The sequence below is a fragment of the Streptomyces barringtoniae genome, assembly GCF_020819595.1.
Classification (GTDB): Bacteria; Actinomycetota; Actinomycetes; order Streptomycetales; family Streptomycetaceae; genus Streptomyces; species Streptomyces barringtoniae.
This window is the reverse complement of record NZ_JAJHNP010000011.1, coordinates 167,190-222,507: the sequence shown is the minus strand read 5'-3', so window position 1 is coordinate 222,507 and position 55,318 is coordinate 167,190. Positions and strand designations below refer to the sequence as shown.

The 55,318-nt window shown below is 72.9% G+C and carries 52 protein-coding genes and 2 pseudogenes (2 of these 54 only partly in view); 22 read left to right on the top strand and 32 right to left on the bottom strand.

The genetic code is table 11. The features are described 5' to 3' along the window. On the top strand, positions 1-757 hold the 3' portion of the coding sequence (locus LMU33_RS21910; protein ID WP_228622206.1) for a TolB family protein. It extends 152 nt beyond the left edge of the window; 757 of the gene's 909 nt are visible here — the last part of the coding sequence; the start codon falls outside the window, past its left edge; its stop codon occupies positions 755-757. A 48-nt stretch (positions 758-805) separates the two neighbouring features. Here the strand turns inward: LMU33_RS21910 and LMU33_RS21905 are convergent, their stop codons facing one another. Then, positions 806-1,369, bottom strand: a complete 564-nt coding sequence (locus LMU33_RS21905) for a hypothetical protein (protein WP_228622205.1) — start codon at positions 1,367-1,369, stop codon at positions 806-808. A gap of 106 nt (positions 1,370-1,475) precedes the next feature. Here LMU33_RS21905 and LMU33_RS21900 point away from each other — a divergent pair, with 106 nt between their 5' ends. Together LMU33_RS21900 and LMU33_RS21895 are read left to right on the top strand one after the other, a co-directional pair. Further along, on the top strand, positions 1,476-2,129 hold the full coding sequence (locus LMU33_RS21900; RefSeq protein WP_228622204.1) for a M15 family metallopeptidase: 654 nt from the start codon (positions 1,476-1,478) through the stop codon (positions 2,127-2,129). Between the two features lie 55 nt (positions 2,130-2,184). Further along, positions 2,185-3,213, top strand: coding sequence for an alpha/beta hydrolase (locus tag LMU33_RS21895; RefSeq protein WP_228622203.1), 1,029 nt, complete (start codon positions 2,185-2,187; stop codon positions 3,211-3,213). Here the strand turns inward: LMU33_RS21895 and LMU33_RS21890 are convergent. The 5 genes from LMU33_RS21890 to LMU33_RS21870 all read right to left on the bottom strand — a co-directional run bounded on the left by LMU33_RS21890 (position 3,197) and on the right by LMU33_RS21870 (position 8,065). Continuing rightward, positions 3,197-3,334 carry a hypothetical protein gene (locus LMU33_RS21890; RefSeq protein ID WP_228622202.1) on the bottom strand — a complete coding sequence of 46 codons (138 nt, stop codon included), beginning with the start codon at positions 3,332-3,334 and terminating at the stop codon, positions 3,197-3,199. The genes LMU33_RS21895 and LMU33_RS21890 overlap by 17 nt on opposite strands. Positions 3,335-3,537: 203 nt before the next feature. Continuing rightward, positions 3,538-5,748 carry an FUSC family protein gene (locus tag LMU33_RS21885; RefSeq protein ID WP_228622201.1) on the bottom strand — a complete coding sequence of 737 codons (2,211 nt, stop codon included), beginning with the start codon at positions 5,746-5,748 and terminating at the stop codon, positions 3,538-3,540. Positions 5,749-5,814: 66 nt separating this feature from the next. Further along, a complete protein-coding gene (locus LMU33_RS21880) occupies positions 5,815-6,672 on the bottom strand; it encodes a 5-oxoprolinase subunit C family protein (RefSeq protein ID WP_228622200.1) in 858 nt (285 codons plus the stop codon). Continuing rightward, a complete protein-coding gene (locus LMU33_RS21875; RefSeq protein ID WP_228622199.1) occupies positions 6,669-7,316 on the bottom strand; it encodes a 5-oxoprolinase subunit B family protein in 648 nt (215 codons plus the stop codon). Before LMU33_RS21875 ends, LMU33_RS21880 begins: the two co-directional genes overlap by 4 nt. Next, positions 7,313-8,065, bottom strand: coding sequence for a LamB/YcsF family protein (locus LMU33_RS21870; protein WP_228622198.1), 753 nt, complete (start codon positions 8,063-8,065; stop codon positions 7,313-7,315). Before LMU33_RS21870 ends, LMU33_RS21875 begins: the two co-directional genes overlap by 4 nt. Before the next feature lie 168 nt (positions 8,066-8,233). On the opposite strand from LMU33_RS21870, the gene LMU33_RS21865 reads away from it, so the two are divergent. The 4 genes from LMU33_RS21865 to LMU33_RS21850 are packed head-to-tail and all read left to right on the top strand — an operon-like array spanning position 8,234 to position 11,644. Beyond that, on the top strand, positions 8,234-8,953 hold the full coding sequence (locus LMU33_RS21865) for a DUF969 domain-containing protein (RefSeq protein ID WP_228622197.1): 720 nt from the start codon (positions 8,234-8,236) through the stop codon (positions 8,951-8,953). Then, complete coding sequence (locus LMU33_RS21860; protein WP_228622196.1) at positions 8,950-9,924, top strand: DUF979 domain-containing protein; 975 nt, start codon at positions 8,950-8,952, stop codon at positions 9,922-9,924. Before LMU33_RS21865 ends, LMU33_RS21860 begins: the two co-directional genes overlap by 4 nt. Before the next feature lie 35 nt (positions 9,925-9,959). Beyond that, a complete protein-coding gene (gene pcp / locus LMU33_RS21855) occupies positions 9,960-10,610 on the top strand; it encodes a pyroglutamyl-peptidase I (RefSeq protein WP_228622195.1) in 651 nt (216 codons plus the stop codon). Next, complete coding sequence (locus tag LMU33_RS21850; protein WP_228622194.1) at positions 10,610-11,644, top strand: DUF2891 domain-containing protein; 1,035 nt, start codon at positions 10,610-10,612, stop codon at positions 11,642-11,644. Before pcp ends, LMU33_RS21850 begins: the two co-directional genes overlap by 1 nt. On the opposite strand, the gene LMU33_RS21845 is transcribed toward LMU33_RS21850, so the two are convergent. The 4 genes from LMU33_RS21845 to LMU33_RS21830 all read right to left on the bottom strand — a co-directional run bounded on the left by LMU33_RS21845 (position 11,641) and on the right by LMU33_RS21830 (position 14,700). Beyond that, positions 11,641-12,207 (bottom strand): HD domain-containing protein, encoded by a 567-nt coding sequence (locus LMU33_RS21845; RefSeq protein ID WP_228622193.1) that lies wholly within the window; start codon positions 12,205-12,207, stop codon positions 11,641-11,643. The genes LMU33_RS21850 and LMU33_RS21845 overlap by 4 nt on opposite strands. Before the next feature lie 89 nt (positions 12,208-12,296). Continuing rightward, positions 12,297-13,109, bottom strand: a complete 813-nt coding sequence (locus tag LMU33_RS21840) for an SCO4651 family lipoprotein (RefSeq protein ID WP_228622192.1) — start codon at positions 13,107-13,109, stop codon at positions 12,297-12,299. Positions 13,110-13,329: 220 nt separating this feature from the next. Next, positions 13,330-13,668, bottom strand: a complete 339-nt coding sequence (locus LMU33_RS21835) for a GNAT family N-acetyltransferase (RefSeq protein ID WP_228622191.1) — start codon at positions 13,666-13,668, stop codon at positions 13,330-13,332. A 42-nt stretch (positions 13,669-13,710) separates the two neighbouring features. After that, positions 13,711-14,700, bottom strand: a complete 990-nt coding sequence (locus LMU33_RS21830) for a pirin family protein (protein WP_228622190.1) — start codon at positions 14,698-14,700, stop codon at positions 13,711-13,713. 408 nt (positions 14,701-15,108) lie between these two features. On the opposite strand from LMU33_RS21830, the gene LMU33_RS21825 reads away from it, so the two are divergent. Together LMU33_RS21825 and LMU33_RS21820 are read left to right on the top strand one after the other, a co-directional pair. After that, a complete protein-coding gene (locus LMU33_RS21825; protein WP_372478043.1) occupies positions 15,109-16,287 on the top strand; it encodes an MFS transporter in 1,179 nt (392 codons plus the stop codon). Between the two features lie 114 nt (positions 16,288-16,401). Next, entirely contained in the window at positions 16,402-17,271 is an 870-nt protein-coding gene (locus LMU33_RS21820; protein WP_228622188.1) for a LysR family transcriptional regulator, read from the top strand. Here the strand turns inward: LMU33_RS21820 and LMU33_RS21815 are convergent. The 3 genes from LMU33_RS21815 to LMU33_RS21805 form a co-directional block, all read right to left on the bottom strand. Then, positions 17,264-18,259, bottom strand: coding sequence for an NADPH:quinone reductase (locus tag LMU33_RS21815; RefSeq protein WP_228622187.1), 996 nt, complete (start codon positions 18,257-18,259; stop codon positions 17,264-17,266). The genes LMU33_RS21820 and LMU33_RS21815 overlap by 8 nt on opposite strands. 79 nt (positions 18,260-18,338) lie before the next feature. Continuing rightward, a complete protein-coding gene (locus tag LMU33_RS21810; RefSeq protein ID WP_228622186.1) occupies positions 18,339-19,226 on the bottom strand; it encodes an MBL fold metallo-hydrolase in 888 nt (295 codons plus the stop codon). Positions 19,227-19,465: 239 nt separating this feature from the next. Next, positions 19,466-20,656 carry an acyl-CoA dehydrogenase family protein gene (locus LMU33_RS21805; protein ID WP_228622185.1) on the bottom strand — a complete coding sequence of 397 codons (1,191 nt, stop codon included), beginning with the start codon at positions 20,654-20,656 and terminating at the stop codon, positions 19,466-19,468. A gap of 311 nt (positions 20,657-20,967) precedes the next feature. Here LMU33_RS21805 and LMU33_RS21800 point away from each other — a divergent pair, with 311 nt between their 5' ends. Continuing rightward, the gene (locus tag LMU33_RS21800) at positions 20,968-21,354 is read left to right on the top strand and encodes a DUF2267 domain-containing protein (protein WP_228622184.1); all 387 of its coding nucleotides are present in this window, start codon (positions 20,968-20,970) and stop codon (positions 21,352-21,354) included. Positions 21,355-21,373: 19 nt separating this feature from the next. On the opposite strand, the gene LMU33_RS21795 is transcribed toward LMU33_RS21800, so the two are convergent. After that, complete coding sequence (locus LMU33_RS21795; protein WP_228622183.1) at positions 21,374-22,042, bottom strand: dienelactone hydrolase family protein; 669 nt, start codon at positions 22,040-22,042, stop codon at positions 21,374-21,376. A 197-nt stretch (positions 22,043-22,239) separates the two neighbouring features. Here LMU33_RS21795 and LMU33_RS21790 point away from each other — a divergent pair, with 197 nt between their 5' ends. Next, positions 22,240-23,574: a mannosyltransferase family protein gene (locus LMU33_RS21790; RefSeq protein ID WP_228622182.1), complete on the top strand. Its 1,335-nt coding sequence runs from the start codon at positions 22,240-22,242 to the stop codon at positions 23,572-23,574. Between the two features lie 246 nt (positions 23,575-23,820). Here the strand turns inward: LMU33_RS21790 and LMU33_RS21785 are convergent, their stop codons facing one another. Together LMU33_RS21785 and LMU33_RS21780 are read right to left on the bottom strand one after the other, a co-directional pair. Continuing rightward, positions 23,821-24,885: a hypothetical protein gene (locus LMU33_RS21785; protein WP_228622181.1), complete on the bottom strand. Its 1,065-nt coding sequence runs from the start codon at positions 24,883-24,885 to the stop codon at positions 23,821-23,823. Positions 24,886-24,946: 61 nt separating this feature from the next. After that, positions 24,947-25,915 carry an AraC family transcriptional regulator gene (locus tag LMU33_RS21780; RefSeq protein ID WP_443728970.1) on the bottom strand — a complete coding sequence of 323 codons (969 nt, stop codon included), beginning with the start codon at positions 25,913-25,915 and terminating at the stop codon, positions 24,947-24,949. An 86-nt stretch (positions 25,916-26,001) separates the two neighbouring features. Here LMU33_RS21780 and LMU33_RS21775 point away from each other — a divergent pair, with 86 nt between their 5' ends. Beyond that, complete coding sequence (locus tag LMU33_RS21775; protein ID WP_228622179.1) at positions 26,002-26,838, top strand: NAD(P)H-binding protein; 837 nt, start codon at positions 26,002-26,004, stop codon at positions 26,836-26,838. Between the two features lie 80 nt (positions 26,839-26,918). Here LMU33_RS21775 and LMU33_RS21770 read toward each other — a convergent pair. The 6 genes and pseudogenes from LMU33_RS21770 to LMU33_RS21745 all read right to left on the bottom strand — a co-directional run bounded on the left by LMU33_RS21770 (position 26,919) and on the right by LMU33_RS21745 (position 33,053). After that, positions 26,919-27,384: pseudogene (locus LMU33_RS21770) on the bottom strand (TIGR03618 family F420-dependent PPOX class oxidoreductase). Positions 27,385-27,580: 196 nt separating this feature from the next. Then, on the bottom strand, positions 27,581-28,867 hold the full coding sequence (locus LMU33_RS21765) for a phosphodiester glycosidase family protein (protein WP_228622178.1): 1,287 nt from the start codon (positions 28,865-28,867) through the stop codon (positions 27,581-27,583). A 137-nt stretch (positions 28,868-29,004) separates the two neighbouring features. After that, a pseudogene (locus tag LMU33_RS21760) lies at positions 29,005-29,392 on the bottom strand (GNAT family N-acetyltransferase). Positions 29,393-29,518: 126 nt separating this feature from the next. After that, positions 29,519-31,711 (bottom strand): MMPL family transporter, encoded by a 2,193-nt coding sequence (locus LMU33_RS21755; RefSeq protein ID WP_228622177.1) that lies wholly within the window; start codon positions 31,709-31,711, stop codon positions 29,519-29,521. Between the two features lie 247 nt (positions 31,712-31,958). Then, the gene (locus tag LMU33_RS21750) at positions 31,959-32,612 is read right to left on the bottom strand and encodes a maleylpyruvate isomerase N-terminal domain-containing protein (protein ID WP_228622176.1); all 654 of its coding nucleotides are present in this window, start codon (positions 32,610-32,612) and stop codon (positions 31,959-31,961) included. Positions 32,613-32,687: 75 nt separating this feature from the next. Then, positions 32,688-33,053, bottom strand: coding sequence for a 5-carboxymethyl-2-hydroxymuconate Delta-isomerase (locus LMU33_RS21745; RefSeq protein ID WP_228622175.1), 366 nt, complete (start codon positions 33,051-33,053; stop codon positions 32,688-32,690). A 368-nt stretch (positions 33,054-33,421) separates the two neighbouring features. Between LMU33_RS21745 and LMU33_RS21740 the strand changes: the two genes are divergently transcribed. Together LMU33_RS21740 and LMU33_RS21735 are read left to right on the top strand one after the other, a co-directional pair. Beyond that, a complete protein-coding gene (locus LMU33_RS21740; protein WP_228622174.1) occupies positions 33,422-33,856 on the top strand; it encodes a septal ring lytic transglycosylase RlpA family protein in 435 nt (144 codons plus the stop codon). 135 nt (positions 33,857-33,991) lie between these two features. Next, complete coding sequence (locus tag LMU33_RS21735) at positions 33,992-35,098, top strand: glycoside hydrolase family 19 protein (RefSeq protein WP_372478041.1); 1,107 nt, start codon at positions 33,992-33,994, stop codon at positions 35,096-35,098. A gap of 84 nt (positions 35,099-35,182) precedes the next feature. On the opposite strand, the gene LMU33_RS21730 is transcribed toward LMU33_RS21735, so the two are convergent. Next, positions 35,183-35,833, bottom strand: coding sequence for a DUF6518 family protein (locus tag LMU33_RS21730; RefSeq protein ID WP_228622173.1), 651 nt, complete (start codon positions 35,831-35,833; stop codon positions 35,183-35,185). Between the two features lie 149 nt (positions 35,834-35,982). After that, positions 35,983-36,834: a helix-turn-helix transcriptional regulator gene (locus LMU33_RS21725; protein WP_228622172.1), complete on the bottom strand. Its 852-nt coding sequence runs from the start codon at positions 36,832-36,834 to the stop codon at positions 35,983-35,985. Positions 36,835-36,921: 87 nt separating this feature from the next. Between LMU33_RS21725 and LMU33_RS21720 the strand changes: the two genes are divergently transcribed. Beyond that, positions 36,922-37,734: an SDR family NAD(P)-dependent oxidoreductase gene (locus tag LMU33_RS21720; protein ID WP_228622171.1), complete on the top strand. Its 813-nt coding sequence runs from the start codon at positions 36,922-36,924 to the stop codon at positions 37,732-37,734. Between the two features lie 17 nt (positions 37,735-37,751). Here LMU33_RS21720 and LMU33_RS21715 read toward each other — a convergent pair whose 3' ends face one another. Continuing rightward, complete coding sequence (locus tag LMU33_RS21715) at positions 37,752-38,624, bottom strand: SGNH/GDSL hydrolase family protein (RefSeq protein WP_228622292.1); 873 nt, start codon at positions 38,622-38,624, stop codon at positions 37,752-37,754. Positions 38,625-38,965: 341 nt separating this feature from the next. Here LMU33_RS21715 and LMU33_RS21710 point away from each other — a divergent pair, with 341 nt between their 5' ends. Continuing rightward, positions 38,966-39,955 (top strand): NAD-dependent epimerase/dehydratase family protein, encoded by a 990-nt coding sequence (locus LMU33_RS21710; protein ID WP_228622170.1) that lies wholly within the window; start codon positions 38,966-38,968, stop codon positions 39,953-39,955. Positions 39,956-40,055: 100 nt separating this feature from the next. After that, positions 40,056-40,358 (top strand): hypothetical protein, encoded by a 303-nt coding sequence (locus tag LMU33_RS21705; protein WP_228622169.1) that lies wholly within the window; start codon positions 40,056-40,058, stop codon positions 40,356-40,358. Positions 40,359-40,365: 7 nt separating this feature from the next. On the opposite strand, the gene LMU33_RS21700 is transcribed toward LMU33_RS21705, so the two are convergent. Together LMU33_RS21700 and LMU33_RS21695 are read right to left on the bottom strand one after the other, a co-directional pair. Continuing rightward, the gene (locus LMU33_RS21700; protein WP_228622168.1) at positions 40,366-41,478 is read right to left on the bottom strand and encodes a sensor histidine kinase; all 1,113 of its coding nucleotides are present in this window, start codon (positions 41,476-41,478) and stop codon (positions 40,366-40,368) included. Positions 41,479-41,480: 2 nt separating this feature from the next. Then, complete coding sequence (locus LMU33_RS21695) at positions 41,481-42,212, bottom strand: response regulator transcription factor (protein ID WP_228622167.1); 732 nt, start codon at positions 42,210-42,212, stop codon at positions 41,481-41,483. A gap of 111 nt (positions 42,213-42,323) precedes the next feature. Between LMU33_RS21695 and LMU33_RS21690 the strand changes: the two genes are divergently transcribed. From LMU33_RS21690 to LMU33_RS21680, 3 genes are read left to right on the top strand one after another with little or no spacing between them, the layout of a single operon-like run. Next, entirely contained in the window at positions 42,324-43,016 is a 693-nt protein-coding gene (locus tag LMU33_RS21690; RefSeq protein ID WP_228622166.1) for a glycosyltransferase family 2 protein, read from the top strand. Continuing rightward, positions 43,013-43,627, top strand: coding sequence for a TIGR04282 family arsenosugar biosynthesis glycosyltransferase (locus LMU33_RS21685; RefSeq protein WP_228622165.1), 615 nt, complete (start codon positions 43,013-43,015; stop codon positions 43,625-43,627). The genes LMU33_RS21690 and LMU33_RS21685 overlap by 4 nt, the downstream gene beginning before the upstream one ends. Further along, positions 43,627-44,379: a class I SAM-dependent methyltransferase gene (locus LMU33_RS21680; protein ID WP_228622164.1), complete on the top strand. Its 753-nt coding sequence runs from the start codon at positions 43,627-43,629 to the stop codon at positions 44,377-44,379. The genes LMU33_RS21685 and LMU33_RS21680 overlap by 1 nt, the downstream gene beginning before the upstream one ends. Before the next feature lie 313 nt (positions 44,380-44,692). Here the strand turns inward: LMU33_RS21680 and LMU33_RS21675 are convergent, their stop codons facing one another. After that, on the bottom strand, positions 44,693-45,925 hold the full coding sequence (locus LMU33_RS21675; RefSeq protein WP_228622163.1) for a molybdopterin-dependent oxidoreductase: 1,233 nt from the start codon (positions 45,923-45,925) through the stop codon (positions 44,693-44,695). A 113-nt stretch (positions 45,926-46,038) separates the two neighbouring features. Between LMU33_RS21675 and LMU33_RS21670 the strand changes: the two genes are divergently transcribed. Then, on the top strand, positions 46,039-47,373 hold the full coding sequence (locus LMU33_RS21670; RefSeq protein ID WP_228622162.1) for a hypothetical protein: 1,335 nt from the start codon (positions 46,039-46,041) through the stop codon (positions 47,371-47,373). A 167-nt stretch (positions 47,374-47,540) separates the two neighbouring features. After that, complete coding sequence (locus LMU33_RS21665) at positions 47,541-50,702, top strand: amidohydrolase family protein (protein WP_228622161.1); 3,162 nt, start codon at positions 47,541-47,543, stop codon at positions 50,700-50,702. Positions 50,703-50,723: 21 nt separating this feature from the next. Here the strand turns inward: LMU33_RS21665 and LMU33_RS21660 are convergent, their stop codons facing one another. From LMU33_RS21660 to LMU33_RS21645, 4 genes are all read right to left on the bottom strand, one after another. Then, positions 50,724-53,741 carry a CHAT domain-containing protein gene (locus tag LMU33_RS21660; RefSeq protein ID WP_228622160.1) on the bottom strand — a complete coding sequence of 1,006 codons (3,018 nt, stop codon included), beginning with the start codon at positions 53,739-53,741 and terminating at the stop codon, positions 50,724-50,726. Further along, the gene (locus tag LMU33_RS21655; protein WP_228622159.1) at positions 53,726-54,532 is read right to left on the bottom strand and encodes a hypothetical protein; all 807 of its coding nucleotides are present in this window, start codon (positions 54,530-54,532) and stop codon (positions 53,726-53,728) included. The genes LMU33_RS21660 and LMU33_RS21655 overlap by 16 nt, the downstream gene beginning before the upstream one ends. Further along, positions 54,525-54,983, bottom strand: a complete 459-nt coding sequence (locus tag LMU33_RS21650; protein ID WP_228622158.1) for a hypothetical protein — start codon at positions 54,981-54,983, stop codon at positions 54,525-54,527. Before LMU33_RS21650 ends, LMU33_RS21655 begins: the two co-directional genes overlap by 8 nt. Positions 54,984-55,099: 116 nt before the next feature. Beyond that, positions 55,100-55,318: the end of a DNA-binding protein gene (locus tag LMU33_RS21645; protein WP_228622157.1), read on the bottom strand. The gene runs 228 nt beyond the window's last position; only the last 219 of its 447 coding nucleotides appear in the window; its start codon lies beyond the right edge, outside the window — the gene reads right to left on this strand; the stop codon is at positions 55,100-55,102.

Sequence of the window (55,318 nt, the reverse complement as noted above, 5' to 3'; positions counted from 1 at the left end):
GATCAACGGCCACAAGGTGGACTTCGGAGTGCCCGTCCGGGACCTCGCCTGGTCGCCGAACGGCGCCAAGGCGGCCTTCGTCGACGGCTCCGGCAACCTGGACATCGCCAACCCCGACGGCAGCGGGCGTGTGGTCGTCGCCAGGAACCCCGGGAACCAGAACTGGTCCCACCCGACCTGGCAGGTGACCGCGAAGGACACCCAGAACAACATCCCCGCCAAGGACAACCTCATCTTCGCGGCGCGCGCGGGCGGTGTGTCCCGGCTGAAGTACGTCTCCGCCAAGGCCGTCCACGGCACGCCCAAGACGCTGTCCCTGTACGGCGAGCCCGGTCCGGGCGGGGCGCTGCCGCAGACCGGCAACGTCTGGCCGAACGCGGCCGGCCACTACGGCACCGCGGTGTACGCCAACGACCACGACGGCGCGGTGTACATCCGCGACGACTACCTTCGCCAGCAGGGCGGCAAGGTCACCCAGGGCTCCCAGCCGGCCCTGTCCCCGAACGAGGAGGAGGTCGTCTTCGTGCGCTCGGTCGCGGGCCACGACCACGTCCTCGTGGAGAACTTCGCGCACAGCGGGCACATCACGGACCTCACCCCGCACGCCACGACCGACTACACCGAGCCGGCCTGGTCCCCCGACGGCAAGACCCTGGCGGTGCGCACCCCGTCCGGCACGGTGACCCTGCCGGCCGACGGAACGGGTCGTCCGACGAAGGTCACCTCGACGGTCGGCCTGGCGACGTACCGCCCCTGAGGTCGGCCGACGCAACGGGCCGGGCGCGTCCGGGGTGCGAAGTGCGGGTCACTTCGTCATCCGGGCGAGCTCGGCCCGCAGTTCGTCCAGGTGCGCCTCGGCGGTGTCGTGCGGCAGGAACTCGACGACGTCGAGGAACCGGAAGAGCACCCGGCTGGCGGTGACGGCGTACTCGTACTCGGCGAATCCCACCACCGCACCCAGCGCGCCCCGGACGGCGCCGCGCACCACGTGCGAGGTCATGTCGTCCGGCTCCGCAGCCGACATGCCGCGCCGGGCGTTGGGCCGGGCGAGATAGGGGCACACCATCGAGGCGTACAGCATGCACGCACGGTGCCCCGGTCCTTCGAGGGTCGGCGCGAGATTGCGATAGGGCCGCTCGGCGGCCAGCGCCTCCCCGATCGCCGCGCTCTCCGCGGCCCCCACCACACGCCACACCGGTCCCTGCGGCATGGCCTGGTCGCACACCGAGCAGAGCCGCTTCTGCGCACATGCGGCGCTGCGTTCGTAGTCGGTCAGCGCGAACTGGGGCTCCTCCCCCTCCCAGGGGGTGATCGCCGGCACCGGATACCCACGGACGTCACGGGGCCGTGCCTCGACCGCCGCCGGCATGGGAACACTCTCGAATCGCACATGTCATGACTACCAGGACCAACGGCTTCAGGCCAAGGCCGGCAGAACGGCCGCTGTCGAACGGCCGGCCGGGGAGGATCGGTGCGTGAACGAGATCGTGCTGATGGCGGATCCAAGGGTCGCGGCCGTCCCCGTGACCGACTGCGGCGAACCGCTCGTCGACGTCCGGCTGCGGGATTCCCTCGCCGTGGACGCGCGCAGGGCGGAACCGTCAGGGGCGTTCGCTCACCTGCGAGAAGGGGTCCTGGTCCGGCTGCTCAGGGCTCAGCAACTCCTCCCGGACGGCCTGCGCCTGCTGTTCGTCGAGGGTTACCGGCCGCCCTCGCTGCAGCGCCGGTACTTCGAGGGGTACGCCGGCACGCTGCGGGCCGCTCATCCGGACTGGTCGCCGGCGCGGGTGCGCGAGGCCGCGAGTCGGTATGTGTCCCCGCCGGAGATCGCACCGCACAGCGCCGGCGCCGCGGTGGACCTCACGCTCGTCGACGCCGAGGGACACGAACTCGACATGGGCACGCGGGTGAACGCCAGCCCTGAAGAGAGTGACGGCGCTTGTTACACGGATGCCGCCACGATCGGCCCCGAGGCGCGGGCCAACCGGCGCGTGCTCGGTGCGGCGCTGGGTGCCGTCGGCCTGGTCAACTACCCGACCGAATGGTGGCATTGGTCCTACGGCGACCGTTACTGGGCTCTCGCGACCGACGCCGGCAGTGCGCTGTACGGGCCCAGGGAGCTCGGTTGAGCCGTGGTGCGGTCCGCCCCGACGGCCCATGCCCCGCGGGTGATTGACTGAGCCCATGGACGTCGGCGATGACATGCTCTGCGGGCCCGGCCCCGTCCCGACGGCCTGGGACGCGCCCCCGTTCGACCCCGAACTGGCCCGGGCACTGGCCGGTTCGGCAGCCGCGGCCAGGGAGCCGTACACCCCGCAGAACCTGGCGGCCCGGCAGGAGCGGGACGCTGCCGCGCGTCCCCGGCCGACGCTCGGGGAGCTCCGGTGCGACGGCCGCTTCGAGGTGGAGGAACTGCGGGTGCCGAGGCCGCCGGGCGGCCCGGACGTCACGCTCGTGAGCGCACGCCCCGCCGGAATCGCCGGGCCGCTGCCCCTGCTGTACTACATGCACGGCGGCGGAATGATCTCGGGCAATGCGTGGTCCGTGCTTCCGCGGCTGCTTCGCGAGTGGTCCGCCACCCTGGAAGTGGCCGTCGTCTCCGTCGAGTACCGGCTGGCACCCGAGGCGCGGTTTCCCGCGGCGGTCGAGGACTGTTACGCGGGGCTCGTCTGGGTGGCCGCGCACGCGGCGGAGCTGGGTGTCGACGCCGGCCGGGTCGTGGTCGGGGGAAAGAGCGCCGGCGGCGGGCTCGCCGCGGCGCTCGCCCTGCTCACGCGTGACCGGGGCGGGCCCGGCCCGATCGGGCAGCTGCTCCTGTGCCCGATGCTCGACGACCGCAACCACACCTACTCCAGCCATCAGATGGCCGGCCTCGACACCTGGGACCGGACCTCCAACGCGACCGCGTGGCAGGCGGTGCTGGGCGAAAAGTACGGCGCCGCTGACGTGCCGCCGTACGCGGCTCCTGCCCGAGCGACCGATCTGGCCGAGCTACCCCCGGCCTACGTCGAGGTCGGGTCGGCGGAGACCTTGCGGGACGAGGCCGTGGCCTACGCGCAGGCGCTCTGGCGGGCCGGAGGCCAGGCCGAACTGCACGTCTGGCCCGGCGCCTTCCACGGCTTCGACACCTTGGCGCCACGGGCGGCGCTCAGCCGGGACGCCCGTGAGGCCCGTACCCGCTGGCTGCGGCGCGTGCTCACGCGGCCGCGATGACTCCGTGGGTGACCAGGCCGTAGGCGAGGTGCGGGATCGCGTCCGAGGTCCGGTCTGCGGGCGACCATGTGCGCGGGTCGCTGATGTCCAGGCCGGCCGTCGGCGCGTCCGCCGGCGTCATCGCCAGGGCCCGGTCAGCACGGAGAGCCGGTTGTCCCGTCCCTCCCCGACGGGGACCCGGTGTCCCGCCCGTGTGGTGATCTTCTCCACGACGGCCTCCGGAGTGCTGCTCGAAGGCCGGCCGGCCGCGCAGCGCCATGTCCAGGTGGCTCACGGCGTTCAACGCGGCCGTGCCGTCGGCCGCGGCCGGATCCGGCGGCACGGTCACGACGCGTCGGGGCCCTGCCCGGGTTCCGGGCTGCCGCGTGCGATCCGTGTCAGGTCGGTCATCAGCGAGTCGAGCCACGACACGGTCGCGTAGTACGCGCACGGCGCGCCGGGCGGCTCGGTCACGGACCCGACCAGCCGCGGATCGAACAGCGCGAACCGCCCGGTCGGGGTGTCCGCTCCGGGATCCAGGGCCGCCGAGATCAGCAGCATCCGCCCGGCCACCCGGTCCCCCAGCCCGCTGACGGAATCGGCTACCACGGGGTCCAGGCCGGTCAGCGGCGGCTCCAGCAGCCGTTGGGAGCCCCACAGGGTGTGGTGGCCGGCCATCAGCGTGGCCTGCCAGTCCACGCTGCGCGCGGCGGGCCGGCGCGCCGCGCCGCCGAACGGGGTCGGCTCGCTCTGGAACTGCGCGTACGCGGACTCGGCGAGGACGACCGCGCTGTGCAGCGAGCGGTGTCCGGACCCCCCGGACGGCGCGGCCACCGCATCGCCGGCCGCCACCGAGGCGCCGGTCGCCACCACGATCTCGGCTGCCCTGCGCAGGAGTTCCGCCGCCGCGTGGCGCAGTTCGTCATGGGCGCCCCGCGGCCAGGCCAGCAGCCCGAAGACCACGCCGATCGCGCTGCCGACCAGGACGTCCAGCACCCTGGCCTCCGCCAGGCGCCAGGTCGGCGGGGAGAGCTGGGCGAAGACCAGGGCCACGAGCACGGTGAACAGGCCCTGTGCCCAGCCGACTCCCTTGACCGGCCCCACCGTGAAGCCGAACAGCATCCACACCGGCAGTACGACGGCGTAGACGGCCGTATTGCTCCCGGCCAGGCTCAGTACCCCGGCGGTGACGAGGGCCCCGGCCAGGGTGCCCGCGAGCGCCAGACGGATGGTGTGCCAGGTCTCGTCCATGGTGGTCCGGGTCAGGGTGAGCGTCGCCAGCATGGCCCAGAAGCCGTGGGGCAGCGTGCCCACCCCGGCCACGAGCCGGGCCGCGGTCAGGGCCAGGGCGATGCGGACCGCGTTCTGGAAGAACACCGACCGGCGCCCGGCATGGCCGCGCAGCCGGTGCCACCACAGGAGTGGCGCCCAGGTCTCGGCGTACCAGAAGCGGCCTTGCGCGGCCTGGACCGCGGCATGCCTGCCGCGTACGGCGACATCGGCCGCCGTGGCCATGGTGAGCGCGGCGTCGGCGATCTCCAGCACGGCGGCGTCCCGGCGCAGTACGGCGGGCGGGAAGTCCGGCGCGCCGGCGGTTCCGGGCCTCACGTCCCCGGCGGGGACCGGGCCCCCGGACACGGCCGACAGGTGCGCGCGTGCTCTGACCAGGTCCTCGTAGGGGGCCGACGGCGACGGCCCGGTCCCCAGGCAGTCCGCGGTCGCCGTGGCCAGCCGGACGACGGCCTGCAGCACGGCGGTCGCCTCGGGGCCCGGCTGCCCGCCCGGCGGGACGGGCAGTTGCGCCAGGCGGGTGAGGAGGGCGCGCGTGGCCAGACCGGTGTGGGAGAGGGCGCGGTCGCGCACGCCCGGACCGGCCGGGCGTTCCGCCTCCGGGACGGTCAGGAACCGCAGGGACCGGCCGGCCTCCCAGGCCGCCCGGATGTCAGGGCCGGTCAGGGCGTACGGCGGTGCCGCCAGGAGGGCCGCGCAGTGCGCGGCCGTTCGCACCGCGTGAGCGGCCCGTTCCCGGTACGACGGCGGGTTGGGCTCGGGAAGGATCAGCGCCTCGGCGACGATGAAGAGGGCCAGTCCGGTGCTGGTCCCGATCAGGCGCTCGGTGAGCGTGCCGGGCGCGTACGGGGGGAACGACGGGAGGATGTACAGGAGTTGCAGGCCCGGCGCCGCCCCTGCCGGGCGTGGACCGCCCACGGCGGCGAAGGCCAGCGCGAAGCCGACCGCCAGCATGCCGACGACGGCGCACCAGGTCCGCACCGACAGAAAGGTCCCGACGACGACCAGCAGCCAGCACACCGGAAGCAGACGCAGCACCGTCGCGGCGCGCTGCCGGCCGCTGCCCGGGATCTTGGCGAGTCCGCCCAGTGCCACGGACGCGAACAGGGCGTAGGTGGCCGCCACCGGGCGGTCGAGGCCGTAGCGGAAGAGGTAGAAACCGGCCACCGCTTCCAGCGTGACGCGTACCGCCCGGCGGCCCGAGACGGCGTAGTCCGCCGGAGTCCGGCGGGCTGGGACACCTCCGACCCCTGCAGCATCGCCCACTGCTACAGAATCGCCCACCGCCCCGCGCCCGGCACGCCGCCGGGCGCTGCGGAGAGCGGCAGCGTGTCAGCCCCGGGTGAAACGGACCGGCGTACCTGGTGCGGCCTGCGCGGCGGCGGCCAGGGCGGACTCGGCGACGACGCCTATCACCGGGTAGCCGCCGGTGGTCGGGTGGTCGTGCAGGAACACCACCGGGCGCCCGTCCGGGGGCACCTGCACGGCGCCGAGGACCATGCCCTCGCTGGGCAGTTCGCCTGTCGACAGGCGCTCCAGCGCGGGCCCTTCGGTGCGCAGGCCGATCCGGTTGCTGTGCTGCGACACGCGGTACGTCGCCGAGGTGAGGGTGCGCAGCGCGCCGGGGGTGAACCAGTCGGCGCGGGGGCCGGGGCGCAGCGGCAGGGTCAGTTCGGTCGGCGGTGCCGGCCAGGGAGCGCTGTCGGGGAGCGCCGGTTGCCGGGCGGGCGCGCCCAGCGGGAGGACGTCGCCGTCGCGGACCGGCGCCGGGCCGAGGCCGGAGAGCAGGTCCGTCGAACGGCTGCCGAGGACCGGCTCGACGGCGATGCCGCCGGCGACTGCCACGTACGAGCGAACGCCGGCCGTCACCCCGCCCACGTCGAGTACGGCGCCCGCGGGGACCCGTACGGGCACGCCCCAGGCCGCCGGCCGGCCGTCGACCGTCACCGGGCAGGGGGCGCCGCCGACCACGACGGTCACGCCGCGGTCGGTGCGCAGGGCGCAGCCGGTCAGGGTGGTCTCCAGGACGGCGGCGCCGGGGGCGTTGCCGAGCAGCAGATTGGCCAGTCTCAGGGCGGCTGCGTCGAGGGCGCCGGAGCGGGGCACACCCAGGTGGGCATGGCCACGACGGCCGCCGTCCTGGACGGTGGTGAGGGCGCCGGAGCGCACGACGGTGAGCTCGGCGGTCATGGCGTGCCGTCCTCCGCCACGAACCGCACGCGCGTCCCCGGCGTGAGAAGGGCCGGTTCCTCCCGGCCGAGGTCCCACAGCGGTGCCGGGTCGGGCATGGTTCCGATCAGCTGCCAGCCGCCGGGAGTGGCGCGCGGGTACACCGCGCTGTAGGGGCCGGCGAGCGCGACCGCGCCGGCCGGGACGCGGGTGCGGGGAGTGTCGCGGCGCGGCACGTGCAGCTCCGCGGGCAGGCCCGTGAGGTAGCCGAAACCGGGGGCGAAGCCGCAGAAGGCGACGCGGAAGGTGTGGGAGGAGTGCCGGGCGGCGACCTCGTGCACGGCGACGCCCCACAGGGCGGCCACCTGGGCCAGGTCGGGTCCGTCGTAGCGCACGGGGATCTCCACGACTCCCCCGTCGTCGGCGGCCCGGGTCGGCACGTCCCAGTGGGCGATGCGGCGGGCCAGTTCCTCCGGGTGCGGGACGCCGTCCAGGAGCACGGTCCGCGCGCCCGGCACGATCTCCGCGACGGGCGGCAGGGTGCCCGCGGCGCGCCGCCGCAGGAGTTCGGCGTGGAAGGCTCCGGTGCGCTCGGCGTCCGGCAGTTCGACGAGCACCGCGTGCCGCCCGGCGAGGCGCACCTGCACAGACCGGCTCTGCGTCATGCGAACGCCCCGACCTCTATCCCGGCCGCCTCCAGAGCCACGCGCACCCGCGCCGCGATCCGGGCGGCGCCCGGGGTGTCGCCGTGGACGCACAGGGAGCGGGCGGTCACCACGACCGTCGTACCGTCCACGGCCTCGACCGCGCGGTCCACCGCGAACGCCAGCGCGCGCCGGACCACCACGTCCTCGTCGGTGACGACGGCGTTCGTCTCGCGCCGCGACACGAGCGTGCCCGCCGGGGTGTAGGCGCGGTCCGCAAAGGCCTCCGGTACGGCGGTGAGGCCCGCCTCCTCGGCAGCGGCGAGCAGCTCCGACCCCGGCAGGCCGAGCACCTTGAGGGCACCGCCCGCCAGTTGCACGCCCTCGACCACGGCCGCGGCCTGCTCGGCGTCGTGCACGGTGCGGTTGTAGAGCGCGCCGTGCGGCTTGACGTAGGCCACCTCGGCCCCGGCGGCCTGTGCGAAGACCCGCAGTGCGCCGATCTGGTAGGCGGTCTCGGCCGCCAGTTCGTCGGCGGGTACGTCCATGGCCCGGCGGCCGAAGCCGGCCAGGTCGCGGTAGGACACCTGCGCGCCGATCCGGACGCCGCGTTCGGCGGCGAGATCGCACACGCGGCGCATCACCGCGGGGTCGCCCGCATGGAAGCTGCAGGCGACGTTGGCGCTGGTCACGACGGAGAGCAGGGCGTCGTCGTCGGTGAGGGTCCAGCGGCCGAAGCCTTCACCGAGGTCTGCGTTGAGGTCGATCACGCCCAGAAACGTAATCGATTGTTGAACGATCCGACAAGGGATGGATTTACCGAACAGCCTCTTGTTCGATCGTTGAACGATCCCCTAGGGTCCGTGCAACCCTCACGGATTCGGGCCCCCGGATCCGCGCCGCCCGGGCCTCCCGCCCCTCACGCCTAAGGCCACCGCATGATCGTTCTCCTCGGCGTCGTCGTGGTGATCCTCGGATTCGTCACGCGCCGCAATCCCGTCCTCGTGGTGGGCGTCGCCGGTGTCTTCACCGGGCTGCTCGGCGGAATGAACCCGCTGGAGGTCCTCGCGGCCTTCGGCCGGTCCTTCGCCGACAGCCGCTCGGTCACCGTCTTCGCCGTCGTCCTGCCTGTGATCGGTCTCCTGGAGCGCTACGGCCTGCGTGAGCAGGCGCGCAGGCTCATCGGCCGGCTCGGCGGCCTCAGCGCCGGCCGGTTCCTCACCGTCTACCTGCTGCTCCGCCAGATCACCGCGGCCTTCGGCCTCACCGGCATCGGCGGTCCCGCGCAGACGGTGCGGCCGCTCGTCGCGCCCATGGCCGAGGCCGCCGCCGAGCGCTCGACGGGCGCGGCGCTGCCCGAGCGCCTGCGGGAGAAGGTGCGTTCCTACGCCGCGTCGGCCGACACCGTGGGCGTCTTCTTCGGCGAGGACTGCTTCATCGCGATCGGTTCGATCCTGCTGATCACCGGCTTCGTCAACTCGACGTACCACCAGAACCTCGAACCGACCCAGCTGGCCCTGTGGGCGATCCCGGTCGCCGTCTGCGCCTTCCTCGTCCACGGCTCCCGCCTGCTGCTCCTGGACCGGCAGCTGCACCGGGAGATGGCACACGCCGCCGCCGAACACGATCTGCCGCTGCCGAAGGAGACGAACAAGTGATCAAGGTCGAATGGCTCTACTGGCTGGTGGGCCTCGTCTTCGTCGTCATGGCCGCGCAGATGGCCGCCGACCGCAGCAACCCCAAGCGGTGGACGACTGCGGCGTTCTGGGGCCTGCTGGGGCTGGCCTTCCCCTACGGCACCGGCGTCGCGAACGCCACCGCCAAGAACGGCGGCTGGACCCTGCCCGCCGCACCGCTCGGCGTGGCCGTTCTCGTCCTGATCGTGCTCGCCGGATTCAACTTCCTCGGCAAGGGCGTCCCGGTCACCAGCACCACCGAGGAACGCGAGGCCTCCGCGTCCCGGCTCGGCAGCAGGATCTTCGTCCCCGCCCTGACGATCCCGCTCGTCGCCATCGTCTGCGCCTCCCTGCTCGACACGTCCGGCCTGTTCGAGACCGGCAAGGCCACCCTCCTGGGGCTCGGCGTCGGCTGCCTCGTCGCCCTGGTCGTCGGCATGCTGGTCACCGGCGAGCGGAAGCTGTCCGTGCCGCTCCACTCCGGGCGTTCCATGCTGGAGGCGATGGGCTCCGCCCTGCTGCTGCCCCAGCTGCTCGCCGTACTCGGCTCGATCTTCGCGCTGGCCGGGGTCGGCACCCAGGTCGGCAGGATCGTGCACGACGTCCTGCCGGACAACTCCAAGTACCTCGCCGTCATCGCGTACTGCGTCGGCATGTTCCTGTTCACCGTGATCATGGGCAACGCGTTCGCCGCGTTCCCCGTGATGACCGCAGCGATCGGCTGGCCCGTCCTCGTCCAGCAGATGCACGGCAATGCGCCGGCCGTCCTGGCGGTCGGCATGCTGGCCGGCTTCTCCGGCACGCTGTGCACTCCGATGGCCGCCAACTTCAACATCGTCCCGGCGACCCTGCTCGAACTGAAGGACCAGTACGGCCCCATCAAGGCCCAGATCCCCACCGCCCTGCCGCTTCTGGTCTGCTCCACCGTGATCATGGCGCTCTTCGCGTTCTGAGCGCCTCCGCCATCGCCTCCCGTGCAGGAAGTGCCATGACCCGCGTCCTCGTCACCGGTTTCGCCCCCTTCGACGGCCAGAAGGTCAACCCGTCCTGGCAGGCGGCCGCCCTCGTGGCCGCCGAGCCGCCCGCCGGACTCACGGTCACCGCCGCCGAACTCCCCTGTGTCTTCGGCAAGTCCGTCGACACACTGCGCGACGCCATCCGCGCGTCCGCACCCGACCTGATCCTGTGTCTGGGCCAGGCGGGCGGCCGTCCCGGTGTCACCGTCGAACGCGTCGCCGTCAATGTCGACGACGCGCGCATCCCCGACAACGCGGACAACCAGCCCATCGACGAACCCGTGGTCCCGGGCGGCCCCGCCGCGTACTTCTCCACCCTCCCGGTCAAGGCCTGCGTCGCCGCCCTGCGCACGGCAGGGGTACCGGCCGCGGTCTCCAACACGGCCGGGACGTTCGTCTGCAACCACGTCGCGTACGGCCTCGGCCACCTGATCGCGACCGAATTCCCGTACGCCCGCGGCGGTTTCGTGCATGTGCCCTGGGCGCCGGAGCAGGTCACCGAGGGCACCGCCCCGGCCCTGGAGCCCGCCACGGTCGCCCGCGGCCTGCGTGCCCTGCTGGTCGCCGCCGCCACCATCCCGGCGGAGCACGACCTGAAGATCACCGAGGGAGCCACCCACTGATGCCGCTCACCGCCCACGCGGCCGGCTTCGCCCGGCTCGCTCTGGCCAACATCACCCGGGAGTACCCCAACTTCCCGGCCCACCCGATGACTTCACCGGAGGAGGAGATACGGCCGCGCACCCTGCATCCGGCCTTCCACGGCGCCTACGACTGGCACTCGTCGGTCCATATGCACTGGCTGCTGGTACGCCTGCTGCGCCGCCACGGCGGCACGCCCACCCTCCCGCACACGGCACCGGTCACCGCCGTACTCGACCGGCACCTCACCCCCGGGAACATCGCGGTCGAAGCGGCCTATCTGCTCGCCCACCCCTCCTTCGAGCGGCCGTACGGCTGGGCCTGGCTGGTGGCGCTCGCCGCCGAATGCCGGGCGTACGGAGGTACGGCGGGCGCCCGCTGGGCCGAGGCCCTGAAACCGGCGGTCACCGCCGTCGGCACACTGCTGGCCGAGTGGCTGCCGAAGGCCATCTATCCGGTGCGTCACGGAAACCATCCCAACAGCGCCTTCGCACTGGGCCTCGTGCTCGACGCGGGCGAACTGCCCGCCGCGACCACCGGGGCCGTACGGCAACGGCTGCTGACCTGGTTCGCGGACGATCGCGACGCGCCCGCGCACTGGGAACCGTCGGGCCAGGACTTCCTGTCCCCGGCGCTGACCGAGGCCGACGCGATGCGCAGGGTGCTCGGCAGGGAACCGTTCGCACACTGGCTCGACCGCTTCCTGCCCGCGCTGCGCTCCGGCGCCCCCTGCCCGTTGCTGGAGGTGCCCGTCGTCTCCGACCAGGCCGACCCGCAGATCGGCCATCTGCTGGGTCTCATGCTCAGCAGGGCCGCCGCGCTGCGCTCGATCGCCGCCGCGCTGCCGGACGGAGGGGTCCGTACGCGCTTGGCGCAAGCCGCCGACGCCCACCTCGGGGCGGGCCTGCCCGCAGTGGAACGCGCCGACTTCACGACCGGTCACTGGCTGGCCACCTTCGCGGCACTCGCTCTCGACACGGGACCGGATCCGGTCCCGGACGCCGTGTCCTGCTAACGGCGGGCGGCGTCCTGACGGCGGGCGGCGACTCGTTCCACGACCGGTCGCCACGCCGCGAGCGGAGCCACCGCCAGGCCCACCACCTTGCCCGCGTCGTCGGCACGCCGCAGCGCGATCGCCGCCGCGAAGTCGGGGTCCGCCTCGAACGCCGCCGCTTCCGCCGGGGTCATGGGACCGCCCTGACAGCCGAGCGTGCGGGCGCTCTCCGGTGACAGCACCAACTGCGCATCGGCGGCTGCCAGATAGCGTTTGGCCGGGATGTGCGCGGCGGCCAGACGGGCGACCCGCGGCCCCAGCAGGTCCTCGACCGCGGCCGCGGCGTGCCCGCCGTGGCCCTCCTCGTCGGCGGGCACGAGGTAGTGGCCGATGTCGTGGACGAGCCCGGCCACCTGCAGCTGCTCGTCGTCCGGGTGACTCACGGCGAGCAGGGCGGCGACCTGAAGGCCGTGGTCCAGGATGTCCACCGGGTCGCCCGACCGGTCCGGGGTGTCCCAGACGTCCGCACAGTCGGCGAGCAGAGCCATGAGATCGTCCACGGACGGCAGGGGGTCGTACGTCATGGGCCCAAGGTGCCGCGCCGAGGCGTACGGCGGGTGTCGGCAGGGTGTACGGACCGCGCTCCGGGCCGGGCGGGAGCGGCGTACAGCGCTCAGCCGGTCAGAACGCCGCTCATGCCGCTGACCGGGACTGTGTCGCCGGGCCGGGGTGTCCGCACCGACACCGGTGCGCCGAGCCCGGACAGCGCCATCGTCACCTTCACCTGGACGGCGGCCAGGTTCAGTGTCATGCAGGTCTGCACGAGCCGCCCTCGGCCGTCGACCCACGCGTCGGCGAAGGCGGGCAGGTCGTCTCCGAGGACGTCCCGGGCCTTGTCCGTCTTCGACCGCACGTCGGAGGTCATCCGGAGGGTGAGCGTCTTGTGGTCGAGCATCCCGCGGTAGTGCACGGTCCGCACTCCGTGGACGGTCTCCTCACCCTCGCGGGAGACCCGCTTCATCGCGGCCGTCTGCCGGAAGACGTGCTCCGGGTCGTTGACCGGGGCCCGGAGGACGTAGTGCGCCTCGGCCTTGTCACGGGGCATCACCGCCCACGCAGCGGCATCGGTGCCGGCGGCACCTTTGACGTAGACCTTGCCGTCCGCGAAGGTCTCGTCGATGTGCGGGATGCCACCCTCGGGGAAATCGACGGCGAGGGAGCCCCGGCCGCCGGCGAAGTCGAACCCCCCGGTGACGGTGAGCGTGTACGTCTCCCCGCGGCCCGAGACCTCGATGCGCTCGTGCAGACGGGCAGTGGTCGCACCGGTCCTGGCGACGGCTGCGCGCACGGCGTCGGCGGGGGCCGCGGACGCCGGGCCGCCTCCCGGTTTCGCCTCACCTGTGTCCCCGGCGCCGTGGTCACCGGTCGCGGCACAGCCCGCGCACAGCAACGCGGCGACAGCGGCCAGGGGCAGGGCACAACGCATCGGCTCTCCGGAAGTCGTCCATGAGCACTGCGGCAGAGCGCCGTTCGATGCGTCCTGCGTGGCTCGGCATGAAGGGCGCAGCCGGGTGGTCTGGCCGGCACGCCTCAGGGTGACTGTCCGACGATCTTATCGTGCGGCCGTGGGTACGCTTCGGGAATTCCTCAGCAGTGCGCCGTCGCCAGGCCGGCCGCCGAGTCGGGCGGCCGGCCGGCACGTGCGGTCAGCCCAGTTCGGTGTCCAGCCAGTGCAGGACTTCCGGGGTCACGGGATCGGTGATGTCGGCGAACTCCTCGTGCGTGTTCAGGAACTTGGCGACGTACGGGCAGACCGGCACGATCCGCTTGTCGGACTCGCGTACGTCGGTGAGCGCCTCCTTGACCAGCCGGGAGGCCAGGCCCTGTCCGGCGAAGGCGTCGTCGACCTCGGTGTGGAAGAACACGCGCTGTTCACCGCGGTCGCGGTAGGCGGTCAGGCCGGCGCGCTTGCCGTCGACCAGGATTTCGTACCGGTGCTTGACGTCGTTGCGCTCGACGGTGGAAGCGGCGGAGGGCTGGCTCATGGGATGCCTTTCGGACGAGGGGTGTTGCACGCGTCGGACGGGTCAGTGGCGCGGCGGATTCCTGCGCGGGGTGATGACGGCGTTCGGCAGGGCGGGGGCGAGGAGACGGTGGCCCGGATACCCTTCGACGGCGCCGAAGCGGGCGGAGGAGTTCTGCCAGTCCTCCCGGGCCTTGGCGATGTCCTCGTGGCTGCGCCCGATGAAGTTCCACCACATGACGATCTCCTCCTCGAAGGGCATTCCGCCGAGCAGCACCGTCCGCGCGATGTCGTCCGTCTCGTTCGTCAGCGTCAACGCCTCGGCGCCCGGGGGGACATACCCCAGCTCCGAAGGACCCACCAGGGTGTCCGCCAGGCGCACCCCGCCCTGGTCGACCAGGAGGCCGTGCTCGAAGGCGGGGTCGACGGCGAGCGTGAGGGCCGCGCGCGGCCGGAGGACGATCTCGGCGCCGAGCAGGGGTGTGAAGGTCGCCACCGGGGAGATGCGGCCGGCGAGGGAGCCCAGGAAGACCCTGATCTCGGCGCCGTCGCTCAGCAGCGGCTCGGGTGCGTAGTGCTGGAAGTCCCGTTCGGTGTCGCGGTGTTCCTCCGGCAGCGCCACCCACAGCTGCACGCCGTGCAGGATGGTGGTCCGTGGGGTGGAGACCTCGGAGTGGCTGATGCCGTATCCGCCCGTCATGAGGTTCAGCTCGCCGGGCCGTACGTGGGCGTGGTTGCCCATGCTGTCCCGGTGCTCGATCTCGCCGGTGAACAGCCAGCTCACCGTCTGCAGCCCGGTGTGGGGGTGCGGGGCGACGTCCATGCCGCCCGTCACCGAGACGTCGTCGGGGCCGTAGTGGTCGGCGAAGCACCAGGCGCCGATCAGGGTCCGGGCACGCTGCGGCAGTGTGCGGCGCACGGTCATCGCCCGGGGGCCGCCGAGGGGCACATCGCGGGGGGTCAGCACGTCGACCCGTGCCGCCCCGGTGGGCCGCTCGGCGTCCACTGCGCCACCGCACCGCAGTTCCGTGGGTTTCGTCTCGACGTTGCTCACCGTGGACCGCCTCCCGGATGGGTAGTTCTATATTCAACTATTATGCCATGACCCTGGACGGCCGGCACGGGATTTCCGTCCATGCCGACTCCCGGCTCGACCGGACGCTCGTAGTGCTGAACAAACTACGCGTTCCGTCCAAAATCGTCCGATACGACCGTCGCGGACGGGACCGGTCATCTCCATCGGAGATGACCGGCATTCCGAATCATCGTGATCAAGGGGGAAGCGGAGGGAGCTGCCCAGCGCTTCTGCCCGTGAGAGCAGCGCGGAAGCCGCTCGAACGTCGCCAGGCGTCCCGCCGAGCCGGCCGCACCGGCTCCCGCCCCGAAGAAGGTCACCGTGTCCCAGTCCTCCGAACTTCGGACCTCGCCCCAAGGTGCGGCCGGCGCCGAGCCCGCACACGGTGTGCCGGGCCGGCTGATCGCGCTGCTGGCCGTCGCCGCCGGCATGACGGTCGCCAACCTGTACTACGCCCAGCCTCTGCTCTCCTTGCTGCGCGAGGTCTTCCACACCAGTACGGCGGCGGCCGGCCTGCTGATCACGCTCACCCAGGTCGGCTATGTGATCGGCATGCTGCTCCTGGTCCCGCTCGGCGACCGGCTGGAGAAGCGGAGCCTGATCACGGCTCTGCTGGCGGTCACCACGGTCGCCCTGGTGGCGGCCGGACTGGCCCCGAACTTCCCCGTGCTGCTGATCGCGTCCCTGGTCAGCGGCGCCACGTCGGTCGTCGCCCAGATCCTGGTCCCGTTCGCCGCGAGCCTCGCGCCCGACCACGCCCGCGGCCGGATCGTGGGCCGGGTGATGAGCGGGCTGCTCACCGGGATCCTGCTCTCGCGGACCCTGAGCAGCCTGGTCTCCGACGTCGCGGGCTGGCGCGTGGTCTACCTGGGTTCCGCCGTTCTGATGGCCGTCCTCGCCGTCGCCCTGCGCTCGGCCCTGCCCCGGCACGCGCCCACCACGACCATCCCGTACGTCCGCGTGCTGCACTCCACCCTCCAGCTGATCCGCACCCATCCCGCGCTGCTGCGCCGCGGCCTGTACCAGGCGGCGATGTTCGGCGCCTTCAGCGCCTTCTGGACCACCGTCTCCTACGTCCTGACCGGCCCCGGGTTCCACTACTCCCCCGTCGGCGTCGGTGTCTTCGCGCTGGTGGGAGCCGCCGGCGCGGCGGTGGCCCCGCTGGCCGGACGATGGGCCGACCGCAAGCTGACCCGGCCCATGACGGGCGCCGGGTTCGCCCTCGCCGTACTGGCCTTCGGCCTCGCCGGGTTCGGCCGGCACCACATCGCCCTGATGGCCCTCGCCGCCGTCCTGCTCGACATGGCCGTCCAGGCCACCCTGATCCTCGGCCAGCACACCGTCTACCAGCTCGACCCCCACGCCCGCGCCCGCCTCAACAGCGCCTTCATCGCCACCTTCTTCCTCGGCGGCGCCCTCGGCTCCCAGCTCGGCTCGCTGACCTACCACTCCGGCGGCTGGACGGCGGTGACGGCCCTCGGCGCCGCCCTCCCCGTCCTGGCACTGCTGTACTGGCTCACCGAGCACCGGAAGGAGGACCGGAACCGTGCCCGCGACGCCGCATAAGGGTCCCCGCCGAGGTACGGGCCCGGCCAACGGCGTCCGCCCACCGGTCGCCCGCATACCATGCAGCGAGGATCCTAGCCCAGGGCACGGGCACTGCATCACCGGGAGCGGATGATGGACCTGCGGCAGATGGAAGCCGTCGTCACGGTGGCGGACACGGGCGGGTTCACGGCCGCGGCGCGGCGGCTGCACGTGGTCCAGTCCGCCGTCTCCGGCACGGTCCGCGCCCTCGAACGCGAGCTGGGAACCCCGCTGTTCACCCGGACCACCCACCGGGTGGCGCTCACCCCGGCCGGGGAAGCCTTCGTACCCGCGGCGCGAGCCGCACTGCGCGCCGCCGAGCTGGCGCGCGAGGCGGTCGACGCGGCCAAGGGAGAACTGCGCGGGCGGGTGACCGTCGGCATCATGCAGGGAGTCTGGGCGGGCCTGCACCACGCCCTGGCCGCACTGCGGTCGGAGCACCCGGGGGTGGCGGTCCAGCTGCGGCAGGCGGCGGTGACCGACATCCGGCAGGCCCTGCGCGAGGGCACGGTGGACCTGGCGGTGGTGGCGCTGGACCGCCAGCAACAGCGGGGGCTCGTCACCCGGCTGCTGTCCCGCGAGGAGATGGTCCTGGTCGTCGCCCCCGGCCGGGATCTCGCCGCGAGCACTCCGGAGGGCACCGTCGAACCGGACACGGTGGCGCAGCTGCCCCTGGTCGACTTCACACCGGGCTGGGCGATCCGCCACGCCGTCGACCGGGCCTTCCGCGCCGCCGGCGTCGACCGCACCACGACCTTCGAGGTCAACGACATCGTGGCCGCGTCCGAACTGGTCCGAGGCGACCTGGGGGTCTGCATCATGCCCCGGTCCATCGCCGACCGCTTCCCCGACCTGACGACCTATCGGTTCACCCGGCATGCACCGAGCTGGAAGGTCATGGTGGTACGTCCGCACGGTGAGCCGCCCGCGGCGGTCGCGGCACTGCTGCGGCACATCAGCTGACGCCGGAGGTGAGGTCCGTACGCAGGACGACCCGCCGTCCGTGCAGTTGGCCCTTCTCCATCCGGGCGTGCACGTCGGCGGCCGCGCCGAGGGGAAGGACCTCGATGCCGCGCGGGCGCAGAGCACCCCGGCCGAGCAGGTCGTTGATGTACGCGGCGGCTTCCGCGAGTTCGTCGGGTGTCGCGTGGGAGATCACGAACCCGACGATGGAACGGTCGTTCATGTACAGCGCCCCGGCGGGCAGCACGGGGCGGGTCCGGGCGCCGGCCAGCAGCACCACGCGGCCCCTGCGCGCGAGCAACTCGACCGTGCTCTCGAGGTCGTTGACGCCTGCCGTGTCCAGGTACAGGTCGAGCCCCGACGGCGCCGCGCCGCGGATCTTCCCGGTCAGGTCCGGATCCCGGTAGTCGAACACCTCGGCCGCGCCCAGCTCCGCGCAGTACCGCGCGTCCCGCGCGCCGGCCGTGGCGAGGACGCGGGCACCGGCCCGCACCGCCATCGTCACCAGGGCACTGCCGACGTTGCCCGCGGCACCGGCGACCAGCACGGCCTCCGCCACACGGAGCCGCCCGTGGACGAACAGAGCCAGATAGGCGGTCGCAGCCGGGTGGAGAACGGCCACCGCCGCGTACGGATCGACTCCCTCGGGCAGGTGGTACAGCCGGTCGGCGGCCACCACCGCCTGCTCTGCCGCCGCGCCCTGCCTCCCGCCGTGCCCGAGGCTGTTGCACCACACCCGGTCCCCCGCGCGGAAGCCGGTGACGCCGGGACCCGCCTCGGCGACCGTGCCGACGAGATCACGGCCCACGACGAAGGGAAAGCCGACCGGCGTGCGGAAGAGTCCCGACCGCACGAACGCGTCCACCGGGTTGACCGTGGTGGCCAGGACGTCCACCAGTACGTCGGTGGGGCCGGGCCGGGGCGCGGCGATCTCGCCGTACCGGATGACGTCGGGGGAACCCAGCTCCTCGATGTACGCAGCGCGCATGGCATCACATGTTTCCACTTCACGCCGGAAACCGCTCAGAAGGGCAGGAAGTCCCCCGATCGACCGCTGGGCCGGGCCGTCACCAGCGCACGGCGGTGAAATCGACGGGCCGGGGCCGCAGTTCGCGGGTCCGGGCGGTCAGCCCTCGCAGTCGCCGGGCCATCTCGTCGGCGGGCAGGCGCCGGCGGTCGCCGTGGCCCGGCAGCAGCCACTCGAAGCGCAGTCGGCCGGCGGTGCGCGCCAAGGAGGCGGCCAGTTCCCGGATCGAGTACCAGGTGACGCTCTCGGCCACCTCGATGTCCCCGGTGGTTCGCGACCAGTAGAAGCTGTCGCCGCTGAAGCAGTACCGGTCGTCGGCGAGGAAGAGCACACTGCCCCGGGTGTGGCCGGGCAGGGGGTGGGCGGTGACGCCGTCGGCGATCTCCACCGGGTCGGTGCCGCGCAGGACACGGTCGGCGTCCGGGGCGGCGGCGAGGTCTCCCTCGTGGATCCACAGCCGCGCACCGAAGCGGTCGGCGTAGCGGCGACCGTGCGCGGCGTGGTCGCGATGGGTGAGCAGTACGTCGGTGACGGGGCCGAGCGTCTCGTGGCGCGCCGCCAACGCGGTGCTCCAGCGCGGGGTGTCCACCATCATCACGGTGCCGTCGGGACGGCGTAACAGGTAGGAGTTGGCTCCCGCGGTGTGCGGGGAGTTGTGCCCGCACAGGTGGACGGTGCCGTCCAGAGCCATCGGGAAGGGATCCAGTGCCGCGTCCAGCCGCCCTCCCGGGGGACGGATCGAGCGGGTGGGGCAGGCATGCGCGGCGGTGTGGAGCTGCCTCGCCTCGGTTCGGTCCCGCGGCTGCCGCAGCACGGCCGAGCGCCCGTCGACCTCACCGATCAGGCCGGGCGCGAGCTGCCGCGCGACATCGCAGTTGGTGCACCGCTCGTCCACATACCAGCCGTCCTCGAACCGTCCACCGCTCATGGCCCGTTCCCTCCGCACCGTCTCCGTCGACCGACCTCTCACCCTCCAGGGGTATCCGACGCCGGGCGAACATGGGAAGGGCCCCCGGATCTTGTGGTTTCCGCATGGCACTGCTCCGACGAGGCCCGTCCCATGGCCGCCGCCGGAGATCCGGGCGCGAGCGCGGGACGGGCCTTCGGCGGCAGGGACGACTGGTGGTGGTCGCCGTATTTGCCACCGTGCCTGCCGTATCGGCGAGGTCAACGCCCCGGCTCCGCGCTCTCCACGCCGAGTGCCCAGGCCCCGTAGGCCGTGCCGGTGGTCTCGAAGGAGAAGACCAGGTGGGACGCGGCGGTGTTGACGTCGCGCCAGAACCGCTGGACGGGGTCGGACTCGAAATGGCCCGTCGTCCCGGTGCCGCGGAAGAGCCGTTCGACGGCCGACACCGACAACTCGACCGCCAGCGCGAGGTCCCGCGGACCGCGGACCGCCCCCTCGCCCTCCTTGGTCTCCTCGATGCCGTCGGCGACCCGAGCGGCCCGCTGGAGCAGGAGTTCCGCGGCGTCCACCTCAGCGGCCGAGCGCGCCAGGTCGATCTGCACCGACGGCTTCTCGCGCAGCGGGGCGCCCCTCCGGTCGACCCGCCGGAGGTTCTGCTCGGCCGCGGTCCGCACCGCGCCCCGCGCGGCACCCACCACGGGTACGGCGAGCGGCAGCGCGTTCACCGCTTTCACGGGAACCGTGTGGCAGCGGGCCTCGGAGGCCGTCGCCCGTCCCGCGTTGATGTCGAACCTCGACAGGGTCAGGTGCTCGGGCACGAAGACGTCGTCCAGGACCATGGTGTTGCTGCCGGTCCCGCGCATGCCCAGCGTGAACCAGGTGTCCTTCACCGTGATGTCCGCCTGCGGCACCGCGAAGAACCGCACCTCGCCCCGCCCGTCGGGACCGACCTCGCCGGGCACGGCGGAGCAGGCGAAGACCCAGTCGGCGAAGCGCACCCCGCTGATGTACTTCCACTCACCGCTGAGCCGCCAGCCACCGGCGACGGGCTCGGCCTTCCCGGCCGGCATGAGCGCGCCCGCCATGAGGGCGTCCGGCCCGTCGGCCCAGATCACCGCCTGTCCCTCGGGGGGCAGGTACGCGCCGTACCGGGCCGCGTAGGCGGACAGCGAGGCGGCCCAGGCAGCCGAGGCGCAGCCCTCGCCGACGAGGACCACCGCCGAGGTCATGTCCACGAACCGGCCTTCCGTGCCGCCGAAGGCCGCGGGGACGAAGTGCCGGGCGAAACCGGCCTCCCGCACCGCCTCGACCACCTCGGGCACAAGGCACCGGGCGGCCTCCGTCTCGTCGCTGCACCGAGCCGCGATCTGCGCCACACGCGGAGCACCGGCGACGACCGCCGCCACGCTCGGCCTCTCGGCAAGGATCGTCGCTGTGCTGTCGCTCAGCATATGTTCGCCACCTCCATCGGGATGGCCGCAGTCTCTCCGGCGGAGCACGCGACAGACGGCACCCGAGCCGGGACCGGCGCGTCAATCACCCGACCGGCTTCGCTTCGACCGCATCCGGCTCGCCCCGTCGGCCGGGCGCGTGGGAGCAGATGTCGAGACCTTCCTCCGCTTCCTCGCGGCCCGCGACCAGCGACCAGCGAACCTACAATGACGACATCACCCGAGTCCGTCGGCCGCCCCGGAACCCGGCCGCGGCGGGCGGAAAGGGTGCGGCTCGCCGTGATGGCCTGCGACGACAGTGGGAGGCCGCCGTGCAATTGGAAGAATTCCTCGACCAGGTCCGCGACCGGGGCGAGTACCGCAGCCGCGAGGAGACCGAGCACGTCTGTGAGGCGGTCCTGTGGGTGCTCGCGACCCGGATCGCCCCGGAAAAGGCCGACGAACTGGCGGCCCGGTTGCCCGCCCCGCTGGACGAGGCGCTGCATCTCGACCGAGGGCGTCCCGAGGCGTTCGACTGTGACGAGTTCCTCCGGCGGGTGTCCGTGCAGACCGGCGCCCGGCCCCGTACGGCCGAGTGGGACGCGGACGCCGTGCTCTCCACGGTGGCCGATGCCGTGCCCGACCGGCAGATCGACCACATCCTGTCCGGGCTGCCGACCCGCTACGCCGAGTTCTTCGGGAGGCCGAATCCGAGCTGACGGGGAATCGGAGCCGGTGTCACTTGTGCTGCTGCGCCTTGACCTCGGTCAGTCGTTCGTCGCACCACTGCCTGGCCACCTCGGCGACCTCTTCCAGGGCTCCGGGTTCTCCGAACAGGTGGGTCGCACCCGGAACGATGTGCAGGGCGTGCGGAACCCGCAGGTACCTGGCTGCTTCCTCGTTCAGCTCCTGGACCTGCTGGTCCTGGCCGCCGACGATGAGCAGCACCGGGGCCTGCACCCGTCCGAGGGCATCGCCCGCCAGATCAGGCCGGCCGCCTCGCGACACCACGGTCAGCACCCTGCCGGGGCGCTCGGCCGCTGCCACCAGGGCCGCGGCGGCGCCCGTGCTGGCGCCGAACAGGACGACGGGGAGGCCGCGGGTGTCGGGCTGCGTGTCCATCCAGTCGATCGCCGTCACGAGCCGTCGGCCGAGGAGCGGAATGTCGAAGCGGTGCTCGCCGGTCAGCGCGTCGTGCCGCTCCTCCCGTTCGCTGAGCAGGTCCATCAGCAGGGTGCCGAACCCGGCGGTGCGCAGTTCGGCGGCCACCATCCGGTTGCGCGGACTGTGCCGGGAACTGCCGCTGCCGTGGGCGAAGAGCACCACGGCCCGCGCCGCCGTCGGGACCACAAGGTCACCGGAGAGTGTGGCGTCGCTGGTGGGAACCAGAACCATGTCGGAGATCATCGGTATCACTTCTTTCACGCCTGCCGACCTAGCGGATCACGGCGGATCACCAGGATCCAGATGTCCTCCACCTCCACCATATCGACCAAATCGAAGCACCGTACGTCCCGTCCTCCGTACAAATCACCCGACCGGTCATCCGCCGCGGGGTAACTTCTGCGCATGCGGCACTTCACGGCATCGGTCCTGCTCAGGCGATGAGCGGCTGGTGGTCCTCCCTGGAGGCACGGACCCGTCGGGAGATCGACACGGAGGTGCTGCACGACCGCTGGATCACGGCCGTCAAGGCCGCCTGGGACGTGTTCCGGATTGCGCTCGTGATTCCGGCCGCTCATGGTCGGAGGGTGAGCATGTCACCCGCACTGCGGCCGCCCGACAGCCCTCGTGAGACCGGCCGCGGTCGGGTGGAGGGTGTCCCCGGCGTTCTCCGGGCCCTCGCCGTCTTCGGGGCCGTTCGGCTCGCCGGGGTCGTCCTGCTGATCCTGGTCGACGCGGTGGCCGGCCGCCCGTTCGGGAAGAGCCTCGCCCATGCGTGGGACTCGGTCTGGTACCTGCACATCGCCGAGCACGGCTACGGGACCCAGCTGCGCATCACCAGCACGGGGGCGGTCCAGACCGACTGGGCGTTCTTTCCGCTGTACCCCGGGCTCGTACGAGCCCTGCGCGGCCTGCTCCCGCTGACCGCCGGGCAGGCCGGGCTGCTGATCGCCTGGGGTTCCGCGGCGCTGGCCGTGTACGGCATCTACGCGGTCGTCCATCACCTCTACGGGCGCACGGTCGCCACCGCCGTCGTCGCCCTGTGGGCCGTACTGCCGCAATCGGTAGCCCTCACCCTGGCCTACACCGAACCGCTGTTCACGGCATGTGCCGCCTGGTCCCTGTACGCCGTGCTGCGCGGCCGCTGGCTGACCGCGGGCTCGCTGGCGCTGTTGGCGGGCCTCGCACGGCCGAACGGTGTCGCGGTCGCCGCGGCCGTCGCCGCCGCGGCCGCGCACGAGGTCGTACGGCAGCACGGGCGCGCCTCCCCGGGCCTCCTGCTCGGCACGGTCCTCGGGCCACTGGGCTGGGTGGGTTATGTGCTGTGGGTGGGACGGAAGACCGGTGACGTGTGGCACGGCTACCTGCAGGTGCAGAGTGCGTGGAACTCCCGCCTGGACCTCGCGGTCGGGCCCCTGCGGTTTCTGCAGTCGATGCCGTTGCAGGGCAGTTGGGTGACCTATCCGGTGTCCGTGGTCCTCGTCGTGGCAGGGATCGTGTCGTTCCTCGTGCTGTGTCTGGAGCGTGCCCCGCTGCCGTTGGTGGTCTTCGCGGGCGTGCTGCTGCTGTTGGCGGTCGCGGTGTCCGGCCCCTTCTCGTCCAAGCCGCGCTTCCTCCTTCCGGCGTTCCCGCTGCTGATCCCGCCGGCCCACGCCCTCGTACGGGCGTGGCACCAAGGCCCCTCTCCCCGGGCCCGCCTGGTGTGCGCCTGCCTCACCGCCCTGTCCCTGCTCTACGGCGTCTACCTGGCGGCCCTCGCCACCCAGCCGCTGTGAGTCACCGGCGCACGCGCACCAGCCATCCGGCGCACGGCCGTACGCCACACGGGCCGGGCGGCAGGGCTGTTCGGCGGTGCTGGTGAGGTGGCCCGCGTCGGCTCGCTGTACATCAGCGGGTGGAGAGCCGGATGGGCCAGGCCGCACCCGGCCGGCAGAACCCAGCCGGCCCGCAGGTCCTTCATGAGGTCCTGCGGGCGCGGGTCGGTCGGGGCGCCGGTCAGTCCGGTCCGGTGCCCTGGACTGTCAAAGCGCCTGCAGGGCCCAGCGGTTGAGCGTTCCACCACCGGCGTCGTAGGTGAGCCAGGTCCCGTCGCCGAGCGGGCGCGCACAGGTGCCGGCAGGGCCCTCCGGATAGGCCACCGTCCCGCGTATCTCCAAGGTGTGGGCGTCAAGGATCCAGTGGCGGGGGCGCTTGCCGTCCTCGGGGGAGTCGAGGGTCGACGCGATGACGGTGCCGGCGTCCACGAAGCCGCAGGTGTAGTCCCAGTGGAGCGGGTCCCCGTCGTCGTCCGTCGCGGCCGGTCTCTCAGCGAGCACGGTGCCGTCCAAGGCGTGCAGTCGTATGTCGGTGCCGTAGTGCTCGACCGTCAGGAAGCCCCCGTGCGCTGTGTGGACGTCCATGAGGATCCGGTCCATGGTCCCGTTCAGGTCCCAGCCGGTCAGCTCCTTGCCGTCCCATCGCGCCCAGTGCAGCAGGATGCCGTCCTGGCCCATGCCGATGCACAGGCCCATGTGGACGCCGTCCGGGTGGGAGAGCTGGTGCGAACCGGCGGCGGCGCTCTCCAGCGGAGTCGCCGCCAGCTCGCGTCCGTCACGGGCGTCCAGGACGACCCAGCGCTCCTCCCATTCGCCCTCCTCCGGCTCTGCCACGATGTGCGCCCACACCAGCCCGCCGTCGTCCGAGACCCGGCAGGAGCCGTGCTCGAGCCCCCGGCACACCTCCTGCTCGTCCCCGGTGTGCGGGTGGCCCACCTCCGGTCCCCAGCAGCCGTGCCGGTACTCCCACAAGGTCTCACCGCCCGTGCCCACGGCCCGCACCGCGCGCTGCCCCGAGAAGACCGCGAACGTGCCGTCGGGACCCACCGAGTGGACACCGCCGTCCCAACCCGGCCAGGGCAGCGGGAAGACGGCGCTCGGCGCGCGCTCTCCGGCGAACACCTCGTCCAGGTCGTACACCTCCAGCTCATGGCCGTTCTGGAGGAGGGCGCGGCGCGAGCCCGTCCCGCGGCTCTCGAAGGCGAAGCCGTCGACCAGGGCGTGTCCGCCGGGCAGGCGGACCGAGTCGCGCAGTTGTGCAGTGATCGGCATGGGTCCGAAGGTAGCGGAGCCCACTGACAGGGGCCGGGGCCGAGCAGGCGGGCGGATCGGCTCACTCGGGGTTCGTGTCGGCGGGTCGGCCTGCCTGACGGCGCCACATGGAGGGGGCGGTGCCGTGGCGGCGTTTGAAGGCGACGCTGAAGGCGAACGGGTCCTCGTAGCCGACCTGGTGGGCCACGGCCGCGACGGTCGCCTCGGTGTCCCGCAGGAGGTCCGCCGCCACGGCCATGCGCCAGCCGGTGAGATAGGTGAGCGGCGGCTCGCCGACCAGGGCGGTGAAACGGGCGGAGAACGCGGCGCGGGACATGCCGAGACGGGTGGCGAGTCCGGCGACCGTCCAGCGCTGCGCGGGGTGCCGGTGCAACAGGCGCAGCGCCTCTCCCACGGCGGGATCGCCGAGCGCGCGATACCAGGCCGGTGGTGTCGCGTCGGGGCCTGCGCACCAGGTGCGCAGGGCCAGCACCAGCACGAGGTCCAGCGCCCGGTCGATGACGGCGTCCTGTCCGGGTTCGTCACGCGCGATCTCCGCGGCGAGCAGTTCCAGCGCCGGCCCCGTCCGCGGTCCCGCCCGCACGATCGCCGAGGGCGGCAGCAGGCTCAGCAGCCGGTCGCCCACATCGCCTCGGAGTTCGTAGGCACCGCGGAGGAGGACCGTGGCCCCGGGCAGGCCGTCTCCGTACGTGCGCGGAGCCAGGCCGCGTCGCACCCCCGCCGCCCTCTCGTCGCCGTCGACCACCTGTTTCTCCCGGCCTCGGATCACGACCTGGGGCGGGGTGGCGGGTGCATCGGCGATCGTGTACCGGCTGGTTCCGCTGATCAGGGCGATGTCGCCGGTGGCGAGCCGCACCGGTGCGGCGTCCGGGTCGTCGAGCCTGACCGAGACCTGCCCGGCGAGCGTGGCGACGACCGTGAGGGGCGGCGCGTCGACGAAGCCCAGCGACCACGGTGGCCGCTGGACCAACTTGCGGACCAGGGCGTTCCTGGCACGCGCCCGGTGCAGCAGATCGCTGAGCACGTCCACGTCCGCCCCCAACGCTGGACGATCACAAAGGTCTTGGCGATTGTCTCCCATGGATCGTCTCCGGCACCTGGCGTTCCCTGGAAGGCATGAAGAACATCCTCGTCATCGGCGGCACCGGCAAGACCGGCCGCCGCATCGTGCGGCGCCTCCGGGCCGCCGGCCGCCCGGTTCGCACGGCGTCCCGCACCGGCGGAGACATCCCCTTCGACCTGGCCGATCCGTCGACCTGGGCCCTCGCCCTCGACGGCGTCACCGCGGCCTACATGGTCGAACCCGACCTGCGGACCGGCGTGGACCACGAGGCGCGGATCCCCCGGTTCGTCGCCGAAGCGGGGGACGCCGGCGTACGACGGCTGGTGCTGCTGTCGGCGTACGGCGTGGGCGAGGCCCACGACAGCCATCCCCTCAAGGCCGCCGAACGGGCCGTGCGGCGCTCGGGCGTCGACTGGACGATCCTGCGGCCGGACTGGTTCTCGCAGAACTTCAGCGAGGGTCCCTGGCTCCAGGGGATCCGGGCGGCGACCCTGTCCCTGCCGACCGGTGACGGCCGCACGCCGTTCGTGGACGCCGAGGACATCGCCGAGGTCGCCGCGTCGGCGCTGACCGAGGACCGGCACGGCGGCCGGACGTACCGGCTGACCGGTCCACGGGCGATCGGCTTCGGTGAGGCGGCCGACCTCATCGGCAGGGCCACCGGACGTGTCGTCCGCCATGTCGACGTGGACCCCGATGTGTTCACCGAGCGGCAGATCTCCCACGGTGTGCCGGCCGACGTCGCGCGTCTGCTCACCGGCCTGCTCGTGAACGTCCGTGCCGGCCGGGGCGCCACGGTCGCCGACGGCGTCGAACGAGCCCTCGGCCGGCCGCCGAGGCCGTTCGAGGACTACGTCACCGAGACCGCCGCCGCGGGTCACTGGACCTGACCGACGGCACCAAGTCCGATGACTTGGGGGCAAGGGAGGAGCCTGAGCAGCCGAGCGTCGAGAGGACGGGTGGGCCGGGGCTAGCCCTCGAGGTCCAGGGCCGTCCCGTACAGCCGGTCCACCCGCAGTCGGATCACGACCCTTCGCTCGGCCACCTGCTGTGCGAGGAAGGCGTCCTCGTCCTCGGGCCCGGCGGCCGGCGGCCGGCGGGAGCATCGCGAGGAGTTCCCGCCCGACCGCGTCACCGGGCACCGTGGTGATCTCGGAGACCTCGGCGGATCCCTCGGCGACGGCGAACGACCACACGTCGTCGCCCTGCACATGGAGCGCCGCCCTCGGATCGCGCCGCAGTTGCTTCGCCTTCACGCGGTCGGCCGTCGTGGACAGCCGCATGATACGGGCCTCGGGGTCCCAGGCGTAGAGCATGGTGGTGAGGTGGGGGTGACCACTTTGCCTGACCGTGGCGAGGGTGCCGAACCGCTGCCTGGCCAGCAGATCGGAGAGGGCCTGGTCGGACAGGGGCCGGGGTGCGGGTCCTTGAGTCATACGATGATCAACTCCCGTCCGCGGGAGGGTATTCCGGGTCTTGCGGCGTGCCCAGCCTCACCACCGTCGCCGCCGACGAGCAGGAGAGCGTCCGGGTCGCCGTACCACTGCCGCCGGAGCGGATCGACGACCCGGACGCCGATGCCGGGCACGGCCATGTGGCCCGGCACCGGATCACCGTGCGCAGGGGCGGGTCTCAGTCCTCGGTGGGACGGTACGGTCCGGGCACGAAGACCAGGGCGTCGCCCACGGACCGCTCGGTGGGCCCGCTGGGGTGGTTCACCAGGGTGCCCTCGACGGACATGGTGGTCGAGCCGCCGCCGTCCAGGTTGACCGCGTCGGTCAGGCCCAGGGCGTCGGCGACCGCCGCCGTCTCGTCCATGGTGGTACCGACACTGGTCGTCATACGGCCGTCGATGGTCGCCAGGACGACCTTGCCTTCGCGGGTCGTACCGGCGATCGTGCGCGGGTTGCGGTCGAAGAAGCTGCCCGAACCGGCCGGCACCACGATCCGGCCGTGCGCTGTGAGGCGGTAGCGGCCGTTCACGCCGAACAGCCCGGGCCGGACGGGAAGTCGCCGGCCCTGCTCGTCCGTGAGCACGGAGTCGGTACGCAGGCAGCCCCTGTCGGCGGTGTGCAGCAGGGCCGCCGCGTCGGCGCCCGTGGCCTGTACCGAGGTCTGGCCGGTGGTCAGGTGTGTGCCGCGGGCCGTCTGCGTGCGGACGACGCAGCCGTGCCGGTCGAGGACCACCTCGACGCCCGCTCCGGAGGGCGTGGTCTCGGCGAACTCGGGGGTGAAGCGCACGACGTCGCCGGGCACGGTGCACCGGGCCGGATCGGTGAGGTCGGCGCAGGCCGCCGGGACGGTGGGCGGATGGTTCACGTACTTCAGCGGCAGCGTGGCTCCGGTCCGCCGGTTGTGCAGGCTGCCCGACCAGCTCAGCCGGCCCATCAGGGCGCGGTTGTCGTGGGCGTCCACGACGAAGTCGGCCTCCGTGGGGTCGCCGGTGGGCTCGCTGAGCAGCCGACCGTCGTAGAGGCCGAGGCCCACCGGGTCGCCGGGATACTGCGCGCTGGCGGTGAAGGTGAAGAAGGAGCCGTTGACGCCGGCCAAGGCCGCCGAGGAGCGCACCAGGTCGGTCGTCTTCTCCGTGTGGGCCAGGTCGGGACCGTACGTCGCCTTCAACTGCCCGCGCGCCCGGCGCGGGTCGATGGTGAGGACGTCGACCACCCAGGGGCCGCGTGTCGTGGTGTTGATCCGGTCGGCCGGGGCGGGTTCGGTCCCCCGGACGATACGGGTGAGGGTCACGCCCTCGGCCAGGGTCTGTGTCGTGCGGGTCTCCGCGAGGCCGGGGTCGCCGAGCGGCAGCGTCGCCTCGGCGGCGGTGGCCCGGCCGGCGGGCGGCGCGAGCAGCAGGAGCAGGGCGGCCGCGGTGAGCGTCGCCGCGCGGGTCAAGCCGGGTCTGTACGAGGTGAATGCCATGCACGCGAGACTGCTGGGCGCGTCGGACGTTTACCCGTGCGGCGGTTGATGTGCCGGTCCCGGTTCGGTTAACTGCCGGTTACACGGGCCGAGTTGGCTGGGCCGGCGGGCAGGAGCCCGGGCCGGGGCGGACGGAGTCAGAGGGCGAGCAGCCCCGCTGCCGTCACTGTGAACCCGCAGGCGTCGAAGTAGAACGGACGCAGGTCTTCCTCGAAGTCGACGTGCAGCCACTCGCACGCGCGCCTCCTCGGCCGCGGTGGCGACGAGCGCGCTGCCGACTCCCTTTGTACGGCAGTGCCCGGCGACCACCGTGTCCAGGATGAAGGCGTGCACTCCCCCGTCCCAGACGACGTTGACGAACCCGACCAGCGTCCCGTCCTGCCATGCGCAGACCCAGCCGAGGCTGTGCCGCTCCAGTCTCGTCCGCCAGTCGGTCCCGGCCACCGGGTGGCCGAAGCCGGCGGCGTGCAGCGCCTCCAGGGCCGCGTTGTCGAACTCGCCGCGCCACTCATAGGTGATCTCCATACCGGGATCGTAGTAACGCCGCACGCGAGTGCGGGTTCCTCGGCCGCGTCCTCCGTGATGCGCCGACGGGGCGTCCCGCCAGGCCTCATGGCCCGGCGTGACGCCCCGTCGCGCCCCGCACCGCCGCTAGTTGCGGCGCCCCGCGGGATCGTGGGCGAAGGAGTCCCGGTCGGCGCCGGGCGCCGATGCGGAACCGCTGACACCGGTGCCCGCGCCGGCCGGCGCCGGCTCGGCCCGGTCACTGTGCCCCGGCCACCACGCGGCGTGGCCGATCAGCGCGGTGAGGCTCGGCGTGAAGAACATCGCCATGACGAAGGCGGCGACGGCGATGCCGAAGGAGACCGCGAAACCCATCTCCGTGAGCAGCGAGTTGCCCGCCAGCATCATCGTGGCGAAGGTCGCCGCCAGGATGAAGCCGGCCGCGGCGACCGTCGGACCGGCGTGGCGCAGCGCCATGCCGGCCGCCTCGCGCGGCTCGCGGCCCTCGCGGGCCTCCTCGCGGAGCCGGGCGATCATGAGGATGTTGTAGTCGGTGCCGATGGCGACCACGAACAGATACATGATCACCGGGAGCATGAACATCAGCCCCGAGTGTCCCTGCCCCTTCTGGAAGATCCACACAGTGGCACCGAGGGTGGCACCGAAGCCGAGGCCCACCGATGCCATCAGGTACCAGGGGGCGACGACGCTGCGCAGCAGCAGACCGAGGATGATCATGATGAGGATGGCGGCCACCGGGAAGACCGTCTTGTAGTCGTGGTTCACCGCGGTGTTGATGTCCTTGTAGATCGAGGACATACCCCCGACGACCGCCTTGGTGCCGTCAGGGGCGTTGGTGTGAGCGACGTCCCGCACCCGGCCGACCGTGTCGATCGCCTTGTCCGTCGACGCCTCGTACTTGAGCGTGACGGTGAAGTCCGCGGTGCTGCCGTCCTTGTTCACCTGCGTCATGCGGGCGTTCGCGACCCCGTCCACGGCCCCGAGCTTGCTCGCGTACGCGGCGAAGGCCGACTTGTCCAGCGGCTTGCCGCCGGTGCTGGACAGGTAGACGTCGGTGGGTGCCGCGGCGCCCGCCGAGTACGCCTTCTGCATCTGGTCCTGGACGACCATGGACTCCTTGGTCTTCGGCATGGAGCCCGAGGCCAGGTCGAACGTGGCGTGGTAGCCGAAGATGCCGGCCGCCAGCGCGACCAGGACGAGACCGGACAGCACGGTGGTGAGCGCCGGACGGCGCTGGACCCCGCGGCCGAGGGCGGCGAAGCGGGCGTTCTCCGGTTCCTTCTGCCAGGACTTGGAAGGCCAGAAGACCTTCGGCCCGATCAGCGAGACCACCGCCGGGATCAGGGTCAGACCCGCGACGAGGGTCGCACCGACCGCGATGGCGAGCGCCGGGCCCATCTGCTTGAGGAAGCCGAGGGTGGACAGCACCAGCGCGAGGAACGCGATGATGACGGCCCCGGCCGCCGAGGCGATGGCCTCTCCGACCCGGCCGACCGCGTTGACCATGGCCTGCTTGGGTTCGTCGCCCAGACGCAGGCGTTCGCGGTAGCGGAACATCAGGAACAGGAAGTAGTCCGTACCCACGCCGAAGAGCACGACGATCAGGATCGACGAGATCGAGCTGTTCGCCTGGAGGTCGAACAGCTTGGTGGCGTAGGCGATCAGGCCGTTGGCGACGGCCGACACCAGGCCGATCAGCACCAGGGGCAGCACGGCCAGGATCGGTGCCCGGAAGATGATCAGCAAGGTCACCAGGATGATCGCGAAGGTGCCGAAGCCGATCAGCGCCTGTCCTCGCTTGGACGAGTCCTGCTGGTCGAGAGCCTGGGCGGCGCTACCGCCGAGCTTGACGTCGAGATGCGTGCCCTTGGCCAGCTGCTTGACGTCGTCGCGCAACACCTTGGCCGCGTCTGCCTGTTTGGGCTGTCCTGCGTTCTTGCTGTCCATCTGGACCAGGGTCAGGTCATACCTGCCGTCCTTGGACGGCAGGCCGGGGACGACCTTCTGCACCTGGTCGATGTGCTTGTTGCTCAGTTGCGTGGTGATCCGCGCGATGTCCTGCTTGTCGGCGGCGGTCAGCTTGCCGCCGTCCGTGCGCTGGTACAGCGCGATCGCGGACGGGGTGAAGGCGCTGGGGAACGCCTTCTGTTGGAGATCTGCCGCTTTGATGGACTCGTAACTCTTGGGAAGGAAGCTGCTCTCGTCACTGTTCGAGGGCAGACTCGGGGCGGTGGCGACGATCGCCACCGCGGCGATCAGCCATGCCACGATCGTCCACACAGGGTGTCGGACGACTGTGGCTCCAATACGTCGGAACATGCGGAAGGTCCTCCTGGACAGGAAGATCACCGCAGCCCGGGGAGCGGTCCCTGGCACATCGGCGACCCTGATCGGCACGCATCGAACACGGGCCGGTCGATCGGTTGTCTTGAGTGACATGGTAGTGACGGAACGCGAACGTCATCTCATCATTTGGTCTCGCTCTCGAGTGATGTTCGAGCGCTCGGGGGACGTGGAGCGCCCAAGGGGCAGGGAAAGCCCCGGCGGAGGAACCAGGACGGGCCGGTCAACCGAGGATGAACGGGAGTTCGGCGGCGAAATCACCCAGTTCGGCCTTCTCCGCTCCGGTCGGCGTACGGCGTCCGGTGCCGATCAGCAGCGCATCCTTGTCGGAGAACGAGGCGGGGAACGAAGTGCCGGCGATCCTCTCCAGCCCCGCGCGCGCCGCCGCGAGCGTCTCGGCGGGCGGTTCGGCGGCCGAGGTCAGATGGGCAATCAGGTCGAGGTGGTGCAGGGTCCATTCGAGCACGTACGCGGACAGGTACTCGGCGACGGTCAGCACCTCGTCGCGCGTGCCGACCCGGACGGCCGGATCGGCGAGCTCGGCGGCGCGGCCCGCCGCGGAACCGACGTCGTCCAAGTGGAACTTCAGCCACCGCGGCTCACCGTAGGCGGCGGCCAGCCGCGGGATCAGCGCGTCGAGCGGATCCTCGCCGGTCGGCGGCTCGACCAGGTTCCAGCACGTGACCGCGTCCACCGTCGGTTCGGCATCGACGGGTGTGACCAGGGTGATCAGGACGTCCTGGGCGTCGATGACCAGATGGCACACCAGGTCCCGTACCAGCCAGCCGGTACAGCCGGACGGCCGCTCGAAGTCCTCGTCCGGGAGTTCCGCGACCGCTGTGCGCAAAGCCGTCCAAGAGCGTGAGAAGAGATCCACTGGTCGCACGGTAGTGCGGGGCCGGCACGGCGGACAACCGAATTCGCAGGGGCCGGAAGCGACTCGGGCCGGGGCTCACCGCGCGGAGGGCGAAAGCCGGTAGGAGGTCCCGAGGTCGCGTACCTCCACCGAGCAGCACACCCTCTCCTCACCCCCGTCGGCCACCAACAGATGCTTGGCGAGCAGGGCCAGCACGCCCTCGGACAGCCGGGCCTTCTGCGCCGCGGGGCGGCCGGGCATGAGGCCGACCTCCACGTGCACGAAAACGGCCTCCCTGCTCATGCCGTCCCCGGCCCACGTCTCCGCCGGCCGGAGCAGCGTCTTGCACACGCCCGACGTACCGGACTCCTCGACCACGAGCGGATGCAAGTCCTTGACAAAGGCACAGGCGTCGAAGGCTCCGGCCAGGCGGGAGGAGTAGTCGACCGTGAGGTACGGCATGGAGGGCCTTTCGCACGTTCCCCGTAGTTTTACTAGGCAACTATTTTCCCTCACGCCGCCGGCCGGCCCCACCTGGCCCCCTCGGCATCGGGCCGGCCGTCGGCCCGTTGGGCTCCCTCGCCACCGCCCGGCCCTCCGCACCGATGCGACCCGGATGGCGCACGCGGTCGACACCGAGGCCCGCGGTGCCGCGACCAAGCCTCAACTCGCTTTCCTCATGGCTTACTTCACACCTTGACCCCTATTGGTCTGTACCTCTAGTTTCACTGCCCAGCCATGCATCGAGCGCCGCGCTCACCGTTGGCCGTCCCTTCCGGAGGTGCACGCCGCCCGATGCCCACCCCCCACCCGAAAGGCCACCCCCCTTCATGGCCAGGTCCCGTTCCGCCGCCGTCCTCACAGCCGCGCTGGGCCTCTCCGCATGCCTGCTCACCGCTTCCCCGGCCCAGGCCGACACGGACGCGCCCGCCGCGCAGGCATCCGACACCTGCTGGGCGACCCACTACGGCCCACAGCCGCCCGGCGCCCTGACGGCCAGCGGCGAACTCTTCGACAACAACGCCGACACCGCGGCGACCTCGCTCAGCCGGCAGCCCCAACTGCCCTTCGGCACACGGGTGCAGGTCACGAACACCGCCAACGGCAGGTCGCTGGTGGTCCGCATCAACGACCGGGGCACGTTCGCCCGGACCCCGCAGGTGCCCAAGTGCCTGGACCTGACCGACGGCGCCTTCGGCCGGCTCGGCGGAAGCCTCGACCCCGACGCCGGACACATCGTCGTCACCGAGACCGTCCTCGGCTGACGGCCCCGTACCCACACCACCGGCCGGCCGCACGCCACGTCCGCCGGCACGGCACGCACCCCCTCCACCCGACCAGGACAGGAGCACCTGTCGATGCACTTCCGCCTCGCCGAACTCCCTTACAGACCCATACCCTTGGGGCGTCTCGCACGCTTCCTGGCCGGAGGCGTCGTCGCCGCCCTCCTCGCCGCGTTGTCCATCGCCACGCCCGCCCGGGCCGCGGACGGCCAGATCACCGGGCTGGCCGGCAAGTGCGTGGACGTGGCAGGCGCCAACAGCGCGAACGGCACTGCCGTACAGCTCTACGACTGCAACGGAACCGGTGCCCAGATCTGGTCGAACCCGGGTGACGGCACCCTGCGGGCGCTCGGCAAGTGCCTGGACGTCGTCGACCGCAGCACCGCCGACGGCGCGGCGGTCCAGCTGTGGGACTGCTCCGGCGGCGCCAACCAGCAGTGGGTGGTCACCTCGGCCCACGACATCGTCAACCCGGCCGCGAACAAGTGCCTGGACGTGCGGGACAACAACAGCGCCAACGCCACGCGGCTGCAGATCTGGACCTGCACGGGCGGCGCGAACCAGAAGTGGAACGCTCCGGCCGGCGGCGGGAGCGGCACCCCGTCCGGATTCGTCGTCTCCGAAGCCCAGTTCAACCAGATGTTCCCGAACCGGAACAGCTTCTACACCTACAGCGGCCTCGTCCAGGCCCTGAGCGCCTACCCGGGCTTCGCGAACACCGGCAGCGACACGGTCAGGAAGCAGGAGGCCGCCGCCTTCCTCGCCAACGTCAGCCACGAGACCGGCGGACTGGTCTACGTCGTCGAGCAGAACACCGCCAACTACCCGACCTACTGCGACTGGAGCCGGCCGTACGGCTGCCCCGCCGGACAGGCCGCCTACTACGGGCGCGGCCCGCTCCAGCTCAGCTGGAACTTCAACTACAAGTCCGCCGGTGACGCACTCGGCATCGACCTGCTAGACAACCCCTGGCAGGTGCAGAACGACGCCTCCGTCGCCTGGAAGACGGGCCTTTGGTACTGGAACACCCAGTCGGGGCCGGGCTCGACGACCCCGCACAACGCCATGGTCGACGGTGCCGGATTCGGCCAGACCATCCGCAGCATCAACGGCTCCCTGGAGTGCGACGGCAAGAACCCCGCGCAGGTCCAGAGCCGCGTCGACGCCTACCAGCGCTTCACCCAGATCCTCGGCGTCTCGCCGGGCGGCAACCTGTACTGCTGACCGAGTCCGCCCTTGCTCACGGGTGCACCGCGTCGCAGCAGACGCGGTGCACCGCGTGCCTGCATCCCCGCAAGGACGGCCGGTTCAGGCGGAAACCGTCTGGAGGGGAAGCTCGATCAGGACGTAGGCGAGGGACGCGCAGACCGCGGCGGCGCCCAGTGTGAGGGCGCGCTCCTTGTGGGCACGGGCCATCAGCAGCGGGATGAGCACGAAGAGAGCGAGGCATGCACACGCCTGCGTGGCGTAGTGCAGGTTCCAGCCGTATGCCAGGCCCTCCATGCCGAAGAGTCCCGCGAGCGCGGCCGGGCCGGTGACGCGGCGGCGCGTGTCCGGGCCACGCCGCCACCAGTGGCCGGCGACTGCGAGCAGCGGTCCCGCCACGCCGGCCATGCCGAGCCACACCAGCGGAAAGAACAGATCCCCCGCGCCGTCGCGCCCGAACTCGGCATAGCCGTAGTAACCGACCACCAGGCCGACCTCCGCGCCGAGGCCCCCGACCGCGGCCTGGGACACGGGGCCCTGCCGAGACAGCAGTGCTCCGGCGGCGAACGCGACGGCGGACCAGACCGCTCCGGAGTTGGCGATCTGCTGCCAGGCTCCGGGAAGCCACCCCTGGGCCAGGTTGGTGAGCACACCGAGCAGCAGGCCGGCGCCCGACGCCACCGCCGTCGTACCGCCCCACACGCACAGTCGGCGCCTCGGGCCCACCGGACGGCTGGGCATGGTCGTCGTCATCGTCGCCCCCACAGTCGCGAGTTCTGCTGCGCGCACTATACACACTATGTATACACGGTGTGTATTCGCGCCCGCGCCGGGCCCCGCGTTGCTGGGCGAGGCGTTCGCGGTGCTGCGGACGCATCGCTGCGAGTGAGTACCGGTCCGGCTCAGCGGACGGCGTCCAGGCGCTGGGTGCCGATGACCGACAGCAGCCGCAGGGCCTCCTCGGACGGTGTGCCGGGGACGGCGGTGTAGATCACGACCTGCTGGTCCCGGTCGGCGAGGTCGAGGGCGTCGCAGTTGACGGTGACGGGCCCGACCAGCGGATGCCGGAAGATTTTGCGGAGCGTGGGTGCCCCGTCGACGTCGTGGGAGTCCCACAGCCGGGCGAACTCCTCGCTGCCGGCGCGGAGTTCGCGGATCAGGCCGGTCACCTCGGGATCTTCGGGGTAGCGGGCGGCGGCCGTGCGCAGCCGGCGGGCCGCGTGCCGGGCGAACGCGTCGGCGTCGGACACGCCGTACAGCCGCTGCCCCTCGGGGCGCGGCCCGAGGAAGACGCGACGCGCGAGGTTGCGCTCGCGGCGCGGCAGAGCCGAGAAGTCCTCCATCAGGGCGGCGGCCAGTGCGTTCCAGGCGAGCACCTCCAGCGTGGCCGAGGTGACGAAGGCGGCGGACTGCGGCAGCCGGTGGATCAGGTCGAGGATGCTCTGCCGCACCTCGCGCGGGGGCCCGGGCGCCGGGTCCGGCGGGGCACCGGCGAGCAGATGGAGGTGCTCGCGTTCGGCGTCCGACAGCCGCAGGGCGCGGGACAGCCCGGCCAGTACCTCGCGGGACGGGCGCGGGCCGCGGGCCTGCTCCAGCCGGGTGTAGTACTCGGTCGAGATGAACGCCAGGTGCGCCACCTCCTCGCGGCGCAGCCCCGGGGTACGGCGGCGCGGCCCGGCGGCGAGGCCCACGTCGGCAGGGCTGATCCGCTCGCGCCTGCTGCGCAGGAATCCCGCCAGTTCCACTTTGTCCACACCCCCAGTGTGCGGGTCCGCGGCGAGCCCCATCCAGGTACTGCCGGTGCCTGGATGGGCCCGTCCCCCGGGCGCAGGCTCGCTGCCATGGACAACACACACAACGCCGTGGGCAGCGCACGCAACGACGACACGCCCGCGTACGGCCTGCTGGCCGGCAAGGTCGCCTTCGTCACCGGTGCCGGGCGCGGCATCGGCGCCGCCGCGGCTCGGCTCTTCGCCCGGGAAGGGGCCCGGGTCCTGCTCGCGGCCCGCACCGAGGCCCAGCTGAAGGCCGTCACCGAGGAGGTGCGGGCGGCGGGCGGCACCGCCGACTACGTCGTGTGCGACCTGGCCGACACGGCGAGCGTGCGCGCCGCCGTGGACCGAACCGTCGACCTGTACGGCCGCCTCGACATCGCCTTCAACAACGGTGCGACGATCCAGCCGCCCGGCCCCATGGACCGGCTGCCGGAGGCCGAGTTCGACCATGTCTACACGGTGAACCTCAAGAGCGTCTGGCTGGCCATGGTCGCCGAGGTCGCCGCCATCCGGGCCACCGCCGGGACGGGCGCCATCGTCAACAACTCCTCCATCGGCAGTCTGCGGGGCAACCCCGAACTGCCCGCGTACGGTGCGATGAAGCGGGCGGTGAACAGCCTCACCGAGTCGGCCGCCGTGACCTACGGCCCCGAAGGCATCCGCGTCAACGCGATCGCGCCCGGCAACACCCTGACGGAGATGATCCGGGCCTGGGAAGCGGAGGCCCCCGGTCTCCAGGACCGGCTCACGGCACTCACCCCGCTGCGCCGCGCGGCCGTCCCCGAGGAGATCGCCGAGGCCGCCGCCTGGCTGCTGAGCGACCGTGCCTCCTTCGTGACCGGCACGGTGCTGAAGGTCGACGGGGGCGTTCGCGCCTGAAGCGCGGGCGCCGGGGGTCAGCCGATGCCGAGAACACTCATGGTGCGCTCGGCCATGCGCTGCTCGCCGAGCGCGTTGGGATGGACCGGGACGATGTTCTGCCCGAACAGGAGCGGCTCGATCCACCGGGTGCCGACGGCCTGGCAGGCGTCATGGCCCTCCGACGCCTGCGAGAAGTCGACGTAGGTGGCCCCGTTCTCCTCGGCGGCGCGCTGCACGACGGCGTCGAGGTGGGCCTGCAGCGCGTGCAGGTACGGCACGTCACCGGAGGCGACCGGCAGCCGGGCGAAGCAGGACGGGTCGGCCGTGGCGGGCGTGATCCACGGGTAACCCAGCACTGCGAGCCGGGCGTTCGGCGACTTGGCGCGCACGGCGCGCAGCGCGTCCTTCACCGCGGGGTAGGTCTTCGTGTCGATCGCGTCGTCGAAGGAGCTGCCGTAGGTGTCCTTGCAGGGGCTGCCGTTGCCGCCGCTGAGGATGCCGGCGGTGCCGCAGGCGAGCATGGCCTCGATGAAGGTGCCGTTGTCGTTGCCGCCGATCGTCAGCGTCACCAGGTCGGTGTCGGCGGTGACCGCGTCCGCCTGCGGGGCGAGGCCGGGGTACTGGGACTCGGTGAAGTCCTTGGCCTGGGCGGCGCCGCAGGTGACGTCCGTGAGTGCGGCGCCGGTGCGGGCGGCGATGACGTGGGGGTAGTCGGCCGTCGAGCGCAGGCAGAGCAGGTTGCTCGTGTCGACGGGCAGGACGCCCGAGGCGGCACTGTAGCTGTCGCCGAGGGCGGCGTAGTCCAGGGGTGCCGTGGCGTGGGCGGGGGCGGCGGTGAGGCCGAGGGCCAGGGCGCCGGCGAGTGCGGACGTCGCGGCGACGGCTCGGCGCAGGGCAGGTTTGGGCATGGGCATGGGCATGGGCGGGTGCTCCCTGTTCTCGGATGGGGGACACGCAGCAGGTGGGCATGGCTGTGCCCGGGTGTGTGCTCGTGCGCGAGAATGCGGCGGCTCAGGGCAAGGGAGATGCCGTGTCGTGGGGTTACCGCGAGGTACTACTGAAAAGTAATGTGAGGGCGGAGTACCCGGGAGTCAACGTTGTTGACAGAAGTTCTTGAAACACTCACGACACGGCGGACCGCAGTCGGTTGATCCCCCCGAGGACGGACTGACATCGCCTTGCCTTACGGAGTCGTGACATGGCGGTCGCGTCACGCCGTTCCGGCGCCGTGCGCATCTAGCGTGGCCGTATGCGTGTACTGGTCACCGGCGGTGCCGGGTTCATCGGGTCCCATGTCGTCGAGGCGCTGCGCGCGAGCGGGCACGAGCCGCTCGTATACGACGTCCGGGCCGAACGGGGCGCCGACGTGCGCAACCGGGCTGCGGTCGCCCACGCCCTGTCCGGCGTGGACGCGGTCTGTCACCAGGCGGCCATGGTGGGTCTCGGCAACGGCGTCGCCGACGCGGCCGAGTACGTCTCCCGCAACGATCTGGGCACCGCCGTCCTGCTCGCCGAGATGGCCGCGGCGGGCGTACGGAAGCTGGTGCTGGCCGGGTCGATGGTGGTGTACGGAGAGGGCCGCTACGACTGCCCCGCGCACGGCGTCGTACGCCCCGGGCCGCGGACCGCGGCCGACCTGGAGGCAGGCCGCTTCGAACCCCCCTGCCCGCGGTGCGGCGCGTCCCTCGTCCCCGGTCTGGTCACCGAGGACGCCCCGCCCGACCCGCGCAACGTCTACGCCGCGACCAAGCTCGCCCAGGAACACCTCTCGGCCGCCTGGGCCCGCGCCACGGACGGCACGGCGATCTCGTTGCGCTACCACAACGTGTACGGACCCGGGATGCCCCGCGACACCCCGTACGCCGGCGTCGCCTCCTTCTTCCGCTCGGCCCTCGAACGCGGCGAGGCCCCGCGGGTGTTCGAGGACGGCGGGCAGCGGCGGGACTTCGTCCACGTACGGGACGTGGCCGCGGCCAACGTCGTCGCGCTGGAGGCCGGGCCGCGCCCCGGAACCCTCACGGCCTACAACACCGGCAGCGGCGAGCCGCACACGGTCGGCGACCTGGCCCGCGCCCTGTCCGCCGCCCACGGCGGCCCGGAACCGGTCGTCACCGGCGAGTACCGTCTGGGCGACGTCCGCCACATCACGGCGGACTCCTCCCGGCTGCGCGCGGAACTCGGCTGGAAGCCGGAGGTGGGCTTCGCGGAGGGAATGCAGGAGTTCACGCGAACGCACTGAGCGTGTCCACACGCGCGGGACGGCCCGACCGTTGATCATGGCGCTGCTTCGAAATTCGCATGAACCAATCGATTCGTACGAACCAGTCGAAAGGACAGCCATGCCTCGACGGACCCTGAGGCCGACCCGCGCCCAGGTCGCAGCCCTGCTCACCGCGCCGGTGCTCGGCCTGGGCCTCCTCGTCCCATCAGCCTCCGCGGACACGCCGCCGCCCGGCCCGAAGGTCGACAGCGGCACCGTCATCGACAGGGTCTGCCGTCACGCGAACGAGGACCCCGAGGACGGCGCGGGCTTGTCCTGCGAGAAGGACATCGCGCCGCTCCTGTCGCGCATCATCGGCCCCGGGAGCGGGCTCACCTGCCGGAACGTGTCCCCGAACTCCATCAGCTGCCGCCCGGAATAGTGACCGTTCACGCCTTCGCCGTCGGCAGGGTCACCTCGAAGCGGCAGCCGCCCGGGATGTTGCGGACGGTCGCCCGGCCCTGATGGGCCTCGACGATGCCCCGTACGATCGCCAGCCCCAGCCCCGCCCCGGCGGGCGGGGTCCGCGCGTCGCTGCCGCGCCAGCCGGTGTCGAAGACGCGCGGCAGGTCCTCCTCGGGGATGCCGCCGCAGCCGTCCGTGACGGACAGCACCACCCCGTCGTCGGTGCACTCGGCGGCGACGGCGACGGTGCCGTCGGGCGGGGTCCGGCGGATGGCGTTGACCAGGAGGTTGCCGAGCACGCGGGTCATCTCCTTGCCGTCCACCTCCACCGGTACGGGTTCGACGAGGTCGCCCACGAGCCGTACCCCGTGTTCCCGGGCGAGCGGGTCGGCGCCGGCCAGCGCGTCGCCGACCAGGTCGTACAGGGAGATCCGGGTCGGGCTCAGCGGGAGGGTGCCCGCGTGGATGCGGGAGAGTTCGAAGAGGTCGCCGACCATGTCGTTGAGCCGTTCGACCTCGGTGCGGATCTGTTTGAGGTAGCGGCCGGGGTCGGCGGCCACGCCGTCCTCCAGCGCCTCCGACATGGCGCGCAGTCCGGCGAGCGGGGTGCGCAGGTCGTGCGAGATCCAGGCGACCAGCTCGCGCCGGGACTTCTCCAACGCCCGCTCCCGTTCGCGGGATTCGGCGAGCCGTGCGCTGGTGGCAGCCAACTCACGGCTGAGGGCGGCCAGTTCGGCGGTGGCCGGGGCGTGCGGGGCGGCGAAGGCGCCGGCGTCACCGAACGAGCGGGCGGCGTCGGTGAGTTCGCGGCTGCGGGCGACGACCCAGCGGCCCAGGAGCAGGGCGGTGGCCAGGGAGACCACGGCCGCCATCGCGACGACGGTGGTGACCACGGTCAGGTCGTGCGAGGACAGGAACATCGCCCAGGCGACGGCGAGCGTGCCGGCGAGCATGGCGACGACGCCGACCGCCGCGACGACGGCGATGGAGGCGGTGAGCGAGCGGCGCCGGACCAGGCGCAGTACGCCCGCGCCCGTGACCCCCGCGGCGGCGGCGCCGGCGAAGGCGTAGAGGACGATGAGGAGGGTGGGGGGCATGGTCAGAGCACCGCCTCGCCGGACTCGAAGCGGTAGCCGACGCCCCACACGGTCTGGATCAGGCGGGGTCTGGCCGGGTCGTCCTCGACCTTGCCGCGCAGCCGGCGCACATGGACGGTGACGGTCGACAGGTCGCCGAAGTCCCAGCCCCAGACCTCGCGCATCAGATCCTCCCGGCTGTAGGCCCGGCCCGGGTGCCGCAGGAAGAACGCGAGCAGGTCGAACTCCCGGAGGGTGAGGGCGAGTTCGGAGCCGTTCTTGGTGGCCCGGCGGGCGTCGGGGTCGACGGAGAGGCCGGCCGCGGCCAGCCGGTGCCCCGTCCTGACCGGGCGGCTGCGGCGCAGCACCGACTCCACGCGCAGGACCAGTTCGCGGGGGCTGAAGGGCTTGGTGACGTAGTCGTCGGCGCCGACCTCCAGGCCCAGGATGCGGTCGTCCTCGTCGCCGCGGGCGGTGAGCATGATGACCGGCACGGGCCCGCCGTCCCGCATCCGCCGGCACACCTCCAGGCCGTCCATGCCGGGCAGCATCAGGTCGAGCACCACGAGGTCGGGCCGGTGCGCGGCGGCGCGGGTGAGGGCGGTCGGGCCGTCGTCGGCGCGGTCGACCACATAGCCGGCGCGGTGCAGGTATCCGGTGACGACCTCGGCGACGGTCGGATCGTCGTCCACGACCAGGATCCGGGCGGTCCCGCCTGCGGCTTCGGTCTCGTCGGGCTCGTACGGCGATTGCATGCCACCAGCCTCGCACCACTCGGCAGCCGTCGTCGGGCCGCGGGGCGGGCGTCCGCGTTTCGTAAGGACCAGGAGTCCGATATGCCCGATTGGCGTTCGTAGGGTGAAACCGTGACGACCACTTCAGCGGACGTCGACGTGGTGCTCCCCTGCCTGGACGAGGCCGAGGCCCTGCCCTGGGTGCTCGGCCGGATCCCGGCCGGCTGGCGCGCACTCGTCGTCGACAACGGTTCCACCGACGGCTCCCCCGGCATCGCCCGTGCGCTCGGCGCGACGGTGGTGCACGAGCCGCGGCGCGGCTTCGGCGCCGCCTGCCACGCCGGACTGAGCGCGGCCACGGCCGGCATCGTGTGCTTCTGCGACTGCGACGCCTCCCTCGACCCCGCGCTGCTCGTTCCCTTCGTGCGGGAGATCCGGGACGGCGCCGCCGACCTGGTCCTCGGCCGGCGGCGTCCTGAGGGCCGGGGCGCCTGGCCGGCACACGCCCGCGCCGGCAATCTCGCGCTGGCGCGGATGCTGCGCCGCCGAACCGGGCTGCGCCTGCACGACCTGGGCCCGCTGCGCGCCGCCCGCCGTGAGCCGCTGCTCGCGCTCGGCCTCACCGACCGGCGCAGCGGCTATCCGCTGCAGATGGTCGTCCGCGCGGCCGACGCCGGCTGGCGCATCGCCGAGCACGACGTGCCCTACCGCCCGCGCACCGGCGCCTCCAAGGTGACGGGTACCTGGCGGGGCACCTGGCAGGCGGTGCGGGACATGAGCCGCGTGCTGGCCGAGACCCCGGCCGACGGGGGGCTCGTACGGTGACCACGCTGCTCGTCGTCGCGAAGGAACCGCTGCCGGGGCGGGTCAAGACCCGGCTCACCCCGCCGTTCACGCCGCAACAGGCTGCCCGTCTGGCGGAGGCGGCGCTCGTGGACACCCTGCAGGCCGTGGCCGCGGCCCCCGCGACCCGGCGGGTCCTCGTCCTCGACGGGGTGCCGGGAGACTGGCTGCCGGCCGGCTTCGAGGTGCTGCCGCAGTGCGCGGGCGGGCTGGACGACCGGCTGGCGGACGCCTTCGCGCACTGCTCCGGCCCGGCCCTGCTCATCGGCATGGACACCCCGCAGGTGACGCCGGAACTGCTCGCCGTGGACTTCGCGGGCTGCGACGCCTGTCTCGGCCCGGCCGAGGACGGCGGCTTCTGGGCCCTGGGGCTGGCCGAGCCCGACCCCGCGCTGCTGCGAGGTGTGCCCATGTCGACGCCGGTGACCGGGGCCGTGCAGCGGGAGCGGCTCCTGGCCGCCGGGCTGCGGGTGCGCGAGCTGCCCCGGCTGCGGGACGTCGACACCGTCGCCGACGCGCACGCCGTCGCCGCGCTGGCCCCGCACGGCCGGTTCGCCGCCCAGCTGGCCCGCTGTACGCCGGTCGGCCGGTGATGGGCGGCTCTGTCGCCTGGGCGGCCGCCGACCCCTACGCGGCCGCGCTGCGCACCGGCCGCGGCCCGCTGTTCCTGCGCCGCACCGACGGCTGGCTGCTGCCGCTGGAGGTGGAACGCTGGTGCGCCGGAGCCGATCAGGTCGACCTGGAGGTCCTGGACCGCTGCGAGGGCGCCGTCCTGGACGTCGGCTGCGGTCCCGGCCGGCTGGTGGCGGAACTCGCCGCCCGGGGCCGTCCCGTGCTCGGCATCGACGTCAGCGGGGCCGCCGTCGACCACACCATCGAGCTCGGCGGGCAGGCGCTGCGGCGCTCGGTCTTCGAGCCGCTGCCAGGCGAGGGCCGCTGGGACACCGTGCTGCTCATGGACGGCAACATCGGCATCGGCGGGGAGCCGTCCGTGCTGCTGGAGCGGGTGGCCGCGCTGCTGCGGCCGGGCGGGCTGCTGATCGCCGAGACCGTGCCGGGACACGTCGACGAACGCGCCCGCGTCCAGGTGGTGGACACGATCGGCGCCGCCCGGGCCACCGGTGCCCCGTTTCCCTGGGCGCGCCTCGGCACCCCGGCCCTGCTGCGGTACGCGCGCAGGGCCGGGTGGCGGTCCGTCGGTCAGTGGTCGGCGGGCGGCCGGTGCTTCGCCGCCCTGCGCACACGCCACGCCAGCAGAACGGCCGAGCCGCCGAAGAGCACGGCGGTGATCAGCAGCCAGCGGGTGAGGAAACCGTCCGGGGAGAGGCCGGTGGCCGACCGGTAGCGCCCGGCCGTCATGCCGCTGATCAGCGGGAACCAGACGAGCAGGAGCAGCCCGGACAGCATGGCCGGGACGCGCACGTACAGCGTCCGGCCACGCCGTCCGGTTGCCCCCAGGCCGCCGGTGACCGCCCGGTCGGCCGCCGTGTACAGCGGCAGCAGGACGAGATCGTGCAGCAGGGCGGCTCCCACGATCCACAGCGCCACCCCGAACCAGTCGCCGGCGAGCAGCCGCACCCCGGCGTACGCGGCGAGGGCGAACGAGCAGGCGAGCAGCAGCAGTTGGAAGGGGCTGCCCAGGCGTACGCGACGCGGCATCACAGGTCTCCGAAGGTCAGTCGGGCCACCCACTTGGTGTTGAGCACACCGGGTGCCGCCGGGACGATGATCCGCGCCGGGTGGCCGTGGTCGGGGGACAGCTCCTCTCCGTTGACGAAGAGCGCGAGCAGCGAGCGTCCGTCGGCCACCTGGTTGGCGCGCAGGGCCGCACGCCGGAACGCTCCGTGCCGCTGCAGGGACTCCACGAGCACGTCCGGCGGATCGCCGTCGTACCCGACGAGCGCGGCGAGGTCGCGCAGCCGTACCCCGCGCCACCACTGGTCCGCGGTCGACCAGCCCTCGACGCAGGCGATGGGCAACGAGGCGCTGTGCTGTGGCAGTCGGAGCAGCTGGGCGCGGCTGAGCCGGACGGTTCCGGTGCGGCCGGTGACGACGAGGCGCCAGGCGTCCTCGTGGGTGTCGGCCGCCGTGATGCCGGCGTAGGCGGCGGTCTTGTTGATCTGGAAGCCGTTCGGGCCGCCGCCGGGATCGGCGGTGCCGTGCGGGGCGAGCAGGGCCGTACGGCGGAAGGGCCCGCCCAGGCTCTGCCCGACCGTGGTCAGGAACAGCAGCAGGGAACCCCCGCCGACCAGCCCCAGCGCGCCGCGCCGGGAGACGGTGGGCGCCGCGGGGCGCGGGGAGACCAGGTCGTTCCGCTCCTGCCGGCGCTGCCGTACGGCCCGTACCGCCGTCGGCGTCTTCAGCACGGCGTGGGCCACGAACGCGGCGAAGAACACCCATGCCCCGTAGAAGTGCAGCGGGTAGAAGGAGCCCGGGAAGACATAGTCCAGCTGGACGTTGAGGACTCCGGTGGTGAACTCGAACAGCCCTCCACCGACCAGCAGCAACAGGGAGATCCGCTCCAGCGCGTGTGCGAGGGAGCGGGCCGGCGGCAGGGTGAAGAGCCTCGGCACCACCGACCACAGCTTGGCCAGCAGGACGGGGATCAGGGTGATGCCGAGGGTGACGTGGACGCCTTGGGTGAGCCGGTACAGCCACACCGGGTCGGTGGGCCAGGCGAAGAGGTAGAAGCCCAGGACGCCCTTGTCCGGGGTCATGTCGTTCACCCGTGACAGGCCCGGGTTGTAGGCGGCGTACGACACCAGGCCGGTCACGAACAGCACGGTGATGCCGACGAGCAGGACGAGGCCGAGCACCGAGGTGAACCAGGGGCCGCGCAGCGGGCTGCGCCAGAAACCTGGGGAAGTGGGAAGCCGGGAATGGTCGCGCATGTCCCGACCGTAGGCCGGGGGACCCCCGGAAAAGGGCCAGCGACCGGTGACGAAACGCTGACGTCCGGCTCGTACGACGGCTGTGTGCCGCTCTCCCGGCCTAGCGTTCCGGTGTGACCCGATCCCTCCGCCGTGACCTGTACGCCGCCGGTGCCGCCGCCCTCCTCGTGACGGCGGCCGTCGTCGTCGGCCGGCACATCCAGGACACCCGCCACACCCTGTTCGTGCACTGGCCGCCGCTGTTCGCGGACTGGGACCCGCACCTCGGCCCCGGCACCCCGGCGGCCCTGGCGGTGGCGGCGGCCACCGTGGCCCACGGCCCCGCACTCGCGGCCCGGCTGCCCTGGCGCGGGCTGCTCGCGGCGGCCTGGGCGGCCGCCCTGGCCTGGATCCTGTCCCTCGCCCTGGTCGACGGCTGGCACCAGGGCATCGCGGTCAGGCTGACCACCAGCAACGAGTACCTCCGGGTGATCGGCCGCTTCCACGACATCCCCGCCACCCTGCGCGACTTCACCCACCACATCGTCAGCGGCACACCCGACCCCTGGCCCGCCCATATCGCCGGCCATCCGCCGGCCGCCACGCTCACCTTCGTGCTGCTGGACCGGATCGGGCTGCGCGGCGGCGGCTGGGCCGGGATGTGGTGCATCACGGTGGGCGCGACGGGCTGCGTCGCCGTGCTGATCGCACTGCGCGCGCTGACCGACGAGACGCTCGCGCGGCGAGCGGCGCCGTTCCTGGTGCTGGCCCCGGCCGCGGTGTGGCAGGGGACCTCCGCCGACGGCTACTTCGCGGCAGTCGCCGCATGGTCGCCGGCGCTGCTCGCCCTGGCACTGACCCGCCGGTCCCACGGGTACGCGGCGGCCTCGGGCCTTCTCTTCGGCCTGACCTGCTACCTCTCCTACGGCCTCGCGCTGTTCGCCCTCATCGGCGCCGCGGTCGTCGCGCTGGCGCGCCGCGAACTCCGGGAACGCCCGGCCCTCCTGTTGTCCCTGCTCGCCGGGCTGGCCGTGTTCCCGGTGGTGTTCACGCTGGCCGGCTTCGACTGGTGGCACGCGTACCACCTGCTCGTCACGCGCTACTACCAGGGCGTGGGCGGCACCCGGCCCTACGGCTACTGGGTCTGGGCCAACCTCGCCTGCACCGCCGTCATCACCGGCCCGGCCACGGTGGCGGGCCTGCGCCGGACGACCGCCACGCTGCTCCCCGGGACCGCCACCCGACGCCCCGCGGAGCTGCGCCTGGCGCTCCTGGTCTCCGCCGCGCTGCTCGCCCTGCTGGTCGCCGACCTGTCCGGCATGAGCAAGGCGGAGACGGAACGCATCTGGCTGCCCTTCGCCCTCTGGCTCCTGCCCGCCTGCGCCCTCCTCCCCCGCCCCCGCCCCTGGCTCACCGCCCAGGCCGTCCTGGCCCTGCTGCTCAACCACCTGCTGCTGACGGGCTGGTGAGCGTTCCGGAGCCGTCGGGCGCGGCAGGTGACCCCGCGTGACCGCCGTCCGGCCCGGGCGTTGCCCTGGGCGTGGGGCGGGGCCGGTGTGGCCGAAATGGCTTACTGGTGCGGGATGTACCGCTGCCACTTGGCTGAACGACAGACGGCAGGCAGGAAGGACTGGGGATGGACTTCGGCAGCGTGGCTCGGCGCGGGTTTCTCGGAACGGCGGCGGCAGGGCTCGTCACCGCGGTCTCCGCACGGGCGGCGACGGCGGTCGGGCTGCCGGGCGGGTCCGGTGCGCGGGCCGGCGACGGGGGGCGGTTCCTCACCTACACCGCGATGACAGGGGGTTCGGTCACCGGCAGCCGGGCCGGGGGTGACCTGATCGCCGAGGTGCAGGGGGTGCTGTGGCGGGTACCCCGGGACGGCGGGGCGGCGGTACGGGTGACGGACTGGGAGCTGGAGGCGACGCGCCCCGCGTTGTCCCCCGACGGCAGGACGCTGGCCGTGTGCGGCTATCGCGGGGGCGGCTTCCATCTGTGGTCGCTGCGGCCGGACGGCGGCGGGCTGCGGCAGTTGACGGACGGGCCGTGGGACGACCGCGGGGCCGCGTGGTCGCCGGACGGCACCCGGCTGGCCTTCTCCTCCGAACGCGGCGGCGACGCCACGGCCGGTGCCTCCTACGGGCTGTGGGTGCTGGACCTGGCCGACGGCCGGCTGCGGCGGGTCACCGGCGGGGACCACGAGGACTTCGATCCGGCCTGGTCGGCGGACGGGCGGTCGCTGGTGTGCGTGCGCGCCGCCCACACGCCGGGCGGCGGCAACGACGGCGGGCTGTCGCTGGTCCACGTGCCGGTCTCGGGCGGTCCTGCCGAAGTGCTGCGGACGGTGACCGGGGGGCGGCTGCTGGGCCCGTCCGTCTCGCCCGCGGGGCGGATCGCGTATGTGCATCTGGCCGGTGCGGGCAGCCCCGGGCAGCCGGCCGACGCGGCCCGGCTGATGGTCGAGGACGAAGTCGTCACGGCGGACGAGGACCTGGCGGCCGCTCCGCCGTGCTGGCTGAGCGAGGACGAGCTGATGTACGTGGGTGACGGCCGGATCCGCGTCCGCTCCCTGGCCGGTTCCACCGTGCGGGAGGTTCCCTTCACCGCCCGGATGCCCGTGCCGGGTCCGTCCCGGGGACCTCGACGGGCGCCGCTCGCACCGGAGTTGCCGGTCCCGGTGCGCGGTCTGCACCGGCCGGCCCTCTCCCCGGACGGTCGCAGCGTGGCCTTCGTGGCGCTGAACGCCCTGTGGCTGATGCCGGTCGGCGGCGCTCCGCGCAAGCTCCTCCAGGCGGCCGACGTCCACCTGGTGCAGATGCCGGCGTGGGCACCGGACGGGCGCAGCCTGCTGTACTGCACCGACCGGGACGGGCTGGTCGCCGTACGCCGCCATCACCTCGGCAGCGGCACCGACGAGCCGTTGGCCGAGGGCGGCCGGCTGTATCCCGCGCTGTCACCGGACGGCACCCGCCTGGCCTGCCAGGACGTGACAGGCAACCTGCTGCTGCGCACCCTGGCCACGGGCGACGAGCAGGTGCTGGCCCGGCCGCTGGCCACCGACGGGCCGCCCGGAGCGCCCACCTGGTCGCCCGACGGCCGGTACGTGGCCTTCTGCGACCGCAACCGGCTCAACCAGCGCTTCCGCGAGGGGTACAACCTCATCCGCGTCCTCGACACCCGCACCGGCGGCGAACGCCGTCACCTGCCCGCCGAGCACCAGTCGCTGTCCGACCGGGTCGCCTCCGGACCCGTGTGGTCGCCCGACGGCCGCTGGATGGCGCTGGTCGCCGAGTCGGCGCTGTGGCTGCTGCCCGTGACGGCCGACGGCAGCCCGGCCGGTCCGGCCCGCCGGCTCACCGACGAACCGGCCGACCACCCGAGCTGGTCCGTGGACTCCGGCACGCTCCTCTACCTTTCCGAAGGCCGGCTGCGCCGGCTCTCCCTCACCACCGCACGGGCCCACACGCTGCCGCTCCGGCTGACCACCGGGCGCCGTGCGAGCGGCTCAGCCGAACCGCTTCGGATCCACGCCGGCCAGCTGTGGGACGGCACCGGCGCGCCGCCACGGCACGACGTGGACATCCTCGTCACCGGCAAGCGGATCACCGCTGTCGAGCCGCACCGTGCCCGCCGCCCCGGACACCGCACCCTCGACGCCTCCGGCCGGACCGTCGTCCCCGGCCTCGTCGACAGCCACACCCACCCGTATGCGGCCACCTACGGCGCCCGGCAGAGCCTGACCACGCTCGCGTACGGCATCACGACCACGTTCTGCCTGGGCAGTCCGCTGTACGACGCGGTACGGCTGCGCGAGGCGGCCGGCTCGGGGGACCTGCTCGGCCCGCGGCAGCTCGCCTGCGCCGAACTGATCGACGGGGCCCGCACCGCGTACAGCATGGGCCGCGCCCACCGCACCCGCGAGGGTGTCCGGCGTACGCTCCTGCGCGCCGCCGCCCTGGACGTCGACTTCGTGAAGACGTATGTGCGCGCCCCGGGCGAGGTCATGGCCGAGGCGGCCGAGGCGGCCCACGCGCTGGGCGTGCCCAGCGGCAGCCATCTGTGCTCGCCCGGCCGGGCGGCGGGCCAGGACCTGACCACCCATCTGCAGGCCACCCAGCGCCTGGAGTACGGGCATGGCACCACCCCGCTCGGCCGCATCGGGCAGGATCTGGTGCAGCAGTACGCCGACGGCTCCTTCGCCCTGATCATCACGCCGTTCAGCGCGCAGATCCTGCTCGCCGCCGACCCTGGGCTCGCCGAGGACCCGCGCGTGACACGTCTCATGCCGCCCTGGGACGTCGCCGTCGTCCGCGCCCACGCCCGCACCGCGCCCACGGAGGCCCAACAGCGGGCTCTCGCCACCGAGATGGCGGACTACCGGCGGCTGGCCTCGCACGGCGCCCGTATCGCCCTGGGCACCGACTCGCCCCTGGTCCCGGTGGGTCTCTCCCTGCACCTGTGCCTGCGTGCCCTGGTCGCGCACGGCTTCACCGCCGCCGAGGCCCTGCACACCGCGACCGTGGAGCCGGCCCGTCTCTTCGGCCTCGATGCCGACCTCGGGACGGTGGAGGAGGGCAGGATCGCCGACCTGACGATCGTCGACAGCGACCCGTTCTGCGACTTCGGCTCCCTCGTCCGCGTCCCGGTCGTCGTACGCGAGGGAGTCCCCCACGCCCAGGCCGACTTGACGTCGGCCCACCGGTCGGTCGTGGTGCACGAACCTCCCCGGGACATGTCCTGGCTCGGGGTGGCCGAGCGGCTCCGGCGGGGGTCGTGCTGCCATCCCGACGCGGACGGGTGAGACACCCGGCCCGGCCGTGGCTCAGGGACCGATGTGCAGGTGGGGTGTCCAGAGCGAGGGCCGTTCGGGCTCGCGCTCGCGCACCTGGGACACGGCGTGATGGAGGGACTCGGCGACGGTCGCGTCCTGACGGCCGGTCAGATGCTCGTAGAAGGCCTGCACCAGGTGGGTGTTGGTCCGGTCGGTGACCGGCCAGAGGCTGCCCACCAGGTGGCTGAAGCCGGCGAGCTGGAAGGCCGAGAGCAGGTTCAGGGACTCGTCCGGCAGGTCGATGCGGTTCCGCGCGGTGCCGCAGGCGGACAGGAAGGCCAGACCGGCCCGGTCGGTGCGGGCGGCCGCGATGTCGCCGATGTGCAGCCGGCCGTCGTGCAGGACGAGGTGGCTCTCGTGATGACGGTCGGCGTCGTGTCCGGCGTGGCAGGCCACGTGGACGATGTCGTGGTCCGGGACGGCCGTCATCAGCCGCTCGCGGGTGGCGGCCGGCCCCCGCAGCAGGCGGGCTCCGGGAAAGGAGCCGGTGAGCAGGGCCGCCTCCTCGTCGGCGGCCGGCAGATCCGGGGCGCCGGGGGTGCGCGGCAGGGCGAGCACCAGGGGGCGGCTGTCCGGGCCGGGCCGCCAGGGCCGGAGGCGGCCGAGCGCGTGGACGGTGGGGGTGTAGGACGACACCACGAGGGCGAACGCGCCGCCCTCCTCGCGGCGTTCGGCCATGTGCAGCGGGAAGTGGCTCAGCGGCCCGGTGGGACACCACCACATGCGGGGCGGCGCGGCACCCTCCCGCAGCCCGCCCAGGTCGTCCCGCAAGGCATCGAGAACGGGCCCCACGACGACGTCCCAGAGCAGGGCAAGACCAGTGCGCAGAGAGTACTCGCCGAGGCTCCGGCGCGCCGGGGAGACCCCGGGGTCGAGGGCCAGTTCGGCGCCGCCGAGCAGATCGCGGCCCAGCCGCAGGACGGTGTCGACGGTGAGCCGGGGCAGCGGCACCCGGCGGACGCCGTCCCGCGTGACGAGCAGGGCGTCGGAGCCGTAGCGGCCGAACATCGGGACGGCCACGGGGCCTTCGCGGCAGGCTTCGAGGATCTCCTGCAGTCGCGGGGGCTGAAGGAAGTCCTCGAACCCGGGGACGCCCTTGATCTCCTCGATCAAGTGCCGCCGCTCGTCGGCCAGTCGGTGGCGCCGGTCGGCGTCCGGCTCGGACCGCAGCCGGGTCGGCAGCTGCTCCAGCGCCGTGGCGAGGTGCGGGGCGCGGACGCGCAGCCGCTCCAGATCGACGCGCACGGCCGACGCCTCCGCGTGCAGCACCCCGCGTCCCTGCTCCAGCAGTTCCAGCGCGCGGGCAGGTGAGCCGGCGGCCAGCGCACAGGAGGCCGCCAGTGTGGGCAGCGGCGCATAGGCGGGCAGTCGGCGTTCCCGGTCACCGGCGCGCAGCTGCCAGCCGGCGAGGTCCGGCAGCAGACGGACCGCGAGGGCGAGATCGTCGGCGGCGCTCTGCCAGTCCTCCAGGTTGATCTCCAGCTTGCCGGCGTGCCAGGCGCTCTCCAGCCGTCGGTGGATGCTCTCCGTGGCGGCCCGCGCGACCTGACGGAGCAGGGCCGCCGCCTCCCGGGCGTCCGCCGACTCGCCGTACTCCACATAACGGTTGTTGAGGGCCCCGCCGAGCAGAAAGCGGCGCGAGGCCAGTTGGGCAGGGCTCACGGCGGCGGCCAGGCCGTCCCGCAGCACGTCGATGGACTCGGCCAGCGCGGCGGGGTCACGGGTGCGGGCGTACTGCTCGGCAAGGCCGTTGGCCAGCGCCTCCAGCACCACTTCCGCAGGCCGACCCGCCGCACCGGCGTGGGCCTGCCGGGCGAGCCGGAGTGCTTCGGCGAGGTCGGCTTCCGGGTCGTGCACAGGTCCGCCGCGTCCGGCGCGCCGACGGAGCCAGCGGGCGAGGTTGGCCCGGACGGTCGTGTGCAGTTCCGGGTCCGTGCCGGGTGCGAGGGCGGCGAGGGCCGCCCGGCCCAGGCCGACGATCTCGTCCAGCGCGTCCGGGTCCCCGCCCTCGTCGCCCTCGCTGTCCAGTTCGCCCAGCAACTCGAGTTCGAAGGCGAGGTTGTTCAGTTCCCGGGCGCGGGCGGGATGGTCGCGTGGCAGTTCGGCGATCAGTGCCCGGGTCAGGCCGATGGCCTCCCGCAGCGACTCCGAGTCGCCGAGGTCCTCATGGCGCAGGCGCAGCAGTCCGGCGAGCTCGCTCACTGCGTCGGCCCGGCGAGGGTGGCCGGGCGGCAGGCCCGTGAACACCGTACGGGCGAGGCCGATGGCTTCGGCGAGCGCCCGGGGCTCCTGGTGGAGGGTGTAGGCGTGCCGCAGGGCTTCGCACAGCCGGGACAGATGGTGGAGGTGCCCGGGGGCGCCTTCCGGTGACTCGGCCACCAGATTGCGCGCCAAGTCGACGGCGCCGTCGAGGAGTTCCGGGTCGGGGTGGTACTCGTGCAGCAGGAGCAGGGTGTGCACGTTGTTGCTCCTGGTCCTGGCCCGGCCGGCCGTGTCCTCGGCCATGGCGCTGCCCAGGTACAGCACCGCGGTGGCGGCCAGCAGTGCCGTGCGGTCGTGCACTCCCGCCTCTTCCAGGAGCAGACCCGCGTGGTCGTTCCAGAGGCCGACCTGGGGAGTGCCCGGCGGCGACGGGGCCGCGATCGCCTCGGCCACCTCCTTCGGCACGGACCGTGGCGCGGCGTCGCGCAGCGGGGCGAGGAGGGCGAAGGCGAGCAGGAGATCCCGGTGGTTCAGCGGGTTGCGCCGGGCGTCGACCGGCGCGCGCAGCCAGAACAGCCAGCCGGTGGCGTGCAGGAGACGCAGCCAGGGCTGCACGTCGATGTACTTGTCGCGAACGACGGAGCGTACGGCCGTCTCCAGGAGGGCGGCCGCTTCCTGCTCGGCTTCGGCGTCGAGCAGGACGCCGAGTTCGTGGGAGGTCGCGTAGGCCTTGAAGCGCCGGGTGAGCGGATCGGCATCCGGGCCCGAACCGGTATCCGGACCGGCGGGGTTCAGGTCCGGCGGCAACGCAACCACTCCTGCCTGCTGTCGTCCCAGACGAGCGTACGGCCGCGCAGCTCCGAGCGGTCCATGGCGGTCAACTGCCGTACGGCGTCGGGCGGGATGGGGTCGGGCACGACCAGCTGGAGGTCGGCGTCCGGGTCGAGGATGCTGACGAAACCGGAGCCGTCGGGCGGGATGCGCGGGGCCGGCGCCGAGAGGTCCCGGGTGGGGCCGGCCGTACCGGAGTCGGCCGAGGCGGACGAGTCCGGCGTGGGGCTGCCGCGCCGGGCAAAACGGGCGCGCAGGCCCGCGTAGGCATCTTCGGCCGATTTACCGGCGACCGCCTGGACGAACGGAACGATCAACGACGTGGCTGCCCCGCCGAGCACCAGCGACACCCAGTCGGGCAGGTCGCGCAGCGCCGGTGGTGCGGGCGGCGTGCCCCCCTGGGCGGGCGACAGAACTGCGGCGATCGCGGCGGCGGTCGGGGCGGCACCGGCGTCGGCGGGAAGCCACCGGGTCGGGCCGTCGGGTGTGTAGACCTGCCAGTCGCCGTCGGCCGTGCTGTACCGGACCACGAGATCGTGCGTCTCCTCGGGGAACCGGCGGGGTGTGGCGCACAGCCAGAGCCAGAGCAGGTCTCCGGTGCCGTCGCCGCTCTCGTCGCAGTAGACGTTCCGGCGTACGACGCTCAGGCCGTGGGTGCCCAGGGCCGCGGTCAGCTCGGCGAGGCGTGCGTCCAGGCCGGACCGCCCGGCCCCCGCGCGGTCGCCGAAGTCCAGCGCACTGTCCTTGCTCACGTCGATGTCACACATCCCCGTACGGTGGCTCGGTGGTGTTCCCTGCTGTGCGGTCAGTGCCGTGGCCGCGGCGCAGGAGGTCGGCCCGTTCCAGCGCCATCCGTAACGGCGGTTCCAGGGCGAGGAGTTCGGCGACTGCGGCGACGCCCGGCCGGGGCACCAGGATCCGGGCGCCGGGGAGGACACGGCGCACGGCCTCCCAGGCGGTGCGCCACCGGGCCGTCCCGGAGACGCCGGCCACCAGCACGAAGTCCTTGTCCCGCAGGGCCGAATCGAGCGCGTCGTCCACCCAGGCACGGCGCACACAGGGGTCCTGCTCGGCCCGGGTGTACAGCGAGCGGGAGACGCCCAACTCGCCGTAACCGTCGGCGTCGGCGACCGAGGGAAGCTCCTCGGGGCCCGACACCGCCGGGACCGCGAGCAGCGCACGGATCCGCTCGTCCCGCCCTGCGCCCGACTCCCCCACCGAAGTCTCCCGTCGCTTCAGCCTCGCGTTGTTTCACGATAGCCCGCAGGGGCGTTGTCCCGGGAAGCCCTCGGCATGGCGGCCGGCTGCCGGTTGCCGGTTGCCGGTCCACGTGTTCAGGCGTCGTCCTCGTCGTCGGCGGCGGTGCGGACCGCCAGGCGCTCGTAGCGCTGTCTGGCGGCCTGCGGGGTGCCCAGTCCGAGGCCGAAGGCGATCTCCGGCCAGGTCATGCCACGGCCGCGGGCCATCTGCAGGAGCGAGGCCTCCAGTTCGTCCAGCTCCGCCCGTACCAGCGGCACGAGGCTCAGCGCGGCCGTGATGTCGGCACGGTCCAC

What these genes read in the sequence shown, in the direction of transcription:
- LMU33_RS21785 (WP_228622181.1), bottom strand. Translation starts at nt 24,885, where the DNA reads ATGCCGATCACTGCACAACTGCGCGACTCGGTCCGCCTGCCCGGCGGA.
- LMU33_RS21700 (WP_228622168.1), bottom strand. Translation starts at nt 41,478, where the DNA reads ATGCCCCCCACCCTCCTCATCGTCCTCTACGCCTTCGCCGGCGCCGCC.
- LMU33_RS21865 (WP_228622197.1), top strand. Translation starts at nt 8,234, where the DNA reads ATGATCGTTCTCCTCGGCGTCGTCGTGGTGATCCTCGGATTCGTCACG.
- LMU33_RS21890 (WP_228622202.1), bottom strand. Translation starts at nt 3,334, where the DNA reads ATGACGCCGGCGGACGCGCCGACGGCCGGCCTGGACATCAGCGACCCG.
- LMU33_RS21755 (WP_228622177.1), bottom strand. Translation starts at nt 31,711, where the DNA reads ATGTTCCGACGTATTGGAGCCACAGTCGTCCGACACCCTGTGTGGACG.
- LMU33_RS21695 (WP_228622167.1), bottom strand. Translation starts at nt 42,212, where the DNA reads ATGCAATCGCCGTACGAGCCCGACGAGACCGAAGCCGCAGGCGGGACC.
- LMU33_RS21655 (WP_228622159.1), bottom strand. Translation starts at nt 54,532, where the DNA reads ATGTGTGACATCGACGTGAGCAAGGACAGTGCGCTGGACTTCGGCGAC.
- pcp (WP_228622195.1), top strand. Translation starts at nt 9,960, where the DNA reads ATGACCCGCGTCCTCGTCACCGGTTTCGCCCCCTTCGACGGCCAGAAG.
- LMU33_RS21875 (WP_228622199.1), bottom strand. Translation starts at nt 7,316, where the DNA reads ATGACGCAGAGCCGGTCTGTGCAGGTGCGCCTCGCCGGGCGGCACGCG.
- LMU33_RS21840 (WP_228622192.1), bottom strand. Translation starts at nt 13,109, where the DNA reads ATGCGTTGTGCCCTGCCCCTGGCCGCTGTCGCCGCGTTGCTGTGCGCG.
- LMU33_RS21850 (WP_228622194.1), top strand. Translation starts at nt 10,610, where the DNA reads ATGCCGCTCACCGCCCACGCGGCCGGCTTCGCCCGGCTCGCTCTGGCC.
- LMU33_RS21815 (WP_228622187.1), bottom strand. Translation starts at nt 18,259, where the DNA reads ATGCGCGCTGCGTACATCGAGGAGCTGGGTTCCCCCGACGTCATCCGG.
- LMU33_RS21820 (WP_228622188.1), top strand. Translation starts at nt 16,402, where the DNA reads ATGGACCTGCGGCAGATGGAAGCCGTCGTCACGGTGGCGGACACGGGC.
- LMU33_RS21705 (WP_228622169.1), top strand. Translation starts at nt 40,056, where the DNA reads ATGCCTCGACGGACCCTGAGGCCGACCCGCGCCCAGGTCGCAGCCCTG.
- LMU33_RS21765 (WP_228622178.1), bottom strand. Translation starts at nt 28,867, where the DNA reads ATGGCATTCACCTCGTACAGACCCGGCTTGACCCGCGCGGCGACGCTC.
- LMU33_RS21675 (WP_228622163.1), bottom strand. Translation starts at nt 45,925, where the DNA reads ATGCGCGACCATTCCCGGCTTCCCACTTCCCCAGGTTTCTGGCGCAGC.
- LMU33_RS21835 (WP_228622191.1), bottom strand. Translation starts at nt 13,668, where the DNA reads ATGAGCCAGCCCTCCGCCGCTTCCACCGTCGAGCGCAACGACGTCAAG.
- LMU33_RS21805 (WP_228622185.1), bottom strand. Translation starts at nt 20,656, where the DNA reads ATGCTGAGCGACAGCACAGCGACGATCCTTGCCGAGAGGCCGAGCGTG.
- LMU33_RS21845 (WP_228622193.1), bottom strand. Translation starts at nt 12,207, where the DNA reads ATGACGTACGACCCCCTGCCGTCCGTGGACGATCTCATGGCTCTGCTC.
- LMU33_RS21810 (WP_228622186.1), bottom strand. Translation starts at nt 19,226, where the DNA reads ATGAGCGGTGGACGGTTCGAGGACGGCTGGTATGTGGACGAGCGGTGC.
- LMU33_RS21790 (WP_228622182.1), top strand. Translation starts at nt 22,240, where the DNA reads ATGAGCGGCTGGTGGTCCTCCCTGGAGGCACGGACCCGTCGGGAGATC.
- LMU33_RS21880 (WP_228622200.1), bottom strand. Translation starts at nt 6,672, where the DNA reads ATGACCGCCGAGCTCACCGTCGTGCGCTCCGGCGCCCTCACCACCGTC.
- LMU33_RS21740 (WP_228622174.1), top strand. Translation starts at nt 33,422, where the DNA reads ATGGCCAGGTCCCGTTCCGCCGCCGTCCTCACAGCCGCGCTGGGCCTC.
- LMU33_RS21710 (WP_228622170.1), top strand. Translation starts at nt 38,966, where the DNA reads ATGCGTGTACTGGTCACCGGCGGTGCCGGGTTCATCGGGTCCCATGTC.
- LMU33_RS21905 (WP_228622205.1), bottom strand. Translation starts at nt 1,369, where the DNA reads ATGCCGGCGGCGGTCGAGGCACGGCCCCGTGACGTCCGTGGGTATCCG.
- LMU33_RS21665 (WP_228622161.1), top strand. Translation starts at nt 47,541, where the DNA reads ATGGACTTCGGCAGCGTGGCTCGGCGCGGGTTTCTCGGAACGGCGGCG.
- LMU33_RS21730 (WP_228622173.1), bottom strand. Translation starts at nt 35,833, where the DNA reads ATGACGACGACCATGCCCAGCCGTCCGGTGGGCCCGAGGCGCCGACTG.
- LMU33_RS21745 (WP_228622175.1), bottom strand. Translation starts at nt 33,053, where the DNA reads ATGCCGTACCTCACGGTCGACTACTCCTCCCGCCTGGCCGGAGCCTTC.
- LMU33_RS21895 (WP_228622203.1), top strand. Translation starts at nt 2,185, where the DNA reads ATGGACGTCGGCGATGACATGCTCTGCGGGCCCGGCCCCGTCCCGACG.
- LMU33_RS21715 (WP_228622292.1), bottom strand. Translation starts at nt 38,624, where the DNA reads ATGCCCAAACCTGCCCTGCGCCGAGCCGTCGCCGCGACGTCCGCACTC.
- LMU33_RS21680 (WP_228622164.1), top strand. Translation starts at nt 43,627, where the DNA reads ATGGGCGGCTCTGTCGCCTGGGCGGCCGCCGACCCCTACGCGGCCGCG.
- LMU33_RS21775 (WP_228622179.1), top strand. Translation starts at nt 26,002, where the DNA reads ATGAAGAACATCCTCGTCATCGGCGGCACCGGCAAGACCGGCCGCCGC.
- LMU33_RS21720 (WP_228622171.1), top strand. Translation starts at nt 36,922, where the DNA reads ATGGACAACACACACAACGCCGTGGGCAGCGCACGCAACGACGACACG.
- LMU33_RS21795 (WP_228622183.1), bottom strand. Translation starts at nt 22,042, where the DNA reads ATGATCTCCGACATGGTTCTGGTTCCCACCAGCGACGCCACACTCTCC.